Raw genomic sequence first — 56,368 nt, 5'->3', positions numbered from 1 at the left:
AGAGTGGTCAGGCTTGAGTGGATTTCTGCAGTGTCTGATTGGCCAGCTCACCCACCCGTTTTACTTCAGTCTCAAAGGCTTGCAGTAAATTTTGGGCAGCCAGGCTCAGGGGACGACGTGGGTGATAAACGGAAATAAGCTCACGGTGGATCGGGTCGGTAATACGGGCGATACACAGTACTTTGTTTTCCAGGTCCCGGGAAATGGCGCTGACAGGTAAAATGGTTGCCCATTCACCGGTTTTTACCAGTTCCATGGTAGGCATCAGTGCATCCAGTTCAAGATGGGACTGCATGGTTTTGCCTGTCTTGCGCAAGTGGTCGTCAATCAGGCTGCGCAATACCTGGCCACTGCTGGGAACAATCAGGCGTCCAGGTGGTATCTGGTTAAAGTCGGGTATGGATGATGTGAGAAATTTACTATTACAGGCAACCACCAGTACCAGTTCTTCGCTCATGATCGGGCTGGAAATAAGACTGCCCAGTTTGGGGGTGTCATTGGTAATGGCGAAATCAATTTTTCCTGCATCCAGATTTTCAATCAGAATGTTGGTATAACCCACTGACAGCTGAATGGTCACATTCGGGAAATCGACACAGTATCTGGACAGTGCATTTGGTACAACATTGACCCCAAGGGAAGGCGCAAGGCCTACCCTGACCAGGCCGGATGCCTCTCCGCCAAGATCCAGCATTTGTTGCTGAATGCTATCTACTTCCCGGGCAAGGGGCAATAGCATCTTGTGCAGTTTTTCACCTGCCGTGGTGGGGGTTACACCCCGACTTGAGCGGTCAAACAGACGGATGTCCAGGTCTTTTTCAAGTTTGCTGATTTGCGTGCTTAAGGCAGACTGGACAATGCCCAGTTGTTTGGCTGCGCGTGTCACATTACCTTGCTGGAACAGGCATAAAAAGCATTCTATTTGACGTAAGTCCATAATTCCCTGATTGGCTATCTGTTTTTGTAATGGGTAAATTGTACAGGGCTTGTTACTGGCTCTCAATGAAGAAGTCCGGATATGTAAGTTAAGTCTTGGTTCAGCTTTACTTATCGGAGGAGTTGTTTCTTGGGATGTCTGGTTCGGCCAGCAAGCGGCCCAATAGGGCACCGAGCTGTATATCGTCGATCTGACCGAAATGATCAAGCCTGATATGGCCTTGCCGGTCCAAGACCAGAAGGCTGGGGGTGCCTTGCAAACCCCACTGCGCCATTGTTTTCGGAATGTGAGAGTGTTCAGAGGCCGTGTCTACACCGATTGGAAAGCGTAAACGGTATTCGTGAATGAAGGCTTCAAGTGCGTGTGGCTGCATGGCATCATGATGCTCAAAAACCGTGTGCAGGCCAATTACTTTAAGCCCCTCGGACGCCAGGCCCTGATGAACCCGTACGGCTTGTGGGATGGCATGCAATACGCAACCCGGACAGAGCATCTGGAAGGCATGAATCATGACGACATGACCACGCAGGTTACTCAGGTGCAGTGGCTGTTGCGTGTTAAACCATTGCGATACGTGCCATTCCTGTATTGGTAAGTAACTTTTATTCATGCTGTACCCCTGTTTGGAAGGCACCTTTCCTGGCAAGGAAAGGTTTGAATATAGTGGTATTGGGTATTGTTAATCCTGCCGGGTAAGAAGAAGTTTAACCGAGGTTTGTTGTGGATGCCAGCATGCTTTTAACGTATTCAATCAGGTGCTTGACGCGTGATATTTTCAAATATGAGTAATGGCATAGTTAATGAGTTTTATACATTACCTGGTGAGATAAGATCGTTTGACCTGCCCGGTGCAGGCACCCTAAAATTCCTGATCATTCTTTGTTGCCTGCTTTTTTGTTTATTAATACGCAGGTCAATATACTTAATTTATGGAAATTTTGTTGTGACTATTCCTCACCCTATCTCTGCCGATGAAATTCGATCCCGCTTTTCCTGTGAAATGTCTGATATGTATCGGGATGAAGTGCCCAAGTATGGCGCATTGCTTGATATTGTGAGTAAGGTTAATACGGGCGTGCTTGATCGCAATCCTGCTTTGCATAAGGCGCTGGACAGTGCCAATGAGCTGGCCCGGCTGGATGTGGAGCGGCATGGTGCCATTCGGCTGGGCAAACCCGAAGAGTTGCATACCATGCGACGTATTTTCTATGTTATGGGCATGCATCCGGTTGGCTATTATGATTTATCGGTTGCCGGTGTGCCGGTACATGCCACCGCATTCAGGCCAATTACCGATGAGGCATTAAATCGCAATCCTTTTCGGGTATTTACTTCATTGTTACGTCTGGAGCTGATCGAAGATGAGGCTTTAAGGGAAAAGGCGGCAGCCATCCTGGAGAGGCGGCAGATTTTTTCCGATAGGGTTTTGCATCTACTTGATAAGTACGAATCAGAGGGTGGTTTGTCCGGGCAGGATGCGCACATTTTTGTTTCAGAGGTAAAGGAAATTTTCCGCTGGCATCAGGATGCGACTGTCTCACAGGAGATTTATAAGCAATTGCATGATTCGCATCGCTTGATTGCAGATGTGGTCTGTTTCAAAGGGCCGCATATTAATCACCTGACACCTCGTACGCTGGATATCGACGAGGTGCAGGAACAGATGGGACAGCTTGGTCTGAACCCTAAAGAGGTGATTGAAGGTCCGCCACGTCGTCAGTGCCCGATTCTGCTGCGCCAGACCAGTTTTAAGGCACTGGAAGAAAAAATCCGTTTTGCCGATGATGAACAGGCAGGTACGCACACCGCCCGTTTTGGAGAAATAGAACAGCGTGGCGTGGCACTGACGGCCAAGGGGCGTGCCTTGTATGATCAGTTGCTGGATCAGGCACGCAGTTATAATAATGAAGGCAATGCCGGAGATGGTTATGCCAGGCGACTGGCTGAGTCTTTCAAGGCATTTCCTGATGACGTTGAGACATTAAGGAAAGAGCAGCTGGCTTATTTCCGCTATGTACTTAATGATGCGGCTCTGTTTAATGCCAAGGCCGGATCAGATGGGGTCCGTGATCTGGATGTGCTGATTTCGACAGGTGCAGTCGCAGTAGAACCGATTGTTTACGAGGATTTTCTGCCCGTCAGTGCGGCTGGCATTTTTCAGTCGAATCTGGGTGGTGCCGAGCAAAAGCATTATGCTGCCAATGCGTCCAGATTGCAGTTTGAAAAAGATTTGGGTATTGCCGTGCTGGATGAACTGATGCTTTACGAAGCGGCGCAGGCAAAGTCCATTGAAGTGCTTTTCAGTACGCTGGAAACCGTCGTCGCTTAAGCGGCCTGGGCGCTTGTTTGTGGCCCTTCATGTTTGGTTTGCATGATGGGCACAATAGCTTGCCGCCTGTTCCAGAAGCCATGAGCGGAACATTTCCAGTGGTTTCCCGTGACGGAATTCGCTGGGATAAACCAGATAATAAGCGGCGTCTTGTGAAACGGTTGTTTGGTATGGGACGATAACCCCCAGGGTTGGCAGTCGGTCTTCTATCAGGAATTTGGGTACCAGGGCTATGCCCATGCCGGCTGCCGCGCCGCTAATCAGCATTGTATGCAGTTCATAGCGTACGCCCTCCCGTGAAGTGGGGGCATCAATGCCCTGTTGCAGAAACCAATGCGTCCAGCTATCGGGGCGGGTGGTGGAATGCAGCAGAGGGTATTGCAACAGGTCTTTGGCGCTGCTTACCGGTTTTTTCAATAGTCCAGGTGAACAAATCGGCACGACTTCTTCACCAAACAAATAATCGGCAGTAGTGCCAGGCCAGGTAGGCTTGCCATAATGAATGGCTGCTTCAAAATGGGTTTCCGAAAAAGAAAATATATCGGTGCTGACACCCATATTAATAAAGATATCCTGGTGCCGCCGGCTGAATTCAGGGAGCCGGGGAATGAGCCAGTGCGAGGCAAAAGTAGGCAGAACGGCCAGTTCAAGATGACCTCCACGTCCACCAAAGGCAATCAGGTTAAGCGTATCCCTGTCCAGGGTTTCCATAGGCTGGCGGATTTTTGTTGCATAGAGGAAGCCGGCCCGGGTTAGCATGACCCTTTGTTTATTGCGCACAAACAAATGCACGCCAAGATTGGCTTCAAGTGTGGCAATTTGGCGTGAGATGGCGCTTTCTGTCAGGGAAAGCTCTTTGGCCGCCAGAGAAAAACTTTCATGCCGGGCCGCCGCCTCAAAAGCGGTAAGGGCGGCGATACTGGGTATCTTGAATTTTCGCATGACGGCTTAAATATGAATTTGCTCTTTAAGCGCTTCCAGTAGTTGCTCAACCGGCAGGGCGGCATTAAGGATGGGGATTTTGCCTTCCTCTACAGCCTGTGGTTTTCTCAGGGCATAAATATAGTCATCCCAATGATCCAGTTTCCATTGGTCGCGCGGGTCTGCGCGTTGAATAATACGTTCCTTGCGGATGCTGTGAGGCAGTTCCAGCCAGACGTGACGCAGTATTGTGTTTAATGGCAGGCCCAATGTTTCTGCCGAAAAGAGCGCTTGGGTGGCAAGTTCTTTGCTCCAGGGGCCTGGAAATACAACATTCAGGCCCAGTTCCAGTTGATCTTTGCCAATCAGCAAAGTGCTTTTGTATTGCAAATCCCGTACTTTTTCCTTGAAAAAAGGGCTGTCACGATCATTGGGGTCTTGCCCATAAGCCTCTAGCAAAGGACCGGTCCAGTATTCACCGATGGTGTCTTTGTCCAGTACACACCAGGTGCGATGCTGTTGCAGTTCCTGGCGGATAAAGTGAGATGTCAGAACCGATTTGCCAGTACCGGCATGGCCCAGAATAAAAAGAGCAAAAGGTGTTGGCATGCACATCCCTTAAATGAAATGGTTCATTGATTTAATGATTGAGTATAAATACGAAGGTTATTTAATGCTATAGGTGTGAAAAAAAATCTCCACGATATAAGCGGCCTTTTGTTCTACTTGTTCATCGGTCATTTCAGTACCGGCACCAAGAAGATTGCAAATTAAATCGGTTTGGCAAAGATCCCGTAAATGCATGGCCATCAAATGGGTGTTTTCAATGTGAATGCCTCTTTTGTTCATTTCCTTGTGCAGAAGATCGGCAATGGCCAGCCAGGTTTTGTATGAGCCCTCATGAAAGCGGCGGCCAATGTCTGAAGTACCTCCCACCGAGATGGCGACCCTTAATACCTGTATGACTTTTGGAGAGTTAAGCACTTTAAGCAAGGAAACGACGAAGCTGTGCAATTGCGTGAATATGTCGTTTGATTGTTGTAACAGGAGTTGCATCTCCTGGTGATATTTGTCTTCAGAGGCCAGCAATGCCTCAAGCAATAATTCTTCTTTCGATGAAAAATAATTGTAGAGCGTTGCTTTTGAACCCCCCAGGCGAGCAGCTATTTGAGACATTGAGGCAGCTTCAAATCCTACTTCACAAAAAAGGTCCAGAGCAATATCCAGGATGGCCTCACGGCGAGCTTCACTTTTCATTCTCATGGCTGAATCCATATTTATACCGAACAGTACGGTTTTTCTTGATGTATTTATTTCGTCATTATAAACTACGTGATCAATACCGTACAGTACGGTTCATTTATTAAGTGTATTACCTTATTTCCTGGCGTGAAATGAACGTCAGGAATTTTTTCTTATCATTCATTTCGTCATTTAAAAAATTGAGTTCTAATGAAGCACTATCATGTTAACCCGTTACTGAAGGCGCTTGCGATTGCCGCCAGTGCAATTGTTGTTGCCGGTTGTGGGCAGTCTGCTAATGAAAACGTCAATGCGGTCAAGCCAGAGGTCAGCGTACACACCGTTATACCTCAAACGGTCGCATTGACCACTGAATTGGCGGGGCGCACGAACGCTTATCTGGTCTCTGAGGTGAGACCGCAGGTCGATGGTATTGTTAAAAAGCGGCTTTTCAAAGAGGGCAGTGATATTAAAACCGGTGAAACGCTTTATGAGATTGATCCCGCTACCTATCAGGCCAATCACAATAGTGCCAAGGCGGCCCTGGCCAAGGCCCAGGCTAATCATAAGGTGTCAAGCCTGCGAGCGTCGCGTTACAAAGAGCTTGTGAAGATTAATGCCGTTAGCAAGCAGGATAATGACCAGGCAACGGCAGAGTTGCTTCAGGCCCAGGCCGACGTGGCTTCGGCGCGTGCCGCTCTGGACATGGCGGCGATCAATCTGGGTTACACCGAAGTCAAGGCACCGATTTCCGGTCGTATCGGTCAATCGGCCATTACGCCGGGGGCATTATTGTCGGCCAATCAGGCTACGCCTTTGGCAAAAATTCAACAGCTTGATCCAATTTATGTGGACGTGAGCCAGTCCAGCGTCGAACTGTTGCGCTTGCGCAAAGCCCTGGCATCTGGTTCGTTGACCAGTACGGATCAGGCACGGGCCAACGTCAGGTTGATATTGGAAGATGGTACCGAATACGGGCAGAGTGGTGAGTTGCAGTTTTCAGATGTGTCCGTTGATCCTGGCACCGGCATGGTGACTTTGCGTGCCGTCTTCCCCAATCCTGAACAGCAGTTATTGCCGGGCATGTATGTGCGTGCCGTGCTGGAAGAAGGTGTGCGGGATCAGGCTGTTTTGCTGCCGCAGCAAGGCGTGACTCGTGATAGCAAGGGCAATGCAACAGCGTTGCTGGTTAATGCCGAAGGAAAGGTAGAAGCCCGGGTTTTGACCGTATCACGCACGATCGGAGATCAATGGCTGGTTGATGACGGCATTCAGGCTGGCGAGCAGGTGATTGTGGAAGGCGTGCAAAAAGTTCGCCCCGGAGATGCCGTTCAGACTGTGGAAAAGAATGCAGCGACAGATGCGGCTGTTGCATTGTCTGCCGGTTAATTGGCTGATCTATTTCAGGAATATATAAGTTATGTCACGATTTTTTATTGATCGTCAGATTTTTGCGTGGGTCATCGCCTTGGTGATTATGCTGGCGGGCGGACTGTCTATCTTAAGCTTGCCGGTGGCGCAATATCCAAGTATTGCCCCACCGCAAGTGACCATTTCAGCGACCTATCCCGGAGCGTCGGCCCAGACCTTGCAAGATACTGTCACGCAAGTAATTGAGCAGCAAATGAAAGGTATCGATGGCATGAATTATATGTCATCAACCAGCGACTCGTCGGGCAGTATGGAAATTGTCATTACCTTTGAAGCGGGTGTTGACCCGGACATTGCCCAGGTTCAGGTACAGAACAAGCTTTCCATTGCAACCCCGATGTTGCCGCAAGAGGTACAGCGCCAGGGCGTTACCGTCACCAAATCAACCGCCAACTTTCTGATGGTGGTGGGTCTGGTCTCTGAAGATGGCAGTATGACTGGCACGGATCTGGGCGATTACGCCGTTGCCAATATGCGCGATCCCTTGAGTCGGGTTCAGGGTGTTGGCGAAATAGAGGTGTTTGGCAGCCAGTACGCAATGCGAGTCTGGCTGGACCCTGACAAGCTATATAGTTATAGCCTTGTGCCTGCCGACGTGGTTGCCGCGATACAGGCACAGAATGCCCAGGTATCAGCCGGACAGCTGGGGGCGAGCCCGGCTGTTCCGGGGCAGCAGCTTAATGCGACAATTACTTCACAAACCTTGTTGCAAACACCCGAGCAGTTTGGTGAAATACTGTTGCGCACCACCGAACAGGGTGCAAGCGTCAGGTTGCGTGATGTCGCCCGCATTGAAATGGGTAGTGAAAATTATAATGTGTTGTCGTACTATAACGGCAGTCCGGCAGCCGGGATGGCTTTTAAATTGGCTACAGGAGCCAATGCGATTAATGCCGCCGAGGCAATCAAGGCTCAGGTAAGCGAACTTGAAAATGCGTTTCCTCCGGGCATGAAATCGGTTATTGCTTTTGATACAACGCCGTTTGTCGAAGTGTCTATTAAGGGCGTGGTTTCCACGCTTCTTGAAGCGATTATCCTGGTTTTTCTGGTTATGTATTTGTTCTTGCAGAATTTCAGGGCAACGATTATTCCTACGATTGCGGTGCCCGTCGTTTTGCTGGGAACGTTCGGTATCCTGGCTGCTTTTGGTTTTTCCATCAACACATTGACCTTGTTTGGCGTCGTACTGGCCATTGGTCTGCTGGTTGACGATGCGATTGTGGTGGTTGAAAACGTTGAACGCTTAATGACCGAAGAAGGATTGTCGCCCTTGGAGGCAACACGTAAATCAATGGATCAAATTACCGGCGCGCTGGTGGGGATTGGTCTGGTGATTTCGGCCGTGCTGGTGCCGATGGCCTTTTTTGGCGGATCGACCGGGGTGATTTATCGCCAGTTTTCCATTACGATCGTATCCGCCATGGGACTGTCTGTTCTGGTTGCCATTGTTTTGACCCCTGCGCTTTGTGCAACCATGCTTAAACCGGTAGCCAAAGGTGAGCATGCTCCCCGTGGACGTTTTTTTACCTGGTTTAACCGTACCTTTGATCGTGGTACCTTGAAGTATCAGTCTATGGTGGGGCGAATGATTGCGCGCAGTACCCGTTATTTGCTGATTTATCTGGTGCTGGTGGTTGCAACCGCTTTGCTGTTTATCAGAATGCCCACCTCCTTTCTGCCCGATGAAGACCAGGGTATCCTGTTTACCCAAGTGTTGCTGCCGGCGGGCGCTACGCAGGAACGCACGCTGGCAACGCTGGATAAAATGGAATCCTATTTTGCTGAAAATGAAAAAGAGAATATTGAATCGGTATTTAGCGTGGCCGGTTTCAGTTTTGCCGGAGCAGGGCAGAATGCCGGATTGAGTTTTGTTAAATTAAAGGATTGGAGCGAGCGTTCAGGCAAGGAAAATGGCGCGCTGGCAATTGTTGATCGTGCGATGGGTGCGTTGTCGCAAATCAAAGACGGAATGGTGTTTGTTTTTGCGCCGCCTGCCGTGCTTGAACTGGGTAATGCCAAGGGTTTTGATTTGTATCTGCAGGATCGTGCTGGCATGGGGCATCAGCAACTGACAGAAGCACGTAATCAGTTGCTGGCACTCGCTGCCCAGAACCCCAATCTGATGGCAGTACGACCTAATGGCCAGGACGATACGCCACAGTATCGTATTGAAATCGATCAGGCCAAGGCGGGTGCTTTGGGCTTAAGCATGGAGCAGGTGAACAGCGCTTTGTCCAGTGCCTGGGGCGGTGCCTATGTGAACGACTTTATGGATAAAGGCCGTGTGAAAAAGGTCTATGTACAGGCCGAGGCCGAGTCGCGCATGGTGCCCGAAGACTTGCAGAAATGGTATGTGCGTAATACCGCAGGTGAAATGGTGCCGTTTTCGGCTTTTGCCAAGGCACACTGGGAGTATGGGTCTCCACGTCTGGAACGGTATAACGGGATTCCTGCCGTGCAGATTCAGGGGGAACCTGCGCCGGGTGTCAGCTCGGGTGATGCGATGGCTGCTATCGAAGACATTGCGGCTCAACTGCCGCCGGGCTTTGGCATTGAGTGGACAGGCTTGTCTTATCAGGAGCGGATGTCCGGTTCCCAGGCACCGGCCTTATATGCCATCTCCCTGATTGTCGTTTTCCTGTGTCTGGCTGCCCTGTATGAAAGCTGGTCGATTCCGTTTGCTGTCATGCTGGTGGTGCCATTGGGCGTGTTTGGTGCATTGCTGGCAGCCAGTGGCCGTGGTTTGTCCAATGACGTGTATTTTCAGGTAGGGTTATTGGTAACGGTGGGGCTGGCCGCCAAGAATGCCATTATGATTGTTGAGTTTGCCCAGGATCTGATCAACAAGGGCATGGGGCTGGTGGAAGCATCACTTGAAGCGGCCAAACTGCGTTTGCGGCCGATCCTGATGACGTCGATTGCCTTTGGACTTGGGGTGCTTCCCCTGGCTATTAAAACCGGTGCCGGTTCAGGCAGCCAGAATGCAATTGGTACTGGGGTGCTGGGCGGAACGATCGCCGCAACGGTATTGGGTATTTTCTTCATTCCCGTGTTTTTCTTTTTCATTCGGAAGCTGTTTTCAGAAAAGAAAAAAACATCGTCTGCATCGACAGATTTGACGGTAACGCAAGCAGGTAACGAGATTTAATATGAAACATTTAACTTTAACTTCTTTGTTTGCCGCTTTATTGCTGGCAGGGTGCACCAGCATGGCTCCGGATTACGAGCGGCCCGCTTTGCCGGTAGCACAAGACTGGCCAACTGTTTCTGCAAATGCGCAGTCCGGTATTTCTGCCACACAGGATAAACCGGCCGCAGAGGTGGCGTGGCAAGAATTTATTCTTGATGAAAATTTGCGCAAGATTATTGCCATGTCGCTGGAAAACAATCGGGACTTGCGGGTTGCCGCACTGAATATTGAACGTGCCCGGGCACAGTATCAGATTCAACGGGCCGATGCCTTTCCCACTATGGGTATCAGCGGTTCGGGTACCAGCCAGCGTTTGCCGGCAGATCTTAATACAGGGGGAGAGGCGGGTATCAGCCGTCAATACAGCGCAGGGGTAGGCACCAGTGCCTATGAGCTTGATTTGTTTGGACGTGTTCGCAGTCTTAATGATGAGGCTTTGCTGCGCTACCTGGCGACCGGGCAGGCACGCAAGACGGTACAGCTGTCCCTGGTGGCGGAAGTGGCTAATGCCTATCTTACCCTTGGCGCAGATCAGGAGCGCCTGCAGCTGGCCAGGCAAACACTGGAAAACCAGCGCCAATCTTATGCACTAACGCAGCGCAGCCATGAGTTGGGTGTGTCATCACTGCTTGATCTCAAGCAGGCGCAAACAGTGGTTGAGTCGGCGCGTGTCGATGTGGCAAAGTTTACGAGCCAGATTCTGCAGGATAAAAATGCACTGACCCTGCTTGCTGGGCAACAGATTCCTGAAAATTGGTTGCCGCGCTCACAAAATGATGATCGTGTCACGCTGGCGCAATTGAATGCGGGGGTGCCGTCCGAGGTCTTGTTGCATCGCCCGGATGTTTTGCAGGCAGAACAACTGTTACAGGCGGCCAATGCGAATATAGGGGCTGCCCGCGCTGCATTTTTCCCCCGTATCAGCCTGACTGCATCGGCAGGCACGACCAGCAGTTCATTGTCCAATCTTTTTGAGAGCGGTACCGGGTTCTGGAGTTTTGTTCCTCAACTGAATTTACCAATCTTCGAGGGGGGGCGTAACCGTGCCAATCTGAAGGTTTCCGAGGTGGATCGCGATATTGCCCAGGCCCAATATGAGAAAACGATTCAGAGTGCCTTTCGTGAGGTAGCCGATGGCCTGGCGCAACATAGTGCAATCGATGAGCAGCAGGCCGCACAAGTTGCGCTGGTTGATGCATCGGTTGATAATTACACCTTGTCAGAAGCCCGTTATCGTCGCGGTGTCGATAGTTATTTGCAAGTGCTTGATGCACAGCGTAGCCTTTATGCTGCCCGGCAAGACCTGATTACGTTACGGCAGGCAAAAAACAGCAATCAGGTGACGCTTTACAAGGTTCTGGGGGGCGGCTGGCGTGAGGCACCGGCGATCCAGAATGGCTAGCCGTGTTCTGCTGCCAGAAGGTTTATACAATGAGGGAGTAAAAGGTAATGAAAACACAAGACCATAAAGTAGTGATTGTTGGCGGCGGTGCGGGCGGCCTTGAGCTGGCCGCCAAATTGGGCAGGAATGTCTGGCCAGGCGATACGTCAGGCAGACATTCAAGCGACTATCTGGATTTAGTCCAGGGTTCTTGGCAAATACAGAACCAGTTCTGGCACGAATGTCAGCAATAGCATAATCAGAATCATGGCTCCAATCATCCATGTTAATGGACGTAAGGTTTCCATCATGCTTATTCCTGATGTTTTGCAGGCTGCCATTAAGTCAACACCTACCGGTGGAGAGTTTGCACCTATCGCCATATTAATGGCCAATAGTATGCCAAAATGAATCGGGTCAATATTGTAAAGCTCCAGCAGGGGCATGACTACCGGTACGATAATAATGATGATAGGAATGGCTTCCATAATCGTGCCAAGCAATAAAAGAATAAGGGTGAGAAGCAGCAATATCCATATGCGACTCTCGATATGGGTAGTAATGAAACTGGCCAGTGATTGAGGTACTTGCTCCATTACCAGTCCCCATGCAAATAGTGATGAAGCACCAATTAAAAGCAATATTGAAGCACTCACTTCGCTGGTGGCTTTTAATGAATGCCAAAGACCGGCAAGACTAATGGTTCTGTAAACGAACACACCACATATCAGGGCATATACGATGGCGCTGGCAGCGGCCTCTGTTGCAGTGAAAAAGCCAAAGCGAATACCGCCAATAATTAATATGGGTATCATCAATGCAGGCAATGCTGAATAAAGCGCAGAAGAGAATTCGGCTTTTGAAAATGGCTGGCCGCCAGCCCATCCGTGTTTACGTGATTGCCATATTGCCACCGCGATCAGCGCTGCTCCCAGTAATAAGCCCGGAATAATGCCAGCCATAAATAGCTTGCCCACCGAGGTATTGCTGATTGTTCCATAGATAATCAGTACGATGCTTGGCGGTATGATCGTTGATGTGGCGCCAGCGCTTCCTACCAATGCGGCACTAAAGCCCTTGTCATAACCGGCACGAGCCATCGCGGGCAATAAAATACCGCCAATAGCCACGACATCGGCAACACCTGAGCCAGAAAGCGCGCCAAATGTTAAACAAGCAAGTACCGCAACAACGGCAAGTCCACCCCGCATGTCACCAACAATCGCAGAACACAGCCTGACGATTCTCTTTGTCAGTCCGGCCTGATTCATTAATTCGCCGGCTAATATAAATAAGGGGATGGCAAGTAAAGTAAAGCTGTCCAGCCCCGCAACATATTGTTGGGCGGCAGCCATATAAGGGGCTACCTCAAAAAAAGTAAGGTAAAGAACACTGGCTATTAATAAGCCATAAACAATAGGTATATCGGTGATGAGTGTTATCAGGAAAATGCCTGTTAAAAAGATCGAACCAAAAGACATGATTTTTTATACCTTGTTTGTATGTTTTTTGTTAAATAATTCGACCATCTGCAATAGATGGATCACAATCATGGCTAAACATGAGATGGGTAGGGTGAAATAAACAATGCCTGCGGTAATGCCCAATACTGGGAGAGAATCATCCAGGGTAAGGAGGGTAAGTTCCCAGCCGGCGTAAACAAGAATGGCTAGTACACCTATACATAAAAGATGATTGATATAGGTAATTATGTGAAGGATGCGAGGATTCTTGATCAGCGCCGATGTAATGCCTGCTGTTAAATGACTCTTATCTGCCGTGCAAATAACCCCCCCAAGAAAAGTTGCCCAAACCAGCAAGACGCGAGGGAGCTCTTCCGCCCAGGGCGGTGCGGTATGAAGCAAATAGCGTTCAAAAACAACGTACGATACTAAAACAACCATTACCGCTATCAAAATAGCAGTAATGGTTTGGCAGAATCGTTTGATATAAATGATTGTTGGAACAAACATTATTTGGACTCGCGATATTTAACAAGAATTTTCATGAGATCTTCACCATAGATTGATGCCTGTCTCTCCCAGACCGGGTTGACTGCCTGCATGAAGCCTTCTTTATTTACTTCATTGACTTCCATGCCTTTTGCTTTCAGATTTTCAATTAAAGATGCTTCACCGTCGCTCATGGCTTTGCGTTGATGTCTGCCCCATTCGATGGCGGCATCATTAATAATTTTTTTGTCCTTGTCTGAAATTCGATTCCATACTGATTTGGACAGGATCAGATTGGCAGGACCCCAGACATGACCGGTCATTGAAAGATATTTTTGAACTTCATAAAAGGATGATGTATATATAATTGATAACGGGTTTTCCTGCGCATCAAACAAGCCTTGTTGCAATGCTGAATACAGCTCTCCAAAAGCCAGGGGGACAGGATTGGCACCTAATTCCTTAAAGGTTTCAATGCGCATTTTATCGGGTGTAACACGAGTCTTTAATCCCTTTAGGTCCTCAATGGTTTTTACCGGATGTTTGTTATTGGTGTAATGACGAAAGCCCAGCTCCCACCAGCCGAGCAAGATAAGGCCTTTCTGTTCTGCAATTTTTGCCAATGCATTGCCCAATTCCCCATCGTAAGCTTTGTATGCCTGATTTGCGTTAGACCATGAATAAGGAAGTTCGACAATACCGAACCTGGGGTCGACAGATTGAAGTGCCGTGGTTCCCATGATGGCAGCACCGACGCTGCCAATTCTCAGTCCTTCCAGTACGGTCTTTTCATTGCCTAACTGGGCTGCGGGAAAAATCTGAAAATTGACGCGACCATCCGTTTTTTGCTTGACCTCTTTGGCAAAACCTTCAGCTGCCATGTGCCAGCTATGGTCGGGGGCCAGTACATGACCCAACTTGATATCAAGTGCATGGGCCGATTGCATTGCTGCCGATAAACTGATACCCCCCAGTATGGCTAACCTCATTGTTTTTCGTATCACGCTTAACATTTTTAGTCTCCTTAAAGTTTAAAATAAATCTTATTTCATAAAAGTGAATACATTTTTGCATATATTTATTTTGTTTGGATATGGTGTTTTCCCTAGTTTGATTGATTATTTGTTATTTTTCTGGATTGTTTCTGACTAATGTTTATGTAGGAAAAGATGGATAATAAATTTACTACATTTTTTATATTCCTTGTTATTAAATGGTATTTTCGAGTGTTTACAGGTTTTAATGTGGTACTGATACATCAAAAAAAGTAAGTTTATTTTTATATGGTTTAAAAATTCAAATAGAAATAATAGCAATGGCAGACAAATCATTACACTTGATAATAATAAAAATGTATGCAAAACTGTATGTAAATTTTCAAAAAGAGGGATAGTATGGGATATGAAGCAGTAAAAAAACTGTATGCGGAAAAAGGTATCGGTGGGGCGCTCCAGCCACAAGGACGATCTGCTTTGTTGGTGATTGATCTGATCAACGGTTTTATACATCAGGACTTTCCTGCCGGTTCGGATCTGGATGGCGTTGTGAATGCGACACACAATCTGTTAAGCCTGGCGCGGGCGTCTGGTCAACTGGTCATATTTACGTCTATCGCCTTTCACGAAAAAGCAGGGCAGAGTATATGGCTGAAAAAAATGCCGGCAATGTCTGGCTTGGTTTTTGGCAGTCCCTGGACTGCCGTCGATGAACGGTTGGAGGCTGATACTGCAGATATAGTTTTATATAAAAGTGCAGCTTCTGCATTTTTTGGAACTGATCTGCAAAGCATTTTGAAAAACAATCATATCGAGTCCTTGGTCATTTGCGGGGCAACTACCTCAGGATGCGTCAGAGCGACGGTTGTGGATGCCTGCATGTATGGTTATACCGCATTTGTGCCAAGAGAGTGCGTTGGCGACAGAGCCGTTGAACCACACGAAGCAGCGCTGTTTGATATACAAGCCAAATATGGTGAAGTCATCTCCTTGCAGGATGCCGGGGAAATATTGGCGCATGTCCATATCTGATTTTTTTAATTCCTTATATATCGAGATATTTATATGAATCTATTACTTGTCGACTTGTTTGTTCAACAATATAAATTATGCAAGCTGACCAGCACAGAAAAAGTAGCGGTTATCAGTGAGTATGGTGAAAAAACGGAATATGTTGAAGCTGCCGTCGTTGCTGCCAGATCGCTGGGTGCTGCTGCATTGGTACTGACGGCCTCCAGCTTGTCAAATCCTTTGTTGCCACCTTATAAATCCGATGGCCGGGAGGTAGCGGCATTACTTTCTGCTGCCGGTGAATGTGATCTGATCATTGATGTCACTGTTGGAGGGCTTATTCATTCCGATGTGCGTACACAGATTATTGGTAAAGGAAAACGCATGCTCTTTGTTGCGGAGCCTACTGAAGTATTAGGCAGACTGATTGGTACAGAAGATCTGAAGAATAGAGTGAGTGCTTCGGCAGCCTTCTTGAGGAATGGGTCCCGCATGCATGTCACAAGCCAGGCTGGTACGGATCTGGTACTGGATATATCCGGCGAATCGTTGCCAATTACTTGCCAATGGGGATATGTAGATGAACCAGCCAGATGGGATCACTGGCCTAGTGGTTTTATTGCTTGTTTCCCGCAAGATAAAAGTGCGCAAGGAACTATTGTTTTGCAGGCAGGCGATGTCTTTATACCTTGGCAGCGTTATGTATCAGATGATGTCATCATAACGGTGAAGGATGGCTATATTACCAATATTGACGGTAATGGTCATGATGCTCGTTTGCTGAGTGATTATTTCGCGCAGTGGCATGATCCGGAGGTTTATGCCCTTTCTCATATGGGTTGGGGCTTGCATCCTTTAGCGAGCTGGTCTGCGTTGAATGTATATGACCCCAGATCACTTTATGGCCAGGAGCTTAGGTCAGTTGCCGGCAATTTCATGTGGTCGACAGGCTCAAACCGTTTTGCGCAAAGAGAAACGCCCGCTCATCTGGATATTCCTATGCGGGATTGCACCATATGTATTGATGAAACTGTGGTTGTTCGGCAGGGCAAACTAGAGGAAAAAATCTATGGCTAATCATAGCGTTAAATCCAATTTAAAGCGGACCATAAAGGTTGCACTTACGCAAATGCAACCAGGGTTGGATGTAAAGCTTAACCTTGAGCAGGCATTGGGTTTGATCGAGTTGGCCAAACCACAAAATCCCGACCTTGTGCTATTGCCTGAAAATGCCTTGTGTATTGGAACCAATCAGCAAATGAGAGATGCGGCAATTACATTCGATGGGCCCGAGATAGCAGCACTTTGCAAGGCAGCGCAAGAGGCGCGCAGCGCAATTGTGCTGGGAGGGGCAAAATGCCGAAACGCTGATGGTGTTATTTGTAATTCTGCGATTATTATTAACAAGGAGGGTAAGGTTTTAGGGCACTATGACAAGATTCACCTGTTCAATGCGCAGGTCGAGGGTAAGCAGTTTAATGCTTCTGCCGTTGAACAGGCTGGCGCTGATATGGTGCTTGTCTCATTAGAGGACGTAACAATCGGGATAACCATTTGCTATGACATACGTTTCCCGGAGTTATATAGGAACCTTGCATATAATGGTGCTGAAATAATACTGGTGCCGGCCGCTTTTACCATACCTACCGGGAAAGCGCATTGGGATGCGTTGCTACGGGCTAGGGCAATAGAAAACAGTTGCTATATTGTTGCGTCGGCTACCATTGGTTCAGCCGAAACGACTGAATTTCCTACATTCGGTCATGCTGCCATTATTGATCCATGGGGTGAAATCGTTGTTGGTTTGGGTACAATTGAGCAGGCGGTTCAGGTCCACGAGATACAATTAGATAAGGTATGGAGCACGCGAGCAAGTTTACGTGTTCTGGAAAGCGCAAGGCCAGACGTATACGGAAAACAAGTAATCACAATCTCTTAAGGTTGTGTTATCTGTCGACAGCAGCTTGTTTCTCTCTGTCCATATAATGAAAGAAAGTGACTGATAATGATGAGAATATGATTAAAAGAGTAGAAACACCGAGTGTAAAAAGACCCGGTAATGCAGCAGACGAAATTTTCGAGGTGTTACGGTCACGAATATTGGATGGTATCTATCCGGCGGGCCTTAAGCTGTCTCAGGCAGAACTCGCCGATCAGCTGAGTGTAAGCCGTACACCGCTACGTGAAGCATTGAGTCGTCTGCAGGCACATGGTTTAGTCACAGCAACTAATAATAAAGGGGTGGAAGTTGCAGCGTTGCAACTGGACGAAGCCGAGCAGTCCTATGCGTTAAGGCTGTTGATTGAGCCATCTATTATTTCAGGTCTGATTGATGATTTTACGCCCGCTGATTTTAACAGGATGAAACGTGCATTGAACGAGATGCATCTGTATAGCGGGCGTGCCAAAGACTATCAGGATGCCCATTTGGCTTTCCATGAAGTGGCACTAACCCGATATCCCAAAGTAATGCAGGATATGATAAAAGGTATTTACTGGAAAATTACCAGGCATCAGCGGGCCTATTTTTTGAAGCCCAATACCTCGGGCGATTTTGCTGATCTTGATGATTTGTTTTTAGATGCATTGGTACAGAAAAATGCAGAATTGGCCCGTCAATATCTGGAAATGCATCTTATCGATGCTGGCCTGGGACTATTGGCAGACATTGATCCCGATTATGTACCTAAAACCTTATTGCTTACTGCCAAAGGTTTGGGTATTCATATCGAATGTGATGCTTATGGCAAACCGGCACGTCCGGCCCAAATCTTATGGAATGGTCGCCAGCCGGTAAAAATGCCTGTTTTGTCTACTACCAATCTTGAACACAAAGGAGAATAGGCGCTTGTCAGGAAGTGGTGGAGGTTGCTGTGCTGCCGGTGGATAGTAAAAAGTTGAGTAATACGTTGGCGGCAGGATGAAGCTCTTTTCTGTTGCGTACCCCAATAACAATATTCCTGTGCCTCCAGTCATTTTCCAGCTCTACGATGACGGTATCGGGGACGTGATAAGCAGCGACACTTTCAAGGGGTAATATCCCGATTCCCATGCCGGCATTGATTAGCAGACACATGGTATCGTAGCCAGATACCACTGTCCGTAAGTGAAGGGGTATACCGGTTTCCATTGCTGCTTTGGTGATCTGATAATTGATTTGCGTGCCCGCCAGAAGGGAAATGTGTTCATAGCCCAGTGTCTGTTCAAAAGCGATGGACTGCTGCCCTGCCAAAGGATGGTTTTTGGGTACCAGTAAGATGAGTTTATCCTGCCTGAAGGGATATGTGTCAATCTGTGCTTCGTAAGGCAGGTCGGTGAATACCCCCAGATCTGCTTTACCGGATTCAATTTTCTGTACGATATTCACGCTGGTGTGTTCTTCCAACTGTACGCGGATGTTTGGGTTTTCCCGGGAAAACAGACCTAGTGGTTGCGGCAGGAATTGGATAATGGCTGTTGGATTCGCCAAAATATGCACAAGTTCATTCTGGCCTTCTACATAGGCTTTCAGACGGGTCTCAATAGTGTTGATGCTATTAAGTAATGCCTTGGCGTGATAAAGCAGTTCCAGTCCCGCTGGTGTGGGTGTTACGCCTTTGTTGCTACGGGAAAGCAGCAGGGTTTGCAGGCTGTCTTCGAGCTCGGCAATGCGTCGACTGACCGCCGCAGCTGCAATGTGTTCGCATTCGGCTGCCCGGCTGATAGTGCCTTCTTCAAGCACCCGTACAAAAAGTTTCAGTGTGACAGGATCCAGTTTCATGGGAGGTATATTACCTGCATTTGTGCGTGCCGGACAATACATATCCGGCATCGGGGACTTTGGTTTCCAGGCCCAGTGTTTTCAACATTTGATATACAGTTGCCACTGATGCGGATAGTACAGGTTTGCCAATAAGATCCTGAGCGCGTTGTATAGAGGGGAGGGAAGGCATTTGTACGCAGGCAGAAAGAATGACTGCGTCTACGCCTTCATGATCCAGGCGTTGCACCTGTTCCAGCAGATTTTCGGGATTGAGCAGACCCACAGCCAAATTGTCAGCGACTTCCAGGCTGATAGCGTCCTTGACCGTAATGCCTTCGGCTTGAATGTAATCCACAACGCGCTGGGTCAAGGGTTTCATATAGGGAGTAATAATGGATACTTTGTTGAAATCAAACGCTTTCAACGTATCAATCAAGGCGCCTGCCGAGCTGATAACAGGGATGCTGACATTGTTTTCTTTGACAGTGCTTTGCAAACGTTCCTGAGAGTTTCGATGGTATCCATTGCCTTGCGCCATAATTGCCACCAGACAGGCATAGGCCATCACATCACAACGCGCGTCGCTTAACTCTATGGCACAGCGATCACTGGCGACATCCATGGCTTTTAGTTCTTCGGGGGTTACGTTCATCATGCGCATGCGCGACGAGTGAAACGTAAAACGCTGTTCTGGAAATAGGGTTGAGCGGGCCAGCAGCATCGCAGGAATTTCGGTTTCCATGGTGGTATTGGAGCTGGGAACAATCTGGCCGATTCGATAGGTATTCATTGATGGGTTACCTCAGTGTACTTGATGAGGTATTTATTCTAGAAGTGAATGCCGTCGTTGCAAATCATTGTTCTGTCAATATGCCATCGCAAAATGTGTTGATGAAATAAGTTACGGGCAGGCTGCCTGTATCATTGACTTTGTTTTGAAGCTTAAATCATGACTGCTGAACCACATTCAGGCAATAGCTGCAATGGCAGTTGTTGCTGGTCCAGCCATGCCTGCATATTGGCTGAGGCCCGAGCCGCATTCTGTTCTGGGCGAACGGGGTGCGCATAATCTGCCCACATCAGCATATTAAGAGCCTGCAACAGTAAACCGGGTTCAGCCTTGAATGGCGGTATCTGGCGTAGCTCGTAAAAAGATTGCGGGCCTTGTACCAAGGCAGCCAGCAGGGGAGAAAACATTTCTGCCGGTCCGGGAATGGTGCCAATGGGTGTTTTGAATTCCAGCGGGCCTGGAGAAGGCATGCCGGGCAGTGCCTTGAAAACGGTGTTATCCATATAGCCGATATGGTTTGCGAAGCCCAGTGTTTGTGGCTCCAGTTGAAAAACATCCAGTCGCTGGTGCTGGTTGCGTGCCATATCTTTAACAGTTTCCCGCAATGCCTGGCTGGGCAGGTTTTTTAAGATAGGCTGGATATTGCCGGGAATAGACAGGATATCCATATTTTCAAAGCTATCGGCACTGCCAATGAAATTGACCCCTGTCTGGCAAACAATACGGTGCAGGTCGGCCGAGTGCTGCGGATGCCAGTAGTCGGTCAGGAACTCGTGCGCCAGATAGGCGGGCAATTCCTTTTCAAGCGCGGCCAGCTCTTTTTCAATTTCGGGGTTGTCCACAAACAGGCCCGCACCGTTATTGGCCAGAATGCGTAACAGTTGCATGCCGTTTTGAATGCCTTGTACTGAATTGCCCCCTGTTATTTTGGCGGTTTCATAAAGTACTTTTTGCAGACCCGTCAGGCGGGCGGCACCGGGATAACACATGTAGTGCAAATACACCAGGCCTTGCGGTTTAAGCGATTGGTAAATCAGTTGAAGAATGCCGGCCTGTGCCTTGGGTGGCAGCCATGACCATGTGCCGTGGCTAACGATAAAGTCAAATTTTTCGCTGTTGTTTGTGGCAAATTCCTCGAAACCCGACTCAATAAAACGGATGTTTTCAATATTCAGTTTCTTGGCCAACGCCTGGGCGCTGGCAATATGTGCCTGGTTGAAGTCAATTCCGGTGAATTGTCCGGCAGGGTTGCAGGCCGCGGCAACCAGCAGGTTGATGCCGGGCCCGCAACCCAATTCGCAATAGCGGTAAGGCTTACTGATATCCGGTACGGCACAGCCTAATGTCTGTATGGTGTGGCATAGCCAGACCGGCTGCATTTCCTTGTGAAAATGAAGGGGATAGGAAACATCAATGATATAACCGTCACGGTGTTGCATTAGTGGCTTCTTGAAGGTTTGTGGGCTGGGAAAGTATATCGCTAAAAACAAGGGGAACTTCGGGGGCGCATGGCCGAAGTTCCCGGTTGTATAAACGGTATTATGTTAGAAACGGGCGGTCACACCCATGTAGTAGGTACGGCCATTTCCATCTCCGTAATCGTCATCGGTTCTGGCGATATTGTTGGTCAGGTTTTGAATGCCGGCACGCAAAGTCAGGTTTTTGTTAACGGCATAGTTAACACCGATATCAAGCGTGGTGTTCGCATAGGCAAAATGGTTGTTCGCGGTAGAGTCTGCGGGCGGGGTGTAAAGTTGTTTGCCAATATATTGTACCGATGCATAGGTGGACAGTTTTTCAGTGGCCTGCCAGTCAAGCAGGGCATTGGCCGTCCATTTGGGCGTCATGTTCAGCCAGCTTCCGGTGGTTTTGTTTTTTGACTTGATCATGTAAGTGGCATTGCCGCTCAGTCTTAAACCATCTGTAACAGGCAGGCCAAATGAAGCTTCCAGGCCGGCGGTTTCTCCCTCTTCAATATTGAATTGCTGGGTATACCAGGTGCCGTTGATATTGCCCAAAAAGCCATTTTGGATCATATCCTTGATTTTGCTTTGGAAGTAGGTCAGATCAAACGAGTAACCGGCCTGGTCAAAAGCGATACCCAGCTCATAGTTGGTGCTGACTTCAGGCTTAAGGTCGGGGTTGCCAATCATGTAGCATTGACCGCCGGTATAGCCCAAAGGACGCAATGAGGTACAACCCATTCCCATGGAAGAGGTGCCTGAGGTGAGTGAGCGTTCTTTCAGACTGGGGGCACGGAAGCCTTTTGATACGCCACCTTTGATGGTCCAGGCATCGGTAGGATGATAAACCAGATATCCGCGCGGGCTGACATGTAGATCAAACTCATCGGATTTGTCGCCACGTACACCCAGAGTCAGGATCAGGTCGTCCCGCAGGAAAATCTGGTCTTCAACAAACAGAGACCATGCCCAGCCCTTTGGTTTTTTCTCGGCGTTGACGGTATCTCCACCAGGCAGCAATACGCTAAGAATATTGCCAATGTTACTGGGGTTTTCAACCTCTTCCCGTTTGTATTGGGCGCCTACCGTTAACCAGTGCTCTACCCCTGCTGTGCTAAAGGGCATGTCAACCTTGAAGTCGACAACATGCTCTTTGGATTTTGCTCCATATTGATCTCCCTCACCCTTGTTTTTATAGCTGTTGGAGTACAGGTCCAGTTTGGTGCGTACTTCACCAAAACGGCCTTCGTGCCCAAGGCCAAAATAGGTGTGGCGCATGTCAGAGCCAAAAATTTCATCGGTAACGCCGTCTTGGGCATCACGTTGTTCCTGGTCCGGGAATGGTTCAGCCCTGTTGCGTCCAACGGAACCGTCCAGATAAAAACTGTGATTTTCGTTGAGTTGCCAGTTGAGTTTTGCATTCATGTTCTGGTTGGCAGAACCACTGGAGCCACGGGCGCCCGAATCGGGCTCACGGTTGGTATAGCTGCCACCCAGCCGGATGCCCAGGCTGTCGGTGATGGGGCCGCTAATGTTAAAACCGTGTGACCAGGTTTCGCCGGAATTGCCAGAGTCAGGCATGCTCAGGCTGTTCGTGAGCGAACCGCTCCAGACGTTGTCGATTTTGCGGGTAATAATGTTAATAACCCCGCCCATGGCTTCAGAACCGTACAGGGTAGACATGGCACCGCGCACGACTTCAATTCTTTCAATGGCGTCGGGAGACAGCCAGTCCAGGTCTTGGGGAATGGTGTCAGGACGGTGCCCCAGCAGGTTGGAGCCGCCAATACGCTTGCCATCAACCAGGATCAGCGTGTATTTGTCGGGCATGCCACGAAAAGCAATTTTTGAACCTGCGCCGGTAGGTGAAAAACCACCGGTAACACCAGGAATGGTGCCAAGTACTTCAGCAATGCTGGCGTGGGGTTTGCGATCCAGCTCTTTACGGGTAATGACACTGACGCTGGCAGGCGCATCACGAATTTCGCTTTCAATACTACTGGCTGATGCGAAGATGGTTTCAAGTTCAACCGCAGTATTGTCATCAACAGCTGAATTGTCCTGGGCGTAAGAAGATGTGGCAGCCGTTGCCAATAAAATTGCGCTGGCCAGACGGTTGAGTTTAAAAGAGTGGGACATCCCGGGGTGCTCCAAAAGCTTAATAAATTTAATAGATTTAATAATGATAATGATTATCATTAAATATATAACATATTAAGGAAAATTGTGTAAAGATTTATGTGGTAATCAAGCTTGGTTTTGTTGTTTTTAACCAAGGTTGGCTGGTTAAGCTAATTGGGTGAATTTCGTCTTATCTGAACAGAAATATCGAATTGTTTAACTGGTTTTGTTACACTGAATGGCATCTAACCCGTTGAAAGGCTTGTCATGAAAATAGCATTATTGCTAATGGTTCCCGCTCTGCTTGTTGCAGCAGGTTGCGCTAATCAGGTTAAAATTGTGCCTCCGTTAACCGAGGCCGACAAGCAAACCCTGACCTGTACGGAAATTGGCAAGGAATCCGATCGGCTGAATATCCTGTTGAACCAGTTTCGTCATGGTAACAAGCCGTTGTTTGGCCATGATCCTTCCTTGATTCAGCAGGGAGAACAAGCCGCGCAATTGCGTCTGAACCAGATTCGTGAGTTAAGTGTCCAAAAACTGTGTGCTTTTGGTTAAATATATAGAAATCCGGATTAAATAATCCATTTGCCTTTTAAGGTTAAGTAATGAAAAAAATTATTCTTCTTCCATGCCTGTTATTGGCCGCCTGTGCCAATGGTCCGGTTGACGACAGTAAAGCGGCCGAATGTGCCCAGGTCCAGTCCCGGATTGTCCAGCAGCCTGGTATTCCCGGAACCAGTAACTTCCTGTCACGTGCCAATGATAATGTTCGTTCGGATTCCGAGCGTGAGCGTGCCCGGCGCATGGGTTGTCTGGATTAAGCCCGCCTCCAGTCCAAATCACTCTACGGAGTGATTTTTTTTGCCATTAGAACCCCTTCATTGGCCAACTGGTCGGCGCGTTCATTGCCGGGGTCGCCCGAATGACCTTTGACCCATTTCCAGGTAATGTCATGTTTTGCCACCTGTTCATTCAGTTCCAGCCATAAATCCATGTTTTTAACCGGTTTTTTATCGGCGGTTTTCCAGTTTCGTTTTATCCAGCCATCCATCCATTCGGTAATGCCTTTTTGCACATACTGGGAATCAATGTGAAGCAGGACTTTACAGGGACGTTTCAGGGCATTAAGGGCCTGGATGACGGCGGTCATTTCCATCCGGTTATTGGTGGTTTCGGTTTCTCCACCGCACAGTGTTTTTTCATGAGGACCCTGTTTAAGCAACACGCCCCAGCCACCAATGCCGGGGTTGCCCTTGCAGGCGCCGTCAGTCCATATTTCGACTAGTTTTTTATCCATGTTCAGTATTGAATAATTGAGTGATATCTCTTTGACTGGTAATGGCAGGACGTCTGTTTGCCAGACTTCTCCTGCGTTTTCTTTTTGGCAACTGCCCAACAAGGTGCATGCCGCGCGCCCGTTTCTTGGCGGAAAGCAAGTAAACGCCTCCGGCCACAGGCCACCAACGGTCTCCGGCCTGGTTCATGAAATCCCAGCGGTTAAGCCATTTTTCAGTTTTGCAGGCTGGAGTATAACAGCCGAAATGGCCTCGGTCGATGTCAAGGGATAATAATTTGAACCAGTCTTTCAGGCGACGCACCGAGACCATGTTGCGGTTGGAAATTGGCACCCAGGGATTAAGGAATGGCATGCCATTGCGAAGGCCCCACAAGCTCCTGGGGTTGAAGCCGCTAATGACCACTCTGCCTTCGTAAACCAGCACCCGCTCTACTTCCCGCAAAATTTGGTGGGGGTCTTGTGAACATTCAAGAATATGCGGAAGGATAACCAGATCCAGGCTGCAACTGGGAAAGGGAAGCTGGTCAAGGCGGCCATGAATGATTTTTGGCTGATCGGTCGATGTTACATTTTTTTCTGATTCATCCGTTAAAATCACCTTTGACCTGATCCGGTTGTTTCGTAGTAAATCCCATGCTGGCAAGCCAATTTGCAATGCATTGAAGCCAAATGCGTTGGCCACGATTTGATCCAGCTTTTCAGTTTCCCAACTGATAACCGTTTGACCAGGATCAGAGTTCAGCCACTGCGTAAGGTTTAAAATCTGCGAATTGGTTTGCGTCACGCCTGCCTCGGGGTAAGTGTAAATATTTCTTGAAACGTTTAAGTATTGGATATGACCAGTAAAATTCTGCCCATCAGTGCCTTTAATGATAATTATATCTGGATAATCGTGCAGGGTAACAATGCCGTGGTCATTGATCCCGGCCAGGCCGAGCCGGTGCTTAAGGTGCTTCAAGAACAAAACCTGAATTTGCAGGCTATCCTGGTTACCCATCATCATGCCGATCATGTAGGGGGCATTGCCGGTTTGCGCGAACACACCCAGGCCAAAGTATATGGTCCTGCCACAGAATCCATTCCTTTTTGCGATGTCCCCCTGCAAGAAGGCGATATTGTTGGCATCGAAGGGTTTTCCTGGACGCTTTCCGTCCTTGACGTACCCGGCCATACATTAGGGCATATTGCCTATTTCGGGTTCATCAACCCGAATGAGCCTGTCCTGTTTTGTGGTGACACCCTGTTTGCCACCGGTTGCGGAAGGATATTTGAAGGAAATTCTACGCAAATGAACCAAAGTATTGATAAATTTAAGAAATTGCCTCAAAATACGCTGGTGTTTTGTGCTCATGAGTATACCTTGGGTAATATTCAATGGGCACTTGCCGTAGAGGAGGGGAATCCTGATTTGCAACAGTGGTCACAAGAAGCACGGTTAATCAGGAGCCAGCAAAAACCAACCGTTCCCACCACGGTGGGTCACGAACTCAAGACCAATCCGTTTATGCGGGTTGATCAAAAATCAGTAATTAATGCCGCACAGGCCAGGGCCGGGCGTAGCTTGAATGCGCCCCACGAGGTCTTTGCCGTGTTGCGTGATTGGAAGAATTCATTCTAAGGATACTCATGAAATTAATTAAGCTTGCCGTTGTAGCCTCAGTTGTTGTTTTGACCGGGTGTGCATCCTCCGGCAATTCTTCCAAAAACTACTCGTCATCATCAGTCGGCCCGCAAAAAGATGTCTGGGAACGAATCCGTAAAGGGTTCACAATGCCTAACCTGCAAGACGACAGGGTTGAATACTGGACCAATTACTATGCGGCCCGCCCCGCTTCTGTACAAATAATGGCACAGCGCTCAAGCAAGTATATTCACTATATTACCCAAGAACTTGAAAGACGTAATATGCCAACAGAACTGGCTTTATTGCCATTTGTTGAAAGTGCCTATAATGCGAAAGCGGTTTCCAGCGCAAAAGCGGCTGGCCTGTGGCAATTCATTCCAAGCACGGGAACGCATTACAACTTAACGCAAGATTGGTGGAAAGACCAAAGACGGGATCCGGTTCAGTCCACCCATGCCGCGCTTAACTACCTGTCTTATCTGCACGGTTTTCAGGATAATGACTGGCATTTGGCACTGGCCTCCTATAATTGGGGAGAGGGGTCGGTTAAACGGGCGCGTGACCGTAATGCCAATTCAGGTTTGGGTACCGATTACCTGTCCCTTAGAATGCCTAAGGAAACTCGCGATTATGTACCTAAATTGCAGGCCATTGAAAACATCATCAGAAACCCTGACCGCTACGGTATTAAATTACCGCATGTGCCCGACCAGCCCTATTTCGAAAAAATTAATAACACCCGGGATATTGATATAGACATTGCGGCCCGTCTGGCTGAGATTTCTGTTGAGGAGTTTCGTGAGCTGAATCCGTCGTTCCAGCGAAGTGTATTGCTTGGGGAGCACAGCCCGCAAATTTTGTTGCCTAAACATAAAGTAACCGCTTACAAGCGGAATCTTAAAAGTCACAAAGGGGCGCTCTCGGCATGGGAGGGTTATACACCGGCTCCAGGCGAGTCCCTGGCCGGCATTGCCGACAAATATGGCATTTCCCTGGCCAAGCTGAAGTCGCTTAATGGTTATGGCGCAAAGCAGTCGGTTGCGCTGTCTTCCAGAACCCTAATGGTGCCACGCAACTCGGGCGCGCCAGCGGGTATTACGCCTGACGATATCATGGCACCCGCCATTAATACAGCATCGCCCGCCATGTTGGCCAGCAATGCCAATGTAATCCGGGCATCCGCCATGTCTCCAACGGTACCTGCCCAGGTTACTGCACCGGCCCCTTCACCGGCAGCTAATAGCAGACCTGCGATGGCCTCTGCTTCAGCAGTAACGGTTGATCCTTTGGCTGATATCATTTATTCAAGCGGCAATAATCCTGCATTAACCGCAGGTGTGCGTGCTGTGCCGGTAGCGGCTTCAAGTGCGGCCATTCCTTCTGCCGTGTCACGGCCGGCGGTCTATAAACGTCCAGCTGTGGCCGTTGTCGCCAAAACCACTGGCAAGCCAGCCGTGCGCACTGCCTCTTTAAACAAACCGGCTCCAAAAGTCGCAAAGAAAAAGGTATCGGTTCACAAAGTGGTCAAGGGAGATACCCTTTACTCTTTGGCAAAACGTTATAATACGTCGGTTCAAGATTTGAAAGCGTTAAATAACATGGGTAGCGCAGCACTGAAACCAGGTGCGTCACTACGTATTCCCGGGGCAGGAAGCCGAGGCTAGGCTAGACTGAACCGGTAAATTTTCAAGATGAAAATTGCGTAATACTTTTAGGTTACGCAATTTTTTTATAATAATTCCGTTTTGCAAAATAGGATAAGAAACAATGGGTTTTCTTGCAAATAAAAGAGTCCTGGTCACAGGCGTCATTTCCAATCGCTCTATTGCTTATGGCATTGCGCGAGCCTGTCATCAACAAGGTGCCGAATTGGCGTTCACCTATGCCGGAGACCGTTTCAAAGACCGTGTCACAGAGTTTGCTGCAGATTTTGGCAGCAATATCGTGATTCCCTGTGACGTTGCTTCTGATGAAAATATTGACGCTGCATTTGCCGAGCTGGCAACACATTGGGACGGTCTTGACGGCCTTGTGCACTCAATTGGATTTGCTCCCCGGGAAGCGATTGCCGGTAATTTCCTGGAAGGCGTTACCCGTGAAAATTTCCGTATTGCCCATGATATTTCGGCTTACAGTTTTCCGGCGATGGCAAGGGCGGCCTTGCCCCTGTTGCAGGCTCGTCAGGGTTCTTTGCTAACCATGACGTACCTGGGGGCAGAAAAATCCATCCCCAATTACAATACCATGGGTCTGGCAAAAGCCTCATTGGAAGCCAGTGTCCGTTATCTGGCCAGCGCGCTGGGCGAACAGGGCATCCGTTCCAATGCGATTTCCGCCGGTCCCATCAAGACATTGGCAGCCAGTGGCATCAAAGACTTCTCGGTCATCCTGAACTTCGTTGAAAAACACGCGCCATTGCGTCGTAACGTGACCATTGAAGACGTGGGTAATACCGCAGCATTCCTGTTGTCAGACCTGGCAGCAGGTATTACCGGCCAGGTGGTGCATGTTGATGCCGGCTTCTCGGCGGTTGTTCCTGGTATGGCTTAAATTTTTAGGGGTTGTAAATATAATGCGTCAGATTATTCTTGATACCGAAACCACCGGTCTTGATCCTGATCAGGGCGACCGGGTTGTTGAACTGGGGTGCGTAGAGGTCATCAACCGGGAATTAACCGGGAATAACCTGCATCTTTATTTCAACCCCGACCGGGACAGTGCTCCCGAGGCATTGGCAGTCCATGGCCTGACAACCGAATTTTTATCGCAGCACGGCCGCTTCAGCGATGAAGCGCAACGCATTGCAGCCTATCTGGAAGGGGCGGAAATTATCATTCATAATGCCGCTTTCGATACTAAATTCCTGAATGCCGAGTTTGCCCGGGTAGGCATGCCCACCGTCAATAGTATCGCCGGTCTTATTACCGATACCCTGGCCATGGCGCGGGAGCGGTTTCCCGGCAAGCGCAATAACCTGGATATTTTGTGTGAGCGTTTTGATATTTCCAACAAGCATCGTATATTGCACGGCGCCTTGCTGGACGCCGAGCTGTTGGCCGAAGTTTGGCTGGCCATGACGCGAGGCCAGTTTGGCTTGCTAATGGAAGAGGCCGGAGAACAGGATACTCAAAAGACATCGGCAAACAGACTGGCGCTGGATACGCTGGTATTGCCAGTTATCCGGCCTTCCGACCCAGAATTGCAGGCGCACCAGGAATATTTGGATGCGCTGGATAAAGCCGCTGGAAAAACCTGTTTATGGCGTGAGCTTGCCTAGTATTGGTTTGCATGATTGCCCAGGGTGTTAATTGGAAAATAATTGTTTACAATCAAATAAACTAGCATAAAATCATATAACCGAAAAGGATAAAGGGTACGATCCCTTTATGCCCCCTGATATAGTTTATTCAAGAGGAATTCATGTCTACACCTTTTACACCATTAAGTGATACCGTTGCCGTCGCGCCTCAATTAAGCGCCAGTGATATGGCAGCTGTCAAGGCCGCCGGTTTCAATAGTGTTATTATCAATCGTCCAGACTTGGAAGGTGGAGACACCCAGCCTCTTTCAGCCGATATCATTAAGGCCGGGCAAGACGCTGGCCTGACGGTGGTGTACCAGCCTGTGGTAAGTGGCGCCATGACGCAGGAAAATGTAAACCAGTTCCACGAATACCTGGAAACTTTACCAGCGCCCATTCTTGCTTTTTGTCGTAGCGGAACCCGTTGTACGCATTTGTACAATGCCGCCAAACAAACCCCCTAGTCCAAAGGAGACCACTTCATGTATAAAAAAATATTGCTGCCTATTGATGGTTCTGAAATTTCCGCACAAGCCGCTAATTCTGGCATTTGTTTTGCCCGGCAAATTGGCGCAGAAATTCTCACCATTAATGTCACCCAACCCTTTTCAACACTCATCGGTTTTGATGGCATGGCTGCTTCATATGCTATTTCCGATGGTGATTACGAAGAGGCAGCGAAAAAAGAAGCACACGAGTACCTGAAGCCCGTTCTTGAGCGGGCCGAAACGGCAGGCGTCAAGGCCAGCTCTGTGGTTACCTCCAATTACAGTGTGGCTGATGGCATCGTAGAAGCCGCCAAAGAACATAATTGTGATCTTATCTATATTGCCAGTCATGGTCGCAGCGGTTTGTCGCGTCTGTTGCTGGGCAGTGTTACCGTGAAGGTCTTGTCTTTGGCCCATACCTCGGTGCTGGTCTATCGAGTCAAGGAAAGCAGCTAGTTCTTAAACGGTTTTTTTATCGCCATAACTTGGTGTAAACAGCCGCCTTATTCCGTAAACCGGAGCAAGGCGGTTTTTGCTTCCTGGAACATTTGTTTTTTTTAAAGGCGTGTAGTGATACACTTTCCTTTCATGCAGGTTAATTTCAAGGAGAAGTCATGACGATTAAAATTGGCGATAAAGTGCCAGACGGTACATTAACAGAATTTATTGAAACCGCTTCCGAAGGGTGTTCTTTGGGGCCTAATGCCTTTAAAGTATCTGATCTGCTCAAAGGCAAGAAAGTTGCCCTGTTTGCCGTACCCGGTGCTTTTACGCCCACCTGCTCTGCCCAGCATTTACCTGGTTATATAGAGCTGGAAAGTCAGCTCAAGGCCAAGGGGATTGATGAAATCTGGTGTGTGGCGGTTAATGACGCATTTGTCATGGGGGCATGGGGTCGCGAGCAGAATGTGCAAGGTAAAGTACGCATGTTTGCCGACGGCTCGGCAACATGGGCTAAAGCCATGGGGCTTGAACTAGATCTGGTTTCCAAAGGCCTGGGTGTACGTTCACGCCGCTACTCTGCCGTCCTGGACGATGGTGTGGTTACTCTTCTTAATCTTGAAGAGGGTGGAGCCTATGAAGTGAGTGATGCGAAGACATTGCTGTCCCAGTTAGGTTAGTTTCTTTATTTTTTACAAGGTCCCTGCAATGCTGGGGGCCTTTTCTTGTTCTGGATTGTGAATTGCAGGTGTTTGGGTATGATTTCACTGTTTTTGTCCTTTTTGTCGCTTTACACTGCAATTCTTTTCCTGTCCCTGGGTACGGGTTTGTTCAACACGTACATCGCGCTATTTCTGACGCAGAACAATGTCAGTGAGGTCTGGGTTGGCCTTCTGATGGCGGCCTATTATACGGGGCTGGTCCTGGGGGCGCGTACCGGTAACAAGCTGATTGTTTATGTGGGGCATATCCGGGCTTATGCCATTGCCGCAGCCATTGTGGCTATTATGGTTTTAATGCAAACCATTGTGTCAAATATTACATTGTGGCTGCTTTTTCGGGTTGTGGTGGGTATGGCCATGGTTACACAGTACATGATTCTTGAAAGCTGGCTGAACGAGCAGTCTGACTCGACAACGCGCGGCAGTATCTTCTCTTTTTACATGATTATGTCCAGTTTTGGGTTGGTGTTGGGGCAGGCTTCAATTTCACTTTTTCCTTCATTGGACCATACTCCGCTTGTTGTGGTTGCCATTGCAACAGCCCTTTGCCTGATTCCTGTCGCCATGACACGCCGGGTTCACCCGGTTATTCATTCGCAGGCACCCATTAAGTTGCAGGTATTTATCCGGTTGGTGCCCATGTCCATGTTTATTCTGTTCATGGCGGGGTGTATTACCGGTACTTTTTACAGTCTGGCGCCGGTATATGGCATTAAACTGGGCTTGGATACCAACCAGATTGCCGTGTTCCTGTCTGTTTGTGTGATGGCTGGTGTGCTGTTCCAGTGGCCAATAGGTTGGCTGTCTGACCGGATTGATCGGGTCAAACTGATTGGCATTAATGTTTTCTTGCTAACGCTGGTTACGATTCCTTTGTATGGATATTGGGAAGTTTCATTTCCCTTGATGCTGCTGTTGGTGGCTATTGTGGGGGTTTTGCAATTTACCATTTATCCACTGGCTACCGCTTTTGCCAATGATCATGTAGAGCCTGGCTTGCGGGTGGGCTTAAGTGGTGTCTTGCTGATGGTTTATGGGGTAGGGGCAGGTCTGGGGCCAATCGTTGCCGGGAAATTGATGGATATGGCGGGGGCGGGGATGTTTTACATTTTTACATCCGCTTGTGCGTTTGTCTTGACACTGTTTATTAGTCGTCAAAAAGTATCCGGTAAATACCGAGTGCAGCAAGAGCCTTTTGTGCCCATGCCCGTCGATATTCAGCCTGCTCCGGCCATCCTGGAGTTGGACCCGCGCGTTGACCTTAGCATTGATATTTCCGCTGATGAAGCGAAAATGGAAGAGGTGATTGAGCAACTTAAAGCCGATGAAGAGGAAGAACGGCTGGAGCAGGAACGGCTGGAACAGGAACGGCTGGAACAGGAGGAGCGGGAAAAAATAAATCAGGTGGAACCGCTTGAGGCAGATGGGCAGCAACAAGAGACAGAACTGGAAGAAACGCTGGCGGGGGAGCTTGCTGAAGAAGGTGTTGCCGCAGAAACAGGCCTCATGATTGATAGTGAGGCGCAACAGGCTGATCCCGAACAAAAGAAAACCCCGTAACCCGGGGTTTCGCAAGCGCTAATTAATAACCCAATAGTAAAGGCAGAATACGGCCAGTATGGCCAGAACAATGCCGATGGCATTGACCAGGCTGATTTTTTCCTTGAAAACCAGGGCGCCCACCAAGGTGCCCAGGCTGATAACACCAATATTCATGGTGGTAAAAACCAGGGTGGGGTTTTCGCTAAAGTGCTGGTGCGCCTTGATATAAAAAAGGATATTGCCAAAATTCAGGCAGCCCAGAACCAGGCCGCCGGCCGCGTTGCGCGGATGCCATTGTGCTTTGCTGGCAAATAAATAAAAAAACATGAGCAAACCGGCCATGGCAAAGGCAATAAACAGCCCGGTCGGAAACGCGGTGCCGGTTTTGGCCATTTGCTTGAACAGGATATCAATCACGCCGTAACCCAGCCACACCATTAATAGATACAGGGCACTGCTGCGGACTTGGTTGGTGGTGGTGCTTGAGGCCGGCTTCCAGAGCAGGCAGAACAGGGCAATAAATGCCAGGAGCAGGCTGATGCCCCGTGATAGTGAAAGGGCTTCTCCAAAAATCGTGAATGAAGCGACAATGGGCAGGAACAGGGATAGCCTTTGTGCAGCATCGGCACGCACAATGCCGGCAAACTCAACCGCCTTGAACATGGCCAGGAAAATAAGTGGTAACAATATCCCCAGGACGGCAAACAGCCCCCAGGGTAATGCCTGTATGCTGGCGCCCGAGAGCCTGGGTTGCAAAAGCAGCCAGCATAAAACAATGGCGGTCACATAATTGAAGGCAATGGCCTGTTTGATGTCAATCGCATGTTGCCGGGCTATTTTTAACAGGACAGAAACCGTCACGCTGCATAAAATGCTTAAGAGTAGATAGGTCATAATGTTTTTCTTGTCTGGTATGGCTTAATGATGATCTTTGGCGCCGGTTGCTTTCAGGTTAAGTCGTTCCAGTAGCTGTTGGTCGGCCTGTGCCTGGGGGTTGTCGCTGGTTAGCAGTTTTTCTCCGTAGAAAATAGAATTTGCGCCAGCCAGAAAACAAAGTGCCTGAATGCCATCATTCATTTGTTCGCGTCCGGCAGACAGGCGGACATAGGCCTTGGGCATGGTAATGCGGGCCACGGCAATGGTACGGATGAATTCAAACGGGTCCAGGTCTTCATTATCAAATAACGGGGTGCCCTTGATTTTAACCAGGTTATTAACCGGTACCGATTCCGGGTAAGGGTTCAGGTTGGCCAGTTGGGCAATCAGGCCCGCGCGCTCACGGCGGGATTCTCCCAGGCCAACAATGCCGCCACAGCATACATTCAGTCCGGCGTTGCGTACTCTTTCCAGGGTTTTCAGGCGGTCTTCATAAGTGCGGGTGGTAATGATTTTGCCGTAAAATTCGGGTGAAGTGTCAAGGTTATGGTTGTAATAGTCCAGTCCGGCATCGCGCAATTGTTCTGCCTGGCCTTCTTGTAACATGCCCAGGGTGACACAGGTTTCCATACCCAAATTCTTGACAGCCGAGATCATTTTGGCAATTTCATCCAGTTGGTGTGGTTTGGGATTGCGCCATGCCGCACCCATGCAAAAGCGCTGGGCACCATTATCACGGGCTGTTTTTGCTGCAGTAACCACCGCTTCAAGGGGTATGAGTTTTTTAGCCTTCACTTCTGTGTTGTAGCGCGCCGACTGGGGGCAGTAGGAGCAGTCTTCAGCGCATCCACCGGTCTTGATGGAAAGCAGGCTGGATAGCTGGATTTCATTGGGCTTGTGGTGGGCGCGATGAATTTGCTGGGCCTGAAATAGCAGGTCCATGAAAGGCAGTTCAAATAAATCGACAATTGATGTGACATTCCATATGGTATTCTGATGGGATGTACCTGGTTGTGTTAATGTATCCATTTGCAGTTGTTCGCTTAAGTAATTGTTCAGATTCACTTATCGTAAAGTTGCAAAGGTAAATAAGCAATAATTTTAAATGGGTGTTATTTTTTGTTTTAACGTAAATTGGCTATTTTATTGTGTGTTTTGCCGTGTTTTAGCGTAATTTAATGGATTGCGCAGGGCATAGGTAACATTTTTTCAGTTTGTTTTTTAAAAATTTTGTTTGTGGAACATGTCGTTCAAAGACTATTCGCGTCGTTTAAGTGGAAAAATAAGAACTAAAGATGCAAACTCATCACTTGCATATTATTTGACATTTATTGCCGGGGCCATCAATGCAGGTGGTTTTTTGGCGATTGGCCAGTATACGTCGCATATGTCGGGTATCGTCTCGGGCATGGCAGACTCCCTGGCTTTGTGGAACTGGACGATTGTGCTGTCTGGCCTGGGGGCTTTCATGGCTTTTACCGCAGGTGCGGCAACCACGGCAATGATCATCAATTGGGCCAGGCATTCTTATTTGCGAAGCGAATATGCACTCCCCATTTTGCTCGAAGCCATGGTACTTATCCTGTTTGGCGCCCTTGATGGCATGCAATGGAATTACGACTGGCTCTGGACCTCGGTTACTGTGGCCGTGCTGTGTTATATCATGGGCCTGCAAAATGCCATTATCACCAAAATGTCCCACTCTGAATTCAGGACGACTCACGTAACCGGCATGGTTACCGATATAGGCATTGAATTGGGCAAGCTGTTTTACTGGAATCCTAATAAAAACGACCCCAAAAAACCTATTGTCAGGGGAGACCGGGCCAAGCTCAAGTTGCTCATCAAGCTGGTGTTGCTGTTTTTTCTGGGGGGCGTAACTGGTGCTTTCGGTTTCAAGCATTTGGGTTTTACATTCACAGTTGGGTTGGCCTCCATTCTGGTGCTTATTGCCAGTGCGCCAATACTTGATGATCTACATGCGGCAAGGGTTTTGCTTATGCGGCGCCGGCGTACAGAGCATGAGTTGGGTGAAGGTAAAAACCGTTCTGAATAAACCACGTATGGCTTAGTGGGTATGTACCTCATGGCTTAATTGGATTATTCTATCTGCTGCGTATGTGGGCGCAGTCGTTAATGGCTGTTAAACAAAGAAAGCAGGAAGAAGTATCGGGTTGCCATAATAAGGGTGTTTAAGTGTCTTTCATTCCCCAGGAATTTCATGCTTTTATATATACTGTCTGGACTTTGTATATTGTCGTCATGGGCGGCTGGATTCTATTGCAGAAAAGATCCCCCGTATCCACACTGACCTGGATTCTTACCCTTAGTCTTATTCCCGTTCTGGGTTTCTTTATTTATTATCTGTTTGGCCCTAAAAAAATAATCCGACACCGGCTTAGCCGCCGCCGAAGCAAGCAGATTGTCGAGCGTAATTATGCCATTTGGTCTCCTTTTATCCAGACAGAGGATTTTCCAGATGCGTATAAATCAATGGCCCGGCTTATTTTCAACACCACGAATATCCCCTTGTGCCATTCCATGGATTACCGCTTGCTATCTGGGGGTGAAAAAACCTATGATGCCATTTTTGATGCCATTGGCAAGGCTGAGAAATATATCCTGCTTGAATACTATATTTTTGAAAACGACCAAACCGGCCAGGCCCTGCGGGATTTGCTGACGGAAAAAGTAAAACAGGGCGTAAGCGTTTATTTGCTGGTGGACGCGCTGGGTTCTTCCCGGCTTACCCGTCGCTTCATGCGCGATTTTACTCAGGCAGGCGGGGAATTGGGTTTTTTTCATAATATTACCTGGCGTCGCCTGTTTTCCCTGATTAATTTCCGCAATCACCGGAAAATCGTTATTTGTGATGGCCTGAGTGGTTTTACCGGTGGGGTCAATATTACCGATGAGCAGGACTTAAGAAAAAATCCCAAGGCCTATCATGATGTGCATATTCAGGTGGATGGCCCGGTCATCGCCTGGCTTGAAAGCATTTTTATTGAGGACTGGCATTATTCAACCGGTGATCTTTCTTTAGTCAGAACCTTAAGAAAGGCCGGGCAGAAAGAACCAGATGTAGAGCGCGTGGTGACGGAACCGTCCCAGGCGTATCGCATGCAGGTAATACCTTCGGGGCCCGATTCTGATTTTGCCCCTATTTTGCGGGTGATGCTGTCCGCCATGTATCGGGCCCGCAAACGGATTTATTTAACCACGCCTTATTTTGTGCCTGATGAAGCCTCGCTTTTTGCCCTGACATCGGCGGCCCTTAAAGGGGTGGATGTGCGTTTGCTGGTGCCACGCAAAAGCGACAATCTGGTGGTCACGCTGGCAACCCGGTCCTGGTACGATGATCTTATCAAGGCGGGTATCCGGATATACGAATACACCCCGCGCATGTTGCATACCAAAACCCTGGTTATTGACGATGACCTGTCTTTTATTGGTAGCGCCAATTTTGATTACCGCAGTTTTTACCTTAACTTTGAGGTGTCGGTATTGTGTTATGAATCCAAAGCCAACGAATTGCTGGCCCGTGAATTTCATGAGTCATTACATTCTTCCGAAGAGGTTATACCCAAGAAGCAAAGTTTTGCTTATCGTCTTTTGACCTCTACCGCCCGTTTGTTTTCTCCCTTGCTTTAATTTGAATTGAAAAGAGTTTTTTATGTCTGATATTGATCTTGTAGAAACCCTGAAAGAAAGTCGCCCGATATTTTCCGGAGCGGTGGTCAAGTTGATGGTTGATACGGTTGAATTACCCAATGGCAAACAGGCTACCCGTGAGGTTGTACGCCATTGCGGCGCTGTGTGCGTGTTGGCGGTTACGGCACAAGAACAAGTTGTGCTGGTCAGGCAGTTTCGTCATCCGGTAGGCGATGTGCTGCTGGAAATCCCGGCCGGCAAGCTGGATATGGCCGGCGAAAGCCCCGAGCAATGCGCATTCAGGGAACTGGCCGAAGAAACGCCCTATACTGCGCAATCCATGGTATTGATCCAGAAGTTTTATACCGCACCTGGGTTTTGCGATGAACTCATGTACCTGTACGAGGCCAGGGGCCTTACAGAAAACAGCCTATTGAAGGCGGATGAAGATGAATTCGTGCAAACCGTTTTGTTAAGCCGCCAGCAAGTAAAGCAGGCCATTAAAGACAGAAATATTCAGGATGCCAAAACCCTGATTGCCCTGCAAAGCTGGCTGCTGGGCTGAAACCGCTGCGGGTTTTGTAGTGCTCCCGGTTTTATGTCAGGAGGGTAACGGTGACGGCTACTTCTTGAATTTTCCACCAAATAAGATTGAAAGTATGGCTAGGATAAGGAAAATCACAAACAGGATCTTTGCAATGCCGACAGCACTTGAGGCGATGCCGCCAAACCCAAATACGGCGGCAATAATGGCAATAATAAAAAAGACAATAGCGTAGTGAAGCATGATTCGTCTCCTTTTTTATTCAAAGTATCTTTTTCGGGATAGATGAATAAAATGTTTTAACTATCGATAAATTCAGGTTAATCAGGGCCAGGGAGCATGTCAAACTTGTTATTGACGCAAGGGTTATGATTTGTAAGTTTTATGAGCTTGGGCGGATCATGTTAAATAGCCGTTTCAAACTATTTACATTCTATGTCTGTAGGTTGGGTTTGCAAGATATGAAATACTTTCATGATAAAGTTTCATATACATTACCTGACAAATTTAAAGTATTAAAACCACCACTTAAAGACAAATATCAATGAATAAACAGGAACTGCGTTCATTTATCCGGGATTTACCCAAGGCAGAATTGCATCTGCATATAGAAGGCACGCTTGAGGCCGACATGATTTTTGCCTTGGCCGAACGTAACAAGGTCCAGCTGCCTTATGCTGACATCGAGTCATTGAAAAAGGCCTACCAGTTTACCGACTTGCAGTCTTTTCTGGACTTGTATTATGCCGGTGCTGCTGTCTTGCAAACCGAGCGGGATTTTCATGATATGACCTGGGCCTATCTGCAACGTGCTGCGGCCGATGGGGTAGTGCATGCGGAAATTATGTTTGACCCACAAACCCATACAAGCAGGGGGGTGGCCATTGAAACGGTATTTGCTGGCTTGGCCAGCGCCTTGCGGCAGGGGCAACAGGAACTGGGCATCAGCAGTAGCCTGATCTTCAGTTTCCTGCGTCATTTAAGCGAGGCTGAGGCTTTTGCCACCCTGGAGCAGGCCTTGCCCTTGCGCGGGCAATATGCCGACCTGTGGTTGTCGGTGGGGCTGGACTCTTCTGAGAAAGGCAATCCACCAGAAAAATTCCAGAAAGTCTTTGCCCGTTGCAAAGAGCTGGGTTTCAGGCGAGTGGCGCATGCCGGTGAAGAGGGGCCGGCTTCTTATGTGCGCGACGCTCTTGACCTGTTGCAGGCCGAGCGTATTGATCATGGCGTGCGTAGTGAAGAAGACCCGGCATTAATGCTGCGTTTGCAGCAAGAGCAGGTACCGCTGACGGTGTGTCCCCTGTCTAACCTGAAATTATGTGTGGTGACAGATTTGAAGCAGCACAACCTGAAACGGATGCTTGAACAGGGGTTGTGTGTCACCGTTAACTCAGATGATCCGGCCTATTTTGGCGGTTATATCCTGGATAACTATATGGCGGTGGCCCAAGCTTTGGATTTGTCCAGGGAACAATTGGTGCAGCTGGCCCAAAACAGTATGAACGCCCGGTTTTGAGCGGTGGATATGTGCTTCCAATATGCACTCCCACGCAGAGTGAACTGTCCAGCTTTAGGGGGTCAGTTCACTCTTGCGTGGGAACGCCTATCAGTTTCCCGGGGAGATTACGCCTTGCCGGGGGTGCGCACCCAGTACTGGTACAGTTTTTGGGCCAGGCCATCTAAAATGAAGCCAAGGGCGCCAATTAGCACAATGACAGCCATTAATTCGGAGTAGGCAAGCCGGTCACGGGTGTCCAGAATAAAGTAACCCAGGCCTGAGCTCACGCCCAGCATTTCACACGGAACCAGGACAATCCAGATCACGCCAATGGCCAGGCGCACACCGGTCAGGATATGGCCTAAAACACCTGGCAGGATGATTTTCAGCAAGACTTCCTTGCGGGTTGCGCTTAGGCTTTTGGCCAGCATCAGCCAGCGCGGGTCCAATTGTTTGACACCCGAGGCGGTATTTAGAATGATGGGCCAGACAGCGGCAAAAGTGAGCAGGAAGTAAATGGGTGCATCACCAATGCCAAATACCATGACGGCAATGGGCATCCATGACAGGGGGGAAATCATGCGTAGGAACTGGAAAGCCGTACTGGTTGAGTTCTCAAGGGCGCGTGAGGCGCCAACGGCAAGGCCCACAGGAACGCCAATCAGCAAGGCAAAGCCAAGGCTGACCAGGACGCGTTTCATGCTGGTCAGGATATGCAGGGTAAGCTGGTTTTGAACCAATAACTCGTACAGGCTGTTGAATGTTTTAACCGGGCTGAGCAGGCTGGCCAGTGATACATTGGCTTCCAGCCAATGGGCACCCAGGCTCCAATGGGCAATTAGCATGAGCAGGCCACCCATGCCAAGGGAAAAACGGGCGCTAATGCCGGGTTGGTTAAGATTGGTGTGCATAATGAATACGGGTGTAAAAAGCCTGTTGCCCGATTTGTACCGGTTGCAGGCCGAATTAAATGTTTAGCCGGTAATGGTTTCTTGCCGGGTAAATGATTCAAGGCCGAAAGTGGCCAGGCCACCATTGTCCAGAATGGCTTTTTTCACAAAGCGGTCATCCACCAGATCATTGGCCACAAAGGCCGGATCAAGTGCCTGCAGAAAATCGTTTCTGCCTGAAACCATCGTGGTTTTTAGTTTCCTGACCAGTTCTTCGGTATAGCTGGGAAACGGATAAGGCTGGAAGTCGATTCGTTTCTCATTCCACTGTGTGTTCACGATTGCGCCATTGCTTTCGTACAGTTCGCGATCCAGCAGTTCAGGTACCAGAACCTGTGACAGGGCTTCGCGTGAGTGCGGGGTATAACGGCGTTCATTATCCCTGGACAGGATGTGGGCGGTTTCGCTTCGGTTATCCTGTATCCAGGCTTGGGCCTTGACGACAGCGTTAACCACTTTCTGGGTCCATTCGGGGCGCTGTTGCAAATCTTGCTCATGCATTAATACAACACAGCAGGCATGGTCTTTCCAGACGTCGCCGGTAAAACGCAGGATTTTGCCTGCTTTAAGTACTTCAGCCGAGGCATTGAAGGGTTCGGCAACGGTATAGCCGGCAATTTGTTTATTGGCCAGTGCGGGCACCATGTCAGAAGGCGCCATCACAACCAGCTTGACCTGCCCGGCGTTAGGATTGCCGTTGCTGATTGGTTCAAGCCCCTGGTTTTTAAGTAAATGCTGCAATACAACGTTGTGTAGGGAATACCAAAACGGAATGGCAACGGTTTTTCCGCCCAGGTCTTTAATTTGGTTAATCTCGTTTAGAACGGTCAGGCCCGAACCGGACATATGGTTCCAGGCCACCACTTTTGCCTTGGATTGGCTGCCGTAGCGTGCCCATATGGTCATTGGGGCCAGCAGGTGCACCACATTAACCTGGCCGGCCAGAAAGGCCTCTACCAGTTGCGCCCAGCTGCGGAACATGCGGGGCTTTTCTACCTCAAGCCCCTGCTCCTGGTAGTATTGCAGATGATCGGCCACCAGTAACGGCGTGGCATCGGTAATGGGCAAATAACCAATTTTTACCGGTGCATTGGGGTCGGCAGCACGGGCCAGGTTATGCATTTGCAATAAGGGCAGGGCGCCCATGGCGGTAAACAGGCCTGACAGTTTCAAAAACTGGCGGCGGGCATCCGAAGTAGTATTGTTAGCGTCTTTCATATGTCTTCTCTTGGCCGGTAGGTGGCGAGGAACTGTTTTTTTATAAAGTGTTCAGGCCGCCATGCTGGCGTTGACAGCAACAGTTTTATGACGAGCCTGCCTGAGTAATTGGATAATTTCTACCCTGATCCGGGTCAGTTCAGGAGAAATGGTGTCTCTTGGGTGAGGGTGGTTGATTTGCCACTGGCCAATCTGGCGGCCGGGCAGGTCGCCGATCAGGATGATGCGGTCAGCCACAATCAGGGCCTCATCAATGTCGTGGGTCACCAAAATGGCGGCCGATTTGTGTTTTTTCGTGATTTGCAACAGGAGTTCCTGCATTTCACTGCGGGTGATTTCATCCAGGGCGCTGAAAGGCTCGTCAAGCAACAGGATTTCCGGATGGCGGGCCAGGCTGCGTGCCAATGCCGCTCGCTGGGCCATGCCGCCTGACAGCTCGGACGGGTGGCGCAATCGGGCGGCAGTCAGATTGACTTCTTCAATGGCTGCTTGCACGCGGGCATTGATTTGTTCCTGGGAAATGTGGGGCTGATGCTTGAAGTCCAGGCCAAACCGGACGTTCTCTTCCAGATTCAGCCAGGGCAGCAGGCTGGGGTCCTGAAAAACAAAGCTCAGGCGCGGATGTGGACCTTGCAGGGGTTCATTGTTGACCTTTACGGTGCCCTTGTCGGCATTTTGCAGGCCGGCCAGCACACGCAGCAAGGAAGACTTGCCCACACCGCTGGGCCCCAGGATGGCAACAATCTCGCCCTTGGACAGCTGTAGCGAGAAGTCGCGCAATACAACGGTGGGCGACTGTTTGGGTCTGCTGTAACTAAGTTGGATTTGTTGGGCATCCAGAACGGTCTGCCTGGCCAACGGTGTCGGGTTCACCATAACGGGTCCTTGCTTAATCGGGAATAAGGTAGAAGTCGGCTTTGGTTACGCCGCAATCGGGGCACTCCCAGTCATCGGGAATATCCTCGAATTTGGTGCCGGGGGCAAGGCCATGTTCGGGCATGCCCAGGGCTTCGTCATAAACCAGACCGCAGGGGCCACACATCCATTGTTTCATTATGCTGCCTCTGCTTTGGCTTGTTGGGCCTGTTCAATATCGTGAATTTCTTTACGCAAGTGCTTCAGGGCCGGGGTGACAATGGCCACAAAAATGGCCTCACGCAGGCGACGCTGTGCTGGGTGGCGCATTAGATAGCCTTTGGCACCGGCATGCAGCAGGGCAGATTGCGCTGCGGCCAGGGTGGCTTCAGAGCCATTGGCGCGGGCACGTAAAATATCCAGAATAAGGGCGGTGCCGTTTTCAGCCTGGGGTGCCAAGCTGCTTACCTGGTTTCTTAACGCTTCAAATTTGGTGGCAATGTCTTCACCCTGTTCATCCAGGTAAACGTTCACGTGTGAAGTAGTGACATTGCTTTCACGGATGGTTTTCAGGCTGCCTTCAATAATGCCAAAACCCATGCCAAGCTGGCCCAGTACAAAACCGGCCTTGATGCGGGCAATGAATGATTTGAATTGATCGGGCTGGGCCAGTACGTCATCGGCCTGGATGCGCACGTTTCTGAAGCGCATATTAAGGGTTTGGGTGCCTTCCAATCCAGAAAATTCGGGGCAGGGGTTCAGGCTCAGGCCCTCGGTATCGCCACGTACGGCAAACATGATATAGCCTTCTTCGCCCACCGATGCAGCGACAATGGCCAGGTGATCTTTGCCAATATTGGAAACCCAGGGCAATGAACCACTGACAATATAACCGTCACCTTCACGTACGGCGGACAGATGAATTTTTTCAATACCGGCAAGATGCTTGACCGTATTGGACATGCCGGTGCCTGCCAGCAGTTTGCCTTGTGCCACCTGTGGCAGATAGCGCGCCCTGACGGTTTCGTTGGGGGCGTGCAATAAATACCAGGCGCAGGTGGACTGGCACCAGGTAAGGAAAGCGGTGGAGCCGCATTCACGGCCCACCAGGCTTGTGATGTCAATTTGACTATCCAGGCCCAGCTCCAGACCACCATACGCTTTGGGAATGGCGGAAGCAAAGCCGCCCAGCGCGCCCAGTTTGTGCAGGAAATCGGCGGGATATAACCCTTCCTGGTCAATGGCATTGGTTAATGGGGCTAATTCAGTTTTTACCAGGGCGGCAACTGACTCAATCAGGGTGGTGGTGCGGGTGGTTTGACTCACAACGGTATTCCTTACTGGCGGGTATAAATAAAGGCTTAGGCAAAAGGCTGCAGTTCGGGATTGATGGGGGTTTGGGCCAGGTTGTTGGCATAGTTGCATAAGGTTGCCAGGCTAACACCCAGAACGGCATCAAGTGCATTGCTTTGTGTATAACCGGCAGCCAGGAAATCATTAAGCTGTTCGTTGGAAACCTGACCTTTGCTTTCCATAATGGCAATGGTGAATTGTGCCAGTGCATTCAGTTTTGGATCGCTAAGCGCCTGGGTATTACGTAAAGCCTGGATCAACTCTTCGGGCATCAGGTTTTTTTTGCGGGTAATCGCGGTGTGACCGGCAACACAGAAACCGCAGCCATTCAGGGTGGCCGCCGTAATTTGAACAACTTCACGCTCGGCATCGCTAAAGCCGTTGCGGGCATTAATGCCGCCAACAACCTGATAAGTTTCCAGGGCGGTTGGCGCATTGGCCAGAACGCCAATCAGGTTAGGAATGAATCCATTGTTTTTTTTGACATTTTGCAGACGTTCGCTGGCTTCAGCAGGTACCGTGTCCAGGGTATGAATAGTTAAACGGCTCATTATTTTAAACTCTAAGTAAATGGGTTTATATTACTTACAAGTATAACGACCGCTGTTATGCATGAAAAACAATAAGTAGTAATTTGCTTATGCCTTATTGCGGATTCGGTCTCCACTGAACTGAGCGTGCTACTGAGATAGCGAAGAGTTACTGCCAGAAATGAAAAAAGCCCTTAACTTTATTCAAGCTAAGGGCTTTTTGAAATTTTGTGGCGGAGCGGACGGGACTCGAACCCGCGACCCCCGGCGTGACAGGCCGGTATTCTAACCAACTGAACTACCGCTCCGCAGCGGTATGTTAAAGTCTAGCATCAAACAAAAAGTTTGGCGTCCCCTAGGGGATTCGAACCCCTGTACCCACCGTGAAAGGGTGGTGTCCTAGGCCTCTAGACGAAGGGGACAGGACTTTGTTTAACTGATTTTAATGCTGCATATGGTGTAGCATTAAAAAGGCCCTGAAAAAGTGTCAGGGCTTTTGAATCTTGTGGCGGAGCGGACGGGACTCGAACCCGCGACCCCCGGCGTGACAGGCCGGTATTCTAACCAACTGAACTACCGCTCCGCAGCGGTATGTTAAAGTCTGACATCAAACAAAAAGTTTGGCGTCCCCTAGGGGATTCGAACCCCTGTACCCACCGTGAAAGGGTGGTGTCCTAGGCCTCTAGACGAAGGGGACAGGACTTTAACTGTTAACGTACTACATTTTAATTGTGAACGATAAAACTGTATCACAACTTACTTCGCTAAACCTTTCCAAAGAAAGTTGGTGGAGATAAGCGGGATCGAACCGCTGACCTCTTGCATGCCATGCAAGCGCTCTCCCAGCTGAGCTATACCCCCAATTGAGTGACTAGCGAAGAATTAGAATTATGCATGTATTTAAACCTTTGCGCAATACCTTTTTGCTTCTTGTGTACAAAAAAGCCACATTTTAGTTGTATGATCTTAAAAGTGATGTTTTTTTGCCAATTAAAAGATACTTAAGCTTGCCTGGGATTTTTTAATTGAAAAATAATTAAGGTTTTTTTCTGAAAAACATGCCCAGGCCAATGCAAAGCAATGACAATATAATGATCAGGCTGTTTCCGGTGCGTGCATAAAGGGTATGGCCTTGCGTTCCCTGTACCTGTACATCCAATACACCCGGAATGGTGGTAGGCAGGGCGGCAATTAAGTTGCCATTGGCGTCTATGGCGGCGGTTGTACCGGTATTGGTGGCACGTACCATTGGGCGGGCGGTTTCCATGCTGCGCATGCGGGCAATTTGCAAATGCTGCCCCAGGGCAAAAGTATCGCCAAACCAGGCCAGGTTACTCACGTTAAACATAATACTGGCACCGGGTGAGCCGTCCGGGCGGGTAAATAGGGCAGGCAACAGCTCTTCGCCAAAGACATCTTCATAGCAAATGTTAGGGGCAAAAACTTGGTCTTGCACCACGAAGTTTTGTTGTAAAGCGGTGCCACGGTCAAAATCACCAAGGGGGATGCCAATGGCGTGCACAAACCAGCGAAAACCGTAGGGAATAAATTCGCCAAAGGGAACCAGGTGCTGTTTGTCATAAACCGGCAGCCCAAGGCCGGACATTAATGCTTCAACGCTTGTCTTGCCATCAAGGGCGATCACGCTATTGGTGTAGCGCTGGCCACGATGATCCAGGGTGCGCAGGGGTACGCCCATGAAAAAAACACTTTGGGTGTTTTCGGCCAATTGGGTGACTGATTGCCAGAATTGCGGGCTCATCCTGTCCTGGAAACCGGGAATAATGGTTTCCGGAAAAATGATGACTTTTGCGGGGGCATCGGGATTGGCGGGTGCTAGTAAGGCAAGGTCAAGATTCTCGTGGATGCTTTCCAGCATAGTATCTGGGTGGAATTTTCGGTCTTGTGAAATATTGCCCTGAATAAGTCTGATGGAGATAGGGTTGCCATGGGGCTGGTGCCAGGTAATTTGTTTCAGGCCAAAACTAATGACAAGCAGGCCGGCCATGGATGCCAGGCAAAGGGTGGCGGCTTTACGCTGCTGTTTTTGCAGGAAAGCAAAATAGGCTGCAAGCAATGCGGATACCAGTGCTGCCATGAAACCCACACCGTAAACGCCCAGCACGGGCGCCCAGGCGGACAGGATGCTGCCTGTGTGGGCATAGCCCGTACTGTTCCAGGGGAAACCGGTAAAGATGAAGCTGCGCAGCCATTCTGACAGCGCCATGCTGCTGGCCCAGACCAGCACAAAACTGGCTATTGAGCTGCGCGACAGGTAGCGGGTTACGCTGGCCGCGAGGATGGGATAAAGGCTTAGGTAGGCCGACAGCAGGAAGACAGCGGCGGCCGCCAGCGGGGCAGCCAGTGCCCCGTAAGTATTCATGCTAATGAACAGCCAATAGATGCCCGTGCAGAAATTGCTGATGCTGAACCAGGCAGCATGCCAGGCGGCCTGGCGTACGTTGCCCGCTCTAAGCACATACCAGGCCAATATGGCTAGGGTAAGGATTTGCGTTAACGGCAGGCTCCATGCAGGAAGCGGGGAAACAGAAAAACTCAGGGCGTGCAAGGCGCCCGCTGCAAGCAGTAAAAGCCGGTGCATCATGGTTTAATGGTCTTTGTTGGAAACTGCAGATGGCGTAGAACGTTTGACGTGCAGCCACAAGGCACGCCGCGCATCGGCGCGCAAGACCCGGAACCGGAGGTTTTCATGGTCATGCGTGTCTCCACGTTGGGGGATGTGATCCAGTTCAGCGGCCAGCCAGCCACCAATGGTGTCATAGTCCTCTTCGGGAATATGGCTGTTGATGGTTTGATTGAAGTCGCTGATATCGGTGATGGCCATGACCCGCCAGGCGTTTTCCGATTCGGGGAAAATGGTTTGTTCGGCTTCTTCATCGTATTCGTCTTCAATGTCGCCCACAATTTGCTCAAGCACATCTTCCATCGTGATCAGGCCGGTAATACTGCCGTATTCATCGATGGCGATGGCGATGTGATTGCGGGTTTCCTTGAAGTCACGCAATAGTTGGTTGAGTTTTTTGGTTTCGGGCACAAAATAGGCAGGCCGGATCAGGTCGCGGATACCCAGGTTTGGGTCGCTGAAAAAACGCAGTAAATCTTTGGCCAGCAAAATGCCGATAATGTTGTCGCGCTCGTTTTCATAGACGGGAAAGCGCGAGTGTGCCGTATCAATAATGATGGGCAGGAGATCTTGCAGGGATTGCGAGGCATCAAGCATGTCGATGCGTGAGCGGGGCACCATGATGTCACTGACATTTTTTTCAGTCACCGAAATGGAGCCCAGGATCATTGTGTAGGAGTCGTCATCGAGGATTTCCCTGTCATGCGCGGCACACAGGATTTCCTGGATGTCCTCACGGTCTTCGGGCTCGCTTTGGCCTATAAGGGTTTTAAAACGCTGCAATAAAGAGCGTGTGGCGGATTTTTTGGCTGACTTTGATTCTGGGTCAGGCTCGCTGGGAGGGTATGGGTCTGTTGACATCTCTGGACGTCTAGTTAATGGAAATTCAAGCATAACTCAAAATTATTCTGTTTTGATGAAATATCGGCTTGTTCATTGAAAATGCCTGAATTTCCCCCTTAAATGTGCTTTTTTTCGTGGATGATTAACGTTCCAGATAAGGGTTTTCGATATGTAGGCGCGTCAGGATGGCAATTTCCATGGCCTCCATGTGTTCGGCTTCATCGTTGCTGATATGGTCGTAGCCCAGCGCATGGAGGGTGCCGTGAATGACCAGGTGGGCGGCATGGTTTTTGAATGGCTTGCCCTGTTCGGTGGCTTCTTTTTTCAGGACATCCAGGCACAGGATGATATCTCCGTGGGCCGTGCCTTCCGGGTCAACCCCATATTCAAAGGTCAGGACGTTGGTGGCGTAATCTTTGTTGCGGTAACTGGCATTGAGTGACCGGCCTTCATCGGTGTCTACCAGGCGCAGGGTCAGTTCAGCACGCTGGAACGCATCGGGACAGTCCTGGCAGGCCGCCTGAACCGCTTTCAGAGCCCAGGCACGCAGTTGCTGGCGGGACAGTTCCGGCACATCAACGGCGTATTGAACGGTAAAGCTAAGAACGGGTTCTGGCATGATGGTTAACGGTAAGGGGATTAACGGGAAGGGAGGCTGGATGCCGTCTCTGATTCATCATAGGCATCGATGATGCGCGCCACCAGCGGGTGACGAACCACGTCTTTGCTGGAGAAGCGGGAAAAAGCAATGCCTTCGACCAACTGTAAAACTTGCAGGGCATGGGACAGGCCGCTTTTTTGTCCTTTGGGCAGGTCAATTTGTGACGGGTCACCCGTAATAATGGCCTTGCTGCCAAAACCAATCCGGGTCAGGAACATTTTCATTTGTTCCGGCGTGGTGTTCTGGGCTTCGTCAAGAATGACAAAGGCATGATTCAGGGTACGTCCGCGCATATAGGCCAGCGGTGCGATTTCAATGGTTTGCTTTTCAAACAGACGCTGTACTTTTTCAAAGCCCATCAGGTCGTAAAGCGCGTCATATAAGGGGCGCAGGTATGGGTCTACTTTCTGGGCCAGGTCGCCGGGCAGAAACCCCAGGCGTTCGCCAGCCTCTACGGCAGGGCGGGTTAAAATAATACGCTGTACGTTTTCCCGTTCCAGGGCATCAATCGCGCAGGCGACGGCCAGCCAGGTTTTGCCAGTACCGGCCGGGCCGGTACCAAAGGTAATGTCATTGCGCAGAACATTATTCAGGTACTGGCGCTGACTGGGTGTTCTGGGTCGCAGGTCGCTGCGTCTTGTACGCAAAACAATGGTGTCGCTTTCATCGTCCAGTGGCGGTAAGTCGTCCTGTTCTTCAGGTTGGGCAGACAAGGTCGGGGGCACTTTGTGCGGAGAGGCTTTCTGTTCCACCAGGCCCAGCTGGATATCGTCAATGGTCAGGTCTTTATGGCGGGCACGGCGGTGAAAAATCTCAATGCTGTTGCCCGCTTTCAGTGCCTGTTCGCCTTCAAGGGTAATGCGGTTGCCGTTACGGCCCAGTTTGACCCCCCAGGCCTGGGCGATTTGCCGCAGGTTTTCATCAAGGGGGCCGCACAGGTTGGCCAATTGCATGTTGTCACCATCAAGCGTGACGATGAGCGGCTGATTGCGTTTGGTTGCCATTAGTCTACCTGCTCGCTGGTGACCACATTGCCGCGTAGCGAGTTGGTGTAGACATCGGTAATGCGGACATTGACGATTTGACCGATGAGGCGTTTAGGCGCAGAAAAATTGACGATCCGGTTGTTTTCGGTGCGTCCGGTTAGTTCATTTTTATCGCGGCGTGATTCGCCCTCGACCAGCACCGGCTGAACCGTGTTCAGCATGGCGTGGCTGATGGCCTTGGCCTGTTTGGTGATTTGGGCCTGCAGGCGTTGCAGGCGCTTGAGCTTGACGTCGTAGGGAGTGTCATCATGCAGGTCGGCGGCCGGGGTACCTGGGCGGCGTGAGTAGATGAAGGAAAACGACGTATCAAAATTGACGTCTTCGATCAGTTTCATGGTGGTTTCAAAGTCGGCATCGGTTTCACCGGGAAAGCCCACGATGAAATCGGAAGACAGGGTCAGGCCTGGGCGAGCCGCATACAGTTTGCGTGCCAGTGCCTTGAACTCAAGCCCGGTATAGCCTCGTTTCATGGCGGCCAGGATGCGGTCGCTGCCAGTCTGGATGGGCAGGTGCAGGAAAGGCACCAGCTTGGGCAGGGCGCCGTGCGCTTCAATTAAGCGGTTGGTCATTTCCTTGGGGTGGGAAGTGGTATAGCGAATGCGTTCAATGCCCGGGATTTCATGAACATACTCAAGCAGCATGGCAAAGTCGGCAATTTCACCACTGTCACCCATGGTACCGCGATAGGCATTGACGTTCTGGCCCAGCAGGTTGACTTCTTTTACCCCTTGGTCTGCCAGGTCGGCCACTTCTTGTAAAACGTCTTCAAACGGACGGGAAATTTCTTCGCCACGGGTATAGGGAACGACGCAAAAACTGCAGTATTTGCTACAGCCTTCCATGATGGAAACGAAGGCCGACGGGCCGTCAACGCGAGCCGGTGGCAGGGCGTCGAACTTTTCAATTTCGGGGAAGCTGATGTCTACCTGCGAGCGACCGGTTTCGTGCCGCTTGCTAATCAGGTCTGGCAGGCGGTGCAGGGTTTGGGGACCGAAAACAACGTCTACATAGGGGGCCCGGCGAATGATGGTGGCCCCTTCCTGGCTGGCCACGCAACCGCCTACGCCAATGAGCAGGTTTGGTTTTTTCTGTTTGAGCTGATTGGCACGCCCCAGGTCTGAAAAGACCTTTTCCTGGGCTTTTTCACGGATTGAACAGGTGTTGAACAGGATGACGTCAGCATCTTCCGGATCGTTGGTGAGTTCAAGACCCTGGTTTTCACGCAGGACATCGGCCATTTTGTCAGAGTCATATTCATTCATCTGGCAGCCGAAAGTCTTGATGTAAAGCTTGCGGGGGCTGCCATCGGGGGCGGCCAGGGAAGATAGGGGAGATTCAGCAGGTTTAACCGCTTCGGGGTTAAAGCCGGGACGTTTGAGGTTTGTTTCTTGCATAATTGAATACCGGTGCGGGTTTGAACCCGGGGGCAAAAAAGGAAAAAGCAGATTGTACTCTTATTGTCGCTCTTTTTTCTATCTGTTTGTTTTTACATTGAAAAATGAGTCCAAATTAAACTGCCCCCAAAAAACCGGTGGTGTCCGGCTGTTGGGGGCAGTTTAACGGTCATGTTTTTTAAACCCGTTTAATTTAACGTGCGAATTAACCTTCGATGATTTCGGTGGCAGGGTCTTCTTTTTTGGGCGCTTTGATCATGTCTTCACGCTTGACACCCAGCCACATGGCAAGGGAAGCGGCCACGAAAACCGAGGAATAAATGCCAAACCAGATCCCGATGGTTAAGGCCAGCGAAAAATAATGCAGGGTTGGGCCACCAAAAAAGAACATGGACAACACCATCATCTGGGTAGAACCGTGAGTAATAATGGTTCGGGAGATGGTTTGGGTAATGGAGCTGTCAATGACTTCACGAACCGTGGTTTTGCGCTGTTTACGGAAGTTTTCACGGATCCGGTCCATGATAACCACCGATTCGTTGACAGAGTAGCCAAGTACTGCCAGCACACCGGCCAGTACGGGTAAAGAGAACTCCCATTGGAAAAAGGCAAAAAAGCCCAGGATAATGACCACATCGTGCAGGTTGGCAATCATGCCGGCAATGGCGAACTTCCATTCAAAGCGGAAACCCAGGTACACAATAATGCCCAGGATCACAAAGAAAAATGCCTTCAGGCCGTTGCTGAACAGTTCGCTACCCACCTGTGGGCCAACAAACTCAACCCGGCGCAGTTCGGCATTGGGGTCTGCCTGTTGCAGAACCTGCATGACTTTTTCACTTTGCTCGGCCGACGAGACGCCCTCCTGGATGGGAAGGCGAATCATGACGTCTTGCGAGGTGCCAAAATTTTGTACCTGGTAGTCGGTATAGCCCAAAGAAGTTACCGAATTGCGGATGGAGTCCAGTTCGGCTGGCTGTTGGTAATTGACTTCCATCACCGTACCACCGGTAAATTCAATAGATAGGTGAAAACCGCGGGTAACGATGAAAAATACCGCCAGTATGAACGTAATGGCACTGATCGCGTTAAGGATCGGCGCATACTTCATGAACGGTATGGTTTTACGGATTCTGAATAATTCCATTTTAATTCCTGATACCCGAACCGCCAGGGTTCAGGTACATTGTTTTCGTGTTAAGCCTTGCTTGTGGATGAAAGCGGTTTATTTCTTTGCATCCGGTTTCCAGACAGTACCGATGGCCAGTGTCTTGAGCTTTTTACGACCGCCATACCAAAGGTTGACCAGGGCACGGACACCCACCACGGAAGAGAACATGGAGGTCAGGATGCCAAGGGTATGTACCACGGCAAAACCACGGATGGGACCGCTGCCAAAAGCCAGTAATGTCAGGCCAACAATCAGGGAGGTCAGGTTCGAGTCAAGAATGGTTCCCCATGCCTTGTCAAAGCCGATATTGATGGCCTGTTGCGGTGAGGCACCGCCACGCAGTTCCTCGCGGATCCGTTCGTTGATCAGCACGTTCGCGTCAATCGCCATACCCAGGGTCAGGGCCAGTGCCGCAATACCCGGCAGGGTAAGGGTTGCCTGCAGCATGGAAAGCAGGGCCAGCAGCAGCAAGACGTTGAATATCAGACCCAGGGAGGAGAAAACGCCAAACAGGTGGTAGTAAATAATCATGAACACGGCAATCATAATGAAGCCGTACAGGGTGGAGTCAAACCCTTTCTTGATGTTTTCCGCACCCAGGCTTGGGCCAATCGTGCGTTCCTCGATAATGCTCATGGGCGCGGCCAGTGAACCGGCACGCAGCAACAGGGATACGTCGGCTGCCTGCTGGGCGGTCATGCTGCCTGAAATTTCAACCTGTCCGTTGGGGATTTCACTGCGAATCACCGGTGCGGTCACCACTTGGCCACGGTTGTTTTCAAACAGGATAATAGCCAGTCGTTTGCCAATATTGTCGCGGGTGGTGTCGCGGAAAATGCGGGCACCCTTATTGTCCAGGGTCAGGTTGACGGTGGGTTCCTGGGTTTGCTGGTTACGGCCGGCTTGTGCGTTTTCCAGGTTTTCACCGGTCAGCAGGACCTGGCGGCGCACCAGAATGGGACGTCCATCGCTGTCCTTGAAAGACTCCAGCCCGAATGGCACCGTGCCACTGGCCAGGGCAGACATGGCTGCGGGGGAGTCGTCGACCATGCGCAATTGCAGGGTGGCGGTTCGGCCAAGAATTTCCTTGGCTTTGGCGACATCCTGAATGCCGGGCAACTGAACAACGATACGGTCATTGCCCTGCTGCTGGATAACCGGCTCGGCAACGCCCAATTCATTGATGCGGTTATGCAGGGTAAGAATGTTTTGTTTGAGGGCGGTTTGTTCTACCCGGATGATTTCGTTAGGGCTGATTTGTCCGGTCAGGATGAATTTGCCGTTTTCGCCAGATTCGGTAAAGGTCAGTTCGTTGATGCGGTTGCGGAAAGCGCCAATGGCTTTGCTGCGGTCGGCATCAGAGGCAAAGGTGGATACAATGGTGGATCCGACCTTGTTGACGGACTCGACGTTTATTTTCTGGTCGCGAAGAATGCTGCGAATATCGGTGGTCAGGGTGTCATAGCGGGATTCCAGTGCGCCTTTCATGTCAACCTGCAGCAGGAAGTGGACGCCACCACGCAAGTCAAGACCCAGGTACATCGGATTTGCCCCCAAACGGGTTAGCCAGTCGGGCGACCCGGACAGCAGGTTCAGGGCAACCGTATAATCGGCCTCTTGTGTATTGGTATTCAGGCTACGCTCAAGGATGTCTTTGGCCTTGAGCTGGTTGTCGGTGGACTCGAAGCGGATGCGGATAGTGCCAACTGGACCATTTTGCTGAAAATAAGAGCCAGTGTAGGGAATGTTATTTTGTTTAAGGATGTTGTCAACGCGGCTTAACAGCTGTTGATCGACCTTGAGTGTAACGTTTGCGCTAGAAACCTGAACAGCAGGCGATTCCCCGAAAAAGTTCGGGATGGTGTAAACAATACCGATTACCAACGCAACCAGTACCATTAGGTATTTCCAGAGAGGATAGCGGTTCATGCCGTAGCCGTAAAAATGTGTTAATTAAAAAAAGAAAGCCCTTAAAACTTAAGGGCAGGGCAACCTTACAGTGATTTGATGGTGCCTTTGGGCAGGATGTTGGTAACGGCACCGCGCTGCAACAGGACTTCTACCGGTTTTTCAGCCAGATCAGACACTTCAATGGTAATGTAGTTATCGGTTACTTTGCTGACTTTACCCAGCATGCCGCCTGAAGTAATGATTTCGTCGCCTTTGGCCAGCGCTTCGACCATGGCTTTGTGTTCTTTCTGACGTTTCATTTGTGGGCGGATCATCATGAAATACAGCACCACAAACATGAGGATGATTGGCAGGAAGCTAACCAATCCGCCAGCGGCACCCTCGGGGGCGGCTTGAGCAATAATAACGTGTGATAAATCTGTTACCAACATAGGGGAACTCCAAAAAATAATTATATTAACGGGATATTGTAGCGGAACTTGATTATTCGATGCCTTTTGCGCGGTCTTTTGCGAATTGTTCTTTCCATTGCGCAAAAGTGCCGTTATCCAGTGCCGTGCGCATTTCTTGCATCAGGTTCAGATAGTAATGCAGGTTGTGAAGGGTGTTTAAGCGGGCACCGGTAATTTCATTGGCTTTTTGCAGGTGATGCAGGTAAGCGCGGGAAAAGTGGCTGCAGGTATGGCAGTGGCAGCTTGGGTCTAAAGGCCGGGTGTCATCTTTGTAACGGGCATTGCGGATCTTGATGTCGCCAAAGCGGGTAAACAGCCAGCCATTGCGGGCATTGCGTGAAGGCATGACGCAATCGAACATGTCCACGCCATTAGCGACGCCATCAACCAGGTCTTCGGGGGTGCCAACGCCCATCAGGTAGCGCGGCGCATTTTCAGGCAGCTGGTGGGTGATATGCTGCAAAATGCGCAACATGTCTTCTTTGGGTTCACCCACCGACAGGCCACCAATGGCATAACCATGAAAACCGATATCGGTCAGGCCGGCCAGGGATTCGTCACGCAGGGATTCATACATGCCGCCCTGAACAATGCCAAACAGAGCATTGGGGTTTTCCAGCTGATTGAAACTGTCTTTGGAGCGTTTGGCCCAGCGCAGTGACATGCGCATCGAGCGGGCGGCCTCTTCCTGGGTGGCGGGCCGGCCATCTATCATATAGGGCGTGCATTCATCAAATACCATCACGATGTCTGAATTAAGGGCGCGCTGGATACGCATGGATTCTTCTGGCGTCAGCAGCAGTTTGGCGCCATCAATAGGTGAAGAGAACTTGACGCCTTCTTCGGTAATTTTGCTGCGCAGGTCACTAAGGCTGAATACCTGGAAACCACCGGAATCGGTCAGGATGGGTTTGTTCCATTGCATGAACTGATGCAGCCCACCGTGTTTTTCGATGACGTCGGTGCCCGGACGCAGCCAAAGGTGGAAGGTATTGCCTAAAACAACCTGGGAACCGATTTCCTCCAGTTCGTGTGGCAACATGGCCTTGACGCTGCCATAAGTGCCTACCGGCATGAACATGGGCGTTTGCACGGTGCCATGGTTCAGGGTAATGCTGGCGCGACGGGCCTTGCCTTCGGTTTTTAACAGTTCAAACTTGAGTCCTGACATATCTTTTCAATATAAATAATTTTGATCGGGGTAGCGGGCTGTGCCGCGTTCAGGCGCGGGGCGCGATGAACATGGCGTCGCCATAGCTGAAAAAACGGTATTGTTGACCGATGGCATGTTGATAGGCTTTGCGCATGGTGTCAAGGCCGCACAGTGCCGAAACCAGCATGAGCAGGGTGGACTGGGGCAAATGAAAGTTGGTCAGGAGCCCGTCGATGACCTGGAATTCGTAGCCTGGGGTAATGAACAGGCGGGTATCGTCAGAATGGGCAAGCGGACATTTTGGTCCGGCAAGGCCGCCTTGACGGGCGGCCGATTCCAGTGCCCGCACGCTGGTGGTGCCTACGGCAATGACGCGTCCGCCTTTGGCGCGGGTTTGTAAAATGGCATTTACGGTTTCCTGTCCAACGGTATACCATTCGGCATGCATAATGTGGTCTTTGAGTTGTTCTGCCCGCACCGGCTGAAAGGTGCCCGCGCCCACGTGCAGGGTCACAAAAGCAGTGTTAATGCCTGCTGCTTTTATTTGCTGTAGCAGCGCATCATCAAAATGCAGGCCCGCGGTCGGGGCGGCTACCGCGCCGGGCTCCTGGGCGTATACCGTTTGGTATCGCTGGTCATCGGAGGCATCGGCATCGTGCTGGATATACGGTGGCAAGGGTGTGGCGCCGTATTGA

At 49.7% G+C, this 56,368-nt stretch carries 56 protein-coding genes and 5 tRNA genes (1 of these 61 only partly in view); 23 read left to right on the top strand and 38 right to left on the bottom strand.

Annotated features, from left to right (window positions below; all coding sequences use genetic code 11):
- Positions 1–7 precede the first annotated feature (7 nt).
- Positions 8–937, bottom strand: coding sequence for a LysR family transcriptional regulator (locus tag JHL22_RS04180; RefSeq protein WP_200234132.1), 930 nt, complete (start codon positions 935–937; stop codon positions 8–10).
- Between the two features lie 106 nt (positions 938–1,043).
- On the bottom strand, positions 1,044–1,547 hold the full coding sequence (locus JHL22_RS04175; protein ID WP_200234130.1) for a TlpA disulfide reductase family protein: 504 nt from the start codon (positions 1,545–1,547) through the stop codon (positions 1,044–1,046).
- 333 nt (positions 1,548–1,880) lie between these two features.
- Here JHL22_RS04175 and hglS point away from each other — a divergent pair, with 333 nt between their 5' ends.
- Positions 1,881–3,266 (top strand): 2-oxoadipate dioxygenase/decarboxylase HglS, encoded by a 1,386-nt coding sequence (gene hglS / locus JHL22_RS04170; protein ID WP_329610632.1) that lies wholly within the window; start codon positions 1,881–1,883, stop codon positions 3,264–3,266.
- Between the two features lie 27 nt (positions 3,267–3,293).
- On the opposite strand, the gene JHL22_RS04165 is transcribed toward hglS, so the two are convergent.
- Genes JHL22_RS04165 through JHL22_RS04155 form a run of 3 tightly spaced genes read right to left on the bottom strand, consistent with a single transcriptional unit; the run spans position 3,294 to position 5,450 of the window.
- On the bottom strand, positions 3,294–4,208 hold the full coding sequence (locus tag JHL22_RS04165) for a LysR substrate-binding domain-containing protein (RefSeq protein WP_200234126.1): 915 nt from the start codon (positions 4,206–4,208) through the stop codon (positions 3,294–3,296).
- 6 nt (positions 4,209–4,214) lie between these two features.
- Positions 4,215–4,796 (bottom strand): P-loop nucleotide/nucleoside kinase family protein, encoded by a 582-nt coding sequence (locus tag JHL22_RS04160; RefSeq protein ID WP_200234124.1) that lies wholly within the window; start codon positions 4,794–4,796, stop codon positions 4,215–4,217.
- A gap of 57 nt (positions 4,797–4,853) precedes the next feature.
- Positions 4,854–5,450: a TetR/AcrR family transcriptional regulator gene (locus JHL22_RS04155; protein WP_200234122.1), complete on the bottom strand. Its 597-nt coding sequence runs from the start codon at positions 5,448–5,450 to the stop codon at positions 4,854–4,856.
- A 189-nt stretch (positions 5,451–5,639) separates the two neighbouring features.
- Between JHL22_RS04155 and JHL22_RS04150 the strand changes: the two genes are divergently transcribed.
- The 4 genes from JHL22_RS04150 to JHL22_RS04135 are packed head-to-tail and all read left to right on the top strand — an operon-like array spanning position 5,640 to position 11,685.
- Entirely contained in the window at positions 5,640–6,818 is a 1,179-nt protein-coding gene (locus JHL22_RS04150) for an efflux RND transporter periplasmic adaptor subunit (RefSeq protein WP_200234115.1), read from the top strand.
- A 31-nt stretch (positions 6,819–6,849) separates the two neighbouring features.
- Complete coding sequence (locus JHL22_RS04145; protein WP_200234113.1) at positions 6,850–10,008, top strand: efflux RND transporter permease subunit; 3,159 nt, start codon at positions 6,850–6,852, stop codon at positions 10,006–10,008.
- Position 10,009: 1 nt separating this feature from the next.
- Positions 10,010–11,452 (top strand): AdeC/AdeK/OprM family multidrug efflux complex outer membrane factor, encoded by a 1,443-nt coding sequence (gene adeC, locus JHL22_RS04140; RefSeq protein WP_200234111.1) that lies wholly within the window; start codon positions 10,010–10,012, stop codon positions 11,450–11,452.
- A gap of 47 nt (positions 11,453–11,499) precedes the next feature.
- The gene (locus JHL22_RS04135) at positions 11,500–11,685 is read left to right on the top strand and encodes a hypothetical protein (RefSeq protein ID WP_200234327.1); all 186 of its coding nucleotides are present in this window, start codon (positions 11,500–11,502) and stop codon (positions 11,683–11,685) included.
- Here the strand turns inward: JHL22_RS04135 and JHL22_RS04130 are convergent.
- From JHL22_RS04130 to JHL22_RS04120, 3 genes are read right to left on the bottom strand one after another with little or no spacing between them, the layout of a single operon-like run.
- A complete protein-coding gene (locus tag JHL22_RS04130; RefSeq protein ID WP_200234109.1) occupies positions 11,629–12,912 on the bottom strand; it encodes a TRAP transporter large permease in 1,284 nt (427 codons plus the stop codon). The genes JHL22_RS04135 and JHL22_RS04130 overlap by 57 nt on opposite strands.
- 6 nt (positions 12,913–12,918) lie before the next feature.
- Positions 12,919–13,404 (bottom strand): TRAP transporter small permease, encoded by a 486-nt coding sequence (locus tag JHL22_RS04125; protein ID WP_200234107.1) that lies wholly within the window; start codon positions 13,402–13,404, stop codon positions 12,919–12,921.
- Complete coding sequence (locus JHL22_RS04120) at positions 13,404–14,372, bottom strand: TRAP transporter substrate-binding protein (protein ID WP_200234105.1); 969 nt, start codon at positions 14,370–14,372, stop codon at positions 13,404–13,406. The genes JHL22_RS04125 and JHL22_RS04120 overlap by 1 nt, the downstream gene beginning before the upstream one ends.
- Positions 14,373–14,777: 405 nt before the next feature.
- Here JHL22_RS04120 and JHL22_RS04115 point away from each other — a divergent pair, with 405 nt between their 5' ends.
- The 4 genes from JHL22_RS04115 (at position 14,778) to JHL22_RS04100 (ending at position 18,233) form a co-directional block, all read left to right on the top strand.
- Positions 14,778–15,410: an isochorismatase family protein gene (locus JHL22_RS04115; protein WP_200234103.1), complete on the top strand. Its 633-nt coding sequence runs from the start codon at positions 14,778–14,780 to the stop codon at positions 15,408–15,410.
- A 33-nt stretch (positions 15,411–15,443) separates the two neighbouring features.
- Positions 15,444–16,466, top strand: coding sequence for a 2,5-dihydroxypyridine 5,6-dioxygenase NicX family protein (locus tag JHL22_RS04110; protein WP_200234089.1), 1,023 nt, complete (start codon positions 15,444–15,446; stop codon positions 16,464–16,466).
- Positions 16,459–17,328, top strand: a complete 870-nt coding sequence (locus JHL22_RS04105; RefSeq protein WP_200234087.1) for a nitrilase-related carbon-nitrogen hydrolase — start codon at positions 16,459–16,461, stop codon at positions 17,326–17,328. Before JHL22_RS04110 ends, JHL22_RS04105 begins: the two co-directional genes overlap by 8 nt.
- Positions 17,329–17,405: 77 nt before the next feature.
- Entirely contained in the window at positions 17,406–18,233 is an 828-nt protein-coding gene (locus JHL22_RS04100) for a GntR family transcriptional regulator (RefSeq protein WP_200234085.1), read from the top strand.
- Between the two features lie 7 nt (positions 18,234–18,240).
- On the opposite strand, the gene JHL22_RS04095 is transcribed toward JHL22_RS04100, so the two are convergent.
- The 4 genes from JHL22_RS04095 to JHL22_RS04080 all read right to left on the bottom strand — a co-directional run bounded on the left by JHL22_RS04095 (position 18,241) and on the right by JHL22_RS04080 (position 23,523).
- Positions 18,241–19,149, bottom strand: a complete 909-nt coding sequence (locus tag JHL22_RS04095; protein ID WP_200234083.1) for a LysR family transcriptional regulator — start codon at positions 19,147–19,149, stop codon at positions 18,241–18,243.
- A 10-nt stretch (positions 19,150–19,159) separates the two neighbouring features.
- Positions 19,160–19,921, bottom strand: coding sequence for a maleate cis-trans isomerase family protein (locus JHL22_RS04090; protein ID WP_329610631.1), 762 nt, complete (start codon positions 19,919–19,921; stop codon positions 19,160–19,162).
- A gap of 152 nt (positions 19,922–20,073) precedes the next feature.
- Positions 20,074–21,360 (bottom strand): class I SAM-dependent methyltransferase, encoded by a 1,287-nt coding sequence (locus tag JHL22_RS04085; RefSeq protein WP_200234081.1) that lies wholly within the window; start codon positions 21,358–21,360, stop codon positions 20,074–20,076.
- 105 nt (positions 21,361–21,465) lie between these two features.
- Complete coding sequence (locus tag JHL22_RS04080; RefSeq protein ID WP_200234079.1) at positions 21,466–23,523, bottom strand: TonB-dependent receptor domain-containing protein; 2,058 nt, start codon at positions 23,521–23,523, stop codon at positions 21,466–21,468.
- Positions 23,524–23,772: 249 nt separating this feature from the next.
- On the opposite strand from JHL22_RS04080, the gene JHL22_RS04075 reads away from it, so the two are divergent.
- Complete coding sequence (locus JHL22_RS04075) at positions 23,773–24,063, top strand: hypothetical protein (protein ID WP_200234077.1); 291 nt, start codon at positions 23,773–23,775, stop codon at positions 24,061–24,063.
- Positions 24,064–24,113: 50 nt separating this feature from the next.
- On the top strand, positions 24,114–24,329 hold the full coding sequence (locus JHL22_RS04070) for a hypothetical protein (RefSeq protein ID WP_200234075.1): 216 nt from the start codon (positions 24,114–24,116) through the stop codon (positions 24,327–24,329).
- A 23-nt stretch (positions 24,330–24,352) separates the two neighbouring features.
- Here the strand turns inward: JHL22_RS04070 and rnhA are convergent, their stop codons facing one another.
- Both rnhA and JHL22_RS04060 read right to left on the bottom strand, forming a co-directional pair.
- Entirely contained in the window at positions 24,353–24,805 is a 453-nt protein-coding gene (rnhA, locus tag JHL22_RS04065) for a ribonuclease HI (protein ID WP_200234073.1), read from the bottom strand.
- Positions 24,798–25,589, bottom strand: a complete 792-nt coding sequence (locus tag JHL22_RS04060) for a class I SAM-dependent methyltransferase (protein ID WP_200234064.1) — start codon at positions 25,587–25,589, stop codon at positions 24,798–24,800. Before JHL22_RS04060 ends, rnhA begins: the two co-directional genes overlap by 8 nt.
- Before the next feature lie 51 nt (positions 25,590–25,640).
- Between JHL22_RS04060 and gloB the strand changes: the two genes are divergently transcribed.
- From gloB to JHL22_RS04020, 8 genes are all read left to right on the top strand, one after another.
- Complete coding sequence (gene gloB, locus JHL22_RS04055) at positions 25,641–26,423, top strand: hydroxyacylglutathione hydrolase (RefSeq protein WP_200234062.1); 783 nt, start codon at positions 25,641–25,643, stop codon at positions 26,421–26,423.
- A gap of 8 nt (positions 26,424–26,431) precedes the next feature.
- Positions 26,432–28,093, top strand: a complete 1,662-nt coding sequence (locus JHL22_RS04050; protein WP_234041096.1) for a lytic transglycosylase — start codon at positions 26,432–26,434, stop codon at positions 28,091–28,093.
- A gap of 103 nt (positions 28,094–28,196) precedes the next feature.
- A complete protein-coding gene (gene fabI / locus JHL22_RS04045; RefSeq protein ID WP_200234060.1) occupies positions 28,197–28,979 on the top strand; it encodes an enoyl-ACP reductase FabI in 783 nt (260 codons plus the stop codon).
- A gap of 22 nt (positions 28,980–29,001) precedes the next feature.
- The gene (gene dnaQ, locus JHL22_RS04040; protein ID WP_200234058.1) at positions 29,002–29,706 is read left to right on the top strand and encodes a DNA polymerase III subunit epsilon; all 705 of its coding nucleotides are present in this window, start codon (positions 29,002–29,004) and stop codon (positions 29,704–29,706) included.
- A 143-nt stretch (positions 29,707–29,849) separates the two neighbouring features.
- Positions 29,850–30,194, top strand: a complete 345-nt coding sequence (locus JHL22_RS04035; RefSeq protein WP_200234056.1) for a protein tyrosine phosphatase family protein — start codon at positions 29,850–29,852, stop codon at positions 30,192–30,194.
- A gap of 18 nt (positions 30,195–30,212) precedes the next feature.
- Positions 30,213–30,674: a universal stress protein gene (locus JHL22_RS04030; RefSeq protein ID WP_200234047.1), complete on the top strand. Its 462-nt coding sequence runs from the start codon at positions 30,213–30,215 to the stop codon at positions 30,672–30,674.
- A gap of 158 nt (positions 30,675–30,832) precedes the next feature.
- The gene (locus JHL22_RS04025) at positions 30,833–31,339 is read left to right on the top strand and encodes a peroxiredoxin (RefSeq protein WP_200234045.1); all 507 of its coding nucleotides are present in this window, start codon (positions 30,833–30,835) and stop codon (positions 31,337–31,339) included.
- Between the two features lie 78 nt (positions 31,340–31,417).
- Positions 31,418–32,941, top strand: coding sequence for an MFS transporter (locus JHL22_RS04020; protein ID WP_200234043.1), 1,524 nt, complete (start codon positions 31,418–31,420; stop codon positions 32,939–32,941).
- 18 nt (positions 32,942–32,959) lie between these two features.
- Here JHL22_RS04020 and JHL22_RS04015 read toward each other — a convergent pair whose 3' ends face one another.
- Together JHL22_RS04015 and bioB are read right to left on the bottom strand one after the other, a co-directional pair.
- Positions 32,960–33,817 (bottom strand): DMT family transporter, encoded by an 858-nt coding sequence (locus JHL22_RS04015; protein ID WP_200234041.1) that lies wholly within the window; start codon positions 33,815–33,817, stop codon positions 32,960–32,962.
- Between the two features lie 24 nt (positions 33,818–33,841).
- Positions 33,842–34,828: a biotin synthase BioB gene (gene bioB / locus JHL22_RS04010; protein WP_200234039.1), complete on the bottom strand. Its 987-nt coding sequence runs from the start codon at positions 34,826–34,828 to the stop codon at positions 33,842–33,844.
- A gap of 292 nt (positions 34,829–35,120) precedes the next feature.
- Here bioB and JHL22_RS04005 point away from each other — a divergent pair, with 292 nt between their 5' ends.
- The 3 genes from JHL22_RS04005 to JHL22_RS03995 all read left to right on the top strand — a co-directional run bounded on the left by JHL22_RS04005 (position 35,121) and on the right by JHL22_RS03995 (position 38,015).
- The gene (locus JHL22_RS04005; protein ID WP_234041095.1) at positions 35,121–35,855 is read left to right on the top strand and encodes a YoaK family protein; all 735 of its coding nucleotides are present in this window, start codon (positions 35,121–35,123) and stop codon (positions 35,853–35,855) included.
- Positions 35,856–35,995: 140 nt separating this feature from the next.
- Complete coding sequence (cls, locus tag JHL22_RS04000) at positions 35,996–37,450, top strand: cardiolipin synthase (protein WP_329610630.1); 1,455 nt, start codon at positions 35,996–35,998, stop codon at positions 37,448–37,450.
- 22 nt (positions 37,451–37,472) lie between these two features.
- Positions 37,473–38,015, top strand: coding sequence for an NUDIX hydrolase (locus JHL22_RS03995; protein ID WP_200234035.1), 543 nt, complete (start codon positions 37,473–37,475; stop codon positions 38,013–38,015).
- Positions 38,016–38,072: 57 nt separating this feature from the next.
- Here JHL22_RS03995 and JHL22_RS03990 read toward each other — a convergent pair whose 3' ends face one another.
- Positions 38,073–38,237, bottom strand: a complete 165-nt coding sequence (locus tag JHL22_RS03990) for a DUF1328 domain-containing protein (protein WP_200234033.1) — start codon at positions 38,235–38,237, stop codon at positions 38,073–38,075.
- 301 nt (positions 38,238–38,538) lie between these two features.
- Between JHL22_RS03990 and JHL22_RS03985 the strand changes: the two genes are divergently transcribed.
- Positions 38,539–39,510 (top strand): adenosine deaminase, encoded by a 972-nt coding sequence (locus tag JHL22_RS03985; RefSeq protein WP_200234031.1) that lies wholly within the window; start codon positions 38,539–38,541, stop codon positions 39,508–39,510.
- A 107-nt stretch (positions 39,511–39,617) separates the two neighbouring features.
- Here JHL22_RS03985 and JHL22_RS03980 read toward each other — a convergent pair whose 3' ends face one another.
- From JHL22_RS03980 to queA, 21 genes are all read right to left on the bottom strand, one after another.
- Positions 39,618–40,403, bottom strand: a complete 786-nt coding sequence (locus JHL22_RS03980; protein WP_200234029.1) for an ABC transporter permease — start codon at positions 40,401–40,403, stop codon at positions 39,618–39,620.
- 63 nt (positions 40,404–40,466) lie between these two features.
- Entirely contained in the window at positions 40,467–41,660 is a 1,194-nt protein-coding gene (locus JHL22_RS03975) for an ABC transporter substrate-binding protein (protein WP_200234028.1), read from the bottom strand.
- A gap of 51 nt (positions 41,661–41,711) precedes the next feature.
- A complete protein-coding gene (locus JHL22_RS03970) occupies positions 41,712–42,536 on the bottom strand; it encodes an ABC transporter ATP-binding protein (protein WP_200234027.1) in 825 nt (274 codons plus the stop codon).
- A gap of 13 nt (positions 42,537–42,549) precedes the next feature.
- Complete coding sequence (locus tag JHL22_RS03965; RefSeq protein ID WP_200234026.1) at positions 42,550–42,714, bottom strand: rubredoxin; 165 nt, start codon at positions 42,712–42,714, stop codon at positions 42,550–42,552.
- Entirely contained in the window at positions 42,714–43,841 is a 1,128-nt protein-coding gene (locus tag JHL22_RS03960; protein WP_329610629.1) for an acyl-CoA dehydrogenase family protein, read from the bottom strand. Before JHL22_RS03960 ends, JHL22_RS03965 begins: the two co-directional genes overlap by 1 nt.
- A gap of 35 nt (positions 43,842–43,876) precedes the next feature.
- Complete coding sequence (locus JHL22_RS03955; RefSeq protein ID WP_200234024.1) at positions 43,877–44,419, bottom strand: carboxymuconolactone decarboxylase family protein; 543 nt, start codon at positions 44,417–44,419, stop codon at positions 43,877–43,879.
- Positions 44,420–44,629: 210 nt separating this feature from the next.
- Positions 44,630–44,706: transfer RNA gene (locus JHL22_RS03950), tRNA-Asp, on the bottom strand.
- 38 nt (positions 44,707–44,744) lie between these two features.
- Positions 44,745–44,820, bottom strand: a tRNA-Glu gene (locus JHL22_RS03945).
- 84 nt (positions 44,821–44,904) lie between these two features.
- Positions 44,905–44,981, bottom strand: a tRNA-Asp gene (locus JHL22_RS03940).
- Positions 44,982–45,019: 38 nt separating this feature from the next.
- Positions 45,020–45,095 (bottom strand) — tRNA-Glu (locus JHL22_RS03935).
- Positions 45,096–45,183: 88 nt separating this feature from the next.
- Positions 45,184–45,259, bottom strand: a tRNA-Ala gene (locus JHL22_RS03930).
- Positions 45,260–45,434: 175 nt separating this feature from the next.
- Positions 45,435–47,003 (bottom strand): apolipoprotein N-acyltransferase, encoded by a 1,569-nt coding sequence (gene lnt, locus JHL22_RS03925; RefSeq protein ID WP_200234023.1) that lies wholly within the window; start codon positions 47,001–47,003, stop codon positions 45,435–45,437.
- 3 nt (positions 47,004–47,006) lie between these two features.
- Positions 47,007–47,903 carry a CorC family transporter gene (locus JHL22_RS03920; protein WP_200234021.1) on the bottom strand — a complete coding sequence of 299 codons (897 nt, stop codon included), beginning with the start codon at positions 47,901–47,903 and terminating at the stop codon, positions 47,007–47,009.
- Positions 47,904–48,027: 124 nt separating this feature from the next.
- Entirely contained in the window at positions 48,028–48,504 is a 477-nt protein-coding gene (gene ybeY, locus JHL22_RS03915; protein WP_200234012.1) for an rRNA maturation RNase YbeY, read from the bottom strand.
- A gap of 20 nt (positions 48,505–48,524) precedes the next feature.
- Positions 48,525–49,550, bottom strand: coding sequence for a PhoH family protein (locus tag JHL22_RS03910; RefSeq protein ID WP_200234010.1), 1,026 nt, complete (start codon positions 49,548–49,550; stop codon positions 48,525–48,527).
- Positions 49,550–50,986: a tRNA (N6-isopentenyl adenosine(37)-C2)-methylthiotransferase MiaB gene (gene miaB / locus JHL22_RS03905; RefSeq protein WP_200234008.1), complete on the bottom strand. Its 1,437-nt coding sequence runs from the start codon at positions 50,984–50,986 to the stop codon at positions 49,550–49,552. The genes JHL22_RS03910 and miaB overlap by 1 nt, the downstream gene beginning before the upstream one ends.
- 205 nt (positions 50,987–51,191) lie before the next feature.
- Positions 51,192–52,133: a protein translocase subunit SecF gene (gene secF, locus JHL22_RS03900; protein WP_200234006.1), complete on the bottom strand. Its 942-nt coding sequence runs from the start codon at positions 52,131–52,133 to the stop codon at positions 51,192–51,194.
- A 78-nt stretch (positions 52,134–52,211) separates the two neighbouring features.
- Positions 52,212–54,086: a protein translocase subunit SecD gene (gene secD / locus JHL22_RS03895; protein WP_200234004.1), complete on the bottom strand. Its 1,875-nt coding sequence runs from the start codon at positions 54,084–54,086 to the stop codon at positions 52,212–52,214.
- Positions 54,087–54,151: 65 nt separating this feature from the next.
- Complete coding sequence (gene yajC / locus JHL22_RS03890) at positions 54,152–54,499, bottom strand: preprotein translocase subunit YajC (protein ID WP_200234002.1); 348 nt, start codon at positions 54,497–54,499, stop codon at positions 54,152–54,154.
- Positions 54,500–54,551: 52 nt separating this feature from the next.
- Positions 54,552–55,691, bottom strand: coding sequence for a tRNA guanosine(34) transglycosylase Tgt (tgt, locus tag JHL22_RS03885; RefSeq protein ID WP_200234000.1), 1,140 nt, complete (start codon positions 55,689–55,691; stop codon positions 54,552–54,554).
- Between the two features lie 49 nt (positions 55,692–55,740).
- Positions 55,741–56,368: the 3' portion of a tRNA preQ1(34) S-adenosylmethionine ribosyltransferase-isomerase QueA gene (queA, locus tag JHL22_RS03880; protein WP_200233997.1), read on the bottom strand. Its footprint extends 431 nt past the window's final position; 628 of the gene's 1,059 nt are visible here — the last part of the coding sequence; its start codon lies beyond the right edge, outside the window; its stop codon occupies positions 55,741–55,743.

The sequence above is a fragment of the Advenella mandrilli genome (genome assembly GCF_016595155.1).
Taxonomy (GTDB): Bacteria; Pseudomonadota; Gammaproteobacteria; order Burkholderiales; family Burkholderiaceae_B; genus Advenella; species Advenella mandrilli.
The sequence above is the reverse complement of the archived record's forward strand: the minus strand, read 5'-3'. Positions and strand labels throughout refer to the sequence as shown.

What these genes read in the sequence shown, in the direction of transcription:
- JHL22_RS04180 (WP_200234132.1), bottom strand. Translation starts at nt 937, where the DNA reads ATGGACTTACGTCAAATAGAATGCTTTTTATGCCTGTTCCAGCAAGGT.
- JHL22_RS04175 (WP_200234130.1), bottom strand. Translation starts at nt 1,547, where the DNA reads ATGAATAAAAGTTACTTACCAATACAGGAATGGCACGTATCGCAATGG.
- JHL22_RS04165 (WP_200234126.1), bottom strand. Translation starts at nt 4,208, where the DNA reads ATGCGAAAATTCAAGATACCCAGTATCGCCGCCCTTACCGCTTTTGAG.
- JHL22_RS04160 (WP_200234124.1), bottom strand. Translation starts at nt 4,796, where the DNA reads ATGCCAACACCTTTTGCTCTTTTTATTCTGGGCCATGCCGGTACTGGC.
- JHL22_RS04155 (WP_200234122.1), bottom strand. Translation starts at nt 5,450, where the DNA reads ATGAGAATGAAAAGTGAAGCTCGCCGTGAGGCCATCCTGGATATTGCT.
- JHL22_RS04150 (WP_200234115.1), top strand. Translation starts at nt 5,640, where the DNA reads ATGAAGCACTATCATGTTAACCCGTTACTGAAGGCGCTTGCGATTGCC.
- JHL22_RS04145 (WP_200234113.1), top strand. Translation starts at nt 6,850, where the DNA reads ATGTCACGATTTTTTATTGATCGTCAGATTTTTGCGTGGGTCATCGCC.
- adeC (WP_200234111.1), top strand. Translation starts at nt 10,010, where the DNA reads ATGAAACATTTAACTTTAACTTCTTTGTTTGCCGCTTTATTGCTGGCA.
- JHL22_RS04135 (WP_200234327.1), top strand. Translation starts at nt 11,500, where the DNA reads ATGAAAACACAAGACCATAAAGTAGTGATTGTTGGCGGCGGTGCGGGC.
- JHL22_RS04130 (WP_200234109.1), bottom strand. Translation starts at nt 12,912, where the DNA reads ATGTCTTTTGGTTCGATCTTTTTAACAGGCATTTTCCTGATAACACTC.
- JHL22_RS04125 (WP_200234107.1), bottom strand. Translation starts at nt 13,404, where the DNA reads ATGTTTGTTCCAACAATCATTTATATCAAACGATTCTGCCAAACCATT.
- JHL22_RS04120 (WP_200234105.1), bottom strand. Translation starts at nt 14,372, where the DNA reads ATGAGGTTAGCCATACTGGGGGGTATCAGTTTATCGGCAGCAATGCAA.
- JHL22_RS04115 (WP_200234103.1), top strand. Translation starts at nt 14,778, where the DNA reads ATGGGATATGAAGCAGTAAAAAAACTGTATGCGGAAAAAGGTATCGGT.
- JHL22_RS04110 (WP_200234089.1), top strand. Translation starts at nt 15,444, where the DNA reads ATGAATCTATTACTTGTCGACTTGTTTGTTCAACAATATAAATTATGC.
- JHL22_RS04105 (WP_200234087.1), top strand. Translation starts at nt 16,459, where the DNA reads ATGGCTAATCATAGCGTTAAATCCAATTTAAAGCGGACCATAAAGGTT.
- JHL22_RS04100 (WP_200234085.1), top strand. Translation starts at nt 17,406, where the DNA reads ATGATTAAAAGAGTAGAAACACCGAGTGTAAAAAGACCCGGTAATGCA.
- JHL22_RS04095 (WP_200234083.1), bottom strand. Translation starts at nt 19,149, where the DNA reads ATGAAACTGGATCCTGTCACACTGAAACTTTTTGTACGGGTGCTTGAA.
- JHL22_RS04090 (WP_329610631.1), bottom strand. Translation starts at nt 19,921, where the DNA reads ATGAATACCTATCGAATCGGCCAGATTGTTCCCAGCTCCAATACCACC.
- JHL22_RS04085 (WP_200234081.1), bottom strand. Translation starts at nt 21,360, where the DNA reads ATGCAACACCGTGACGGTTATATCATTGATGTTTCCTATCCCCTTCAT.
- JHL22_RS04080 (WP_200234079.1), bottom strand. Translation starts at nt 23,523, where the DNA reads ATGTCCCACTCTTTTAAACTCAACCGTCTGGCCAGCGCAATTTTATTG.
- JHL22_RS04075 (WP_200234077.1), top strand. Translation starts at nt 23,773, where the DNA reads ATGAAAATAGCATTATTGCTAATGGTTCCCGCTCTGCTTGTTGCAGCA.
- JHL22_RS04070 (WP_200234075.1), top strand. Translation starts at nt 24,114, where the DNA reads ATGAAAAAAATTATTCTTCTTCCATGCCTGTTATTGGCCGCCTGTGCC.
- rnhA (WP_200234073.1), bottom strand. Translation starts at nt 24,805, where the DNA reads ATGGATAAAAAACTAGTCGAAATATGGACTGACGGCGCCTGCAAGGGC.
- gloB (WP_200234062.1), top strand. Translation starts at nt 25,641, where the DNA reads ATGACCAGTAAAATTCTGCCCATCAGTGCCTTTAATGATAATTATATC.
- JHL22_RS04050 (WP_234041096.1), top strand. Translation starts at nt 26,432, where the DNA reads ATGAAATTAATTAAGCTTGCCGTTGTAGCCTCAGTTGTTGTTTTGACC.
- fabI (WP_200234060.1), top strand. Translation starts at nt 28,197, where the DNA reads ATGGGTTTTCTTGCAAATAAAAGAGTCCTGGTCACAGGCGTCATTTCC.
- dnaQ (WP_200234058.1), top strand. Translation starts at nt 29,002, where the DNA reads ATGCGTCAGATTATTCTTGATACCGAAACCACCGGTCTTGATCCTGAT.
- JHL22_RS04035 (WP_200234056.1), top strand. Translation starts at nt 29,850, where the DNA reads ATGTCTACACCTTTTACACCATTAAGTGATACCGTTGCCGTCGCGCCT.
- JHL22_RS04030 (WP_200234047.1), top strand. Translation starts at nt 30,213, where the DNA reads ATGTATAAAAAAATATTGCTGCCTATTGATGGTTCTGAAATTTCCGCA.
- JHL22_RS04025 (WP_200234045.1), top strand. Translation starts at nt 30,833, where the DNA reads ATGACGATTAAAATTGGCGATAAAGTGCCAGACGGTACATTAACAGAA.
- JHL22_RS04020 (WP_200234043.1), top strand. Translation starts at nt 31,418, where the DNA reads ATGATTTCACTGTTTTTGTCCTTTTTGTCGCTTTACACTGCAATTCTT.
- JHL22_RS04015 (WP_200234041.1), bottom strand. Translation starts at nt 33,817, where the DNA reads ATGACCTATCTACTCTTAAGCATTTTATGCAGCGTGACGGTTTCTGTC.
- bioB (WP_200234039.1), bottom strand. Translation starts at nt 34,828, where the DNA reads ATGGATACATTAACACAACCAGGTACATCCCATCAGAATACCATATGG.
- JHL22_RS03995 (WP_200234035.1), top strand. Translation starts at nt 37,473, where the DNA reads ATGTCTGATATTGATCTTGTAGAAACCCTGAAAGAAAGTCGCCCGATA.
- JHL22_RS03990 (WP_200234033.1), bottom strand. Translation starts at nt 38,237, where the DNA reads ATGCTTCACTACGCTATTGTCTTTTTTATTATTGCCATTATTGCCGCC.
- JHL22_RS03985 (WP_200234031.1), top strand. Translation starts at nt 38,539, where the DNA reads ATGAATAAACAGGAACTGCGTTCATTTATCCGGGATTTACCCAAGGCA.
- JHL22_RS03980 (WP_200234029.1), bottom strand. Translation starts at nt 40,403, where the DNA reads ATGCACACCAATCTTAACCAACCCGGCATTAGCGCCCGTTTTTCCCTT.
- JHL22_RS03975 (WP_200234028.1), bottom strand. Translation starts at nt 41,660, where the DNA reads ATGAAAGACGCTAACAATACTACTTCGGATGCCCGCCGCCAGTTTTTG.
- JHL22_RS03970 (WP_200234027.1), bottom strand. Translation starts at nt 42,536, where the DNA reads ATGGTGAACCCGACACCGTTGGCCAGGCAGACCGTTCTGGATGCCCAA.
- JHL22_RS03965 (WP_200234026.1), bottom strand. Translation starts at nt 42,714, where the DNA reads ATGAAACAATGGATGTGTGGCCCCTGCGGTCTGGTTTATGACGAAGCC.
- JHL22_RS03955 (WP_200234024.1), bottom strand. Translation starts at nt 44,419, where the DNA reads ATGAGCCGTTTAACTATTCATACCCTGGACACGGTACCTGCTGAAGCC.
- lnt (WP_200234023.1), bottom strand. Translation starts at nt 47,003, where the DNA reads ATGATGCACCGGCTTTTACTGCTTGCAGCGGGCGCCTTGCACGCCCTG.
- JHL22_RS03920 (WP_200234021.1), bottom strand. Translation starts at nt 47,903, where the DNA reads ATGTCAACAGACCCATACCCTCCCAGCGAGCCTGACCCAGAATCAAAG.
- ybeY (WP_200234012.1), bottom strand. Translation starts at nt 48,504, where the DNA reads ATGCCAGAACCCGTTCTTAGCTTTACCGTTCAATACGCCGTTGATGTG.
- JHL22_RS03910 (WP_200234010.1), bottom strand. Translation starts at nt 49,550, where the DNA reads ATGGCAACCAAACGCAATCAGCCGCTCATCGTCACGCTTGATGGTGAC.
- miaB (WP_200234008.1), bottom strand. Translation starts at nt 50,986, where the DNA reads ATGCAAGAAACAAACCTCAAACGTCCCGGCTTTAACCCCGAAGCGGTT.
- secF (WP_200234006.1), bottom strand. Translation starts at nt 52,133, where the DNA reads ATGGAATTATTCAGAATCCGTAAAACCATACCGTTCATGAAGTATGCG.
- secD (WP_200234004.1), bottom strand. Translation starts at nt 54,086, where the DNA reads ATGAACCGCTATCCTCTCTGGAAATACCTAATGGTACTGGTTGCGTTG.
- yajC (WP_200234002.1), bottom strand. Translation starts at nt 54,499, where the DNA reads ATGTTGGTAACAGATTTATCACACGTTATTATTGCTCAAGCCGCCCCC.
- tgt (WP_200234000.1), bottom strand. Translation starts at nt 55,691, where the DNA reads ATGTCAGGACTCAAGTTTGAACTGTTAAAAACCGAAGGCAAGGCCCGT.